General features: G+C 70.0%; 52 protein-coding genes (1 of these 52 running past the window's edge). 34 read left to right on the top strand and 18 right to left on the bottom strand.

The features are described from left to right. The first annotated feature begins 59 nt into the window (after window positions 1-59). The 8 genes from ACFQS9_RS11705 (at window position 60) to ACFQS9_RS11740 (ending at window position 9,729) form a co-directional block, all read left to right on the top strand. Window positions 60-1,181, top strand: a complete 1,122-nt coding sequence (locus ACFQS9_RS11705; protein WP_378404731.1) for a LuxR C-terminal-related transcriptional regulator — start codon at window positions 60-62, stop codon at window positions 1,179-1,181. A gap of 181 nt (window positions 1,182-1,362) precedes the next feature. Continuing rightward, window positions 1,363-3,258, top strand: coding sequence for a translational GTPase TypA (gene typA / locus ACFQS9_RS11710; protein WP_378404733.1), 1,896 nt, complete (start codon window positions 1,363-1,365; stop codon window positions 3,256-3,258). Window positions 3,259-3,349: 91 nt separating this feature from the next. Next, window positions 3,350-5,137, top strand: a complete 1,788-nt coding sequence (locus tag ACFQS9_RS11715; RefSeq protein WP_378404735.1) for an ABC transporter family substrate-binding protein — start codon at window positions 3,350-3,352, stop codon at window positions 5,135-5,137. Further along, the gene (gene mshB, locus ACFQS9_RS11720; protein ID WP_378404737.1) at window positions 5,134-6,012 is read left to right on the top strand and encodes an N-acetyl-1-D-myo-inositol-2-amino-2-deoxy-alpha-D-glucopyranoside deacetylase; all 879 of its coding nucleotides are present in this window, start codon (window positions 5,134-5,136) and stop codon (window positions 6,010-6,012) included. The genes ACFQS9_RS11715 and mshB overlap by 4 nt, the downstream gene beginning before the upstream one ends. A 147-nt stretch (window positions 6,013-6,159) precedes the next feature. Next, window positions 6,160-7,536, top strand: coding sequence for a glutamate decarboxylase (locus tag ACFQS9_RS11725; RefSeq protein WP_378404739.1), 1,377 nt, complete (start codon window positions 6,160-6,162; stop codon window positions 7,534-7,536). Window positions 7,537-7,643: 107 nt separating this feature from the next. Next, window positions 7,644-7,802: a hypothetical protein gene (locus tag ACFQS9_RS11730; protein ID WP_378404741.1), complete on the top strand. Its 159-nt coding sequence runs from the start codon at window positions 7,644-7,646 to the stop codon at window positions 7,800-7,802. A 23-nt stretch (window positions 7,803-7,825) separates the two neighbouring features. Then, window positions 7,826-8,245: a hypothetical protein gene (locus ACFQS9_RS11735; RefSeq protein ID WP_378404743.1), complete on the top strand. Its 420-nt coding sequence runs from the start codon at window positions 7,826-7,828 to the stop codon at window positions 8,243-8,245. Between the two features lie 146 nt (window positions 8,246-8,391). After that, entirely contained in the window at window positions 8,392-9,729 is a 1,338-nt protein-coding gene (locus tag ACFQS9_RS11740; protein WP_378404745.1) for a YncE family protein, read from the top strand. Here ACFQS9_RS11740 and ACFQS9_RS11745 read toward each other — a convergent pair. The 5 genes from ACFQS9_RS11745 to ACFQS9_RS11765 all read right to left on the bottom strand — a co-directional run bounded on the left by ACFQS9_RS11745 (window position 9,726) and on the right by ACFQS9_RS11765 (window position 16,606). After that, window positions 9,726-10,409 (bottom strand): uracil-DNA glycosylase, encoded by a 684-nt coding sequence (locus tag ACFQS9_RS11745; RefSeq protein WP_378404925.1) that lies wholly within the window; start codon window positions 10,407-10,409, stop codon window positions 9,726-9,728. The two genes, ACFQS9_RS11740 and ACFQS9_RS11745, sit on opposite strands and share 4 nt — an antisense overlap. A gap of 66 nt (window positions 10,410-10,475) precedes the next feature. Continuing rightward, on the bottom strand, window positions 10,476-11,399 hold the full coding sequence (locus ACFQS9_RS11750; protein ID WP_378404747.1) for an esterase/lipase family protein: 924 nt from the start codon (window positions 11,397-11,399) through the stop codon (window positions 10,476-10,478). Between the two features lie 99 nt (window positions 11,400-11,498). Continuing rightward, the gene (locus tag ACFQS9_RS11755; RefSeq protein ID WP_378404749.1) at window positions 11,499-14,513 is read right to left on the bottom strand and encodes an alpha-mannosidase; all 3,015 of its coding nucleotides are present in this window, start codon (window positions 14,511-14,513) and stop codon (window positions 11,499-11,501) included. Window positions 14,514-14,552: 39 nt separating this feature from the next. Continuing rightward, complete coding sequence (locus tag ACFQS9_RS11760) at window positions 14,553-15,995, bottom strand: PH domain-containing protein (protein WP_378404926.1); 1,443 nt, start codon at window positions 15,993-15,995, stop codon at window positions 14,553-14,555. A gap of 131 nt (window positions 15,996-16,126) precedes the next feature. Continuing rightward, window positions 16,127-16,606, bottom strand: a complete 480-nt coding sequence (locus ACFQS9_RS11765; RefSeq protein WP_378404928.1) for a PH domain-containing protein — start codon at window positions 16,604-16,606, stop codon at window positions 16,127-16,129. A 164-nt stretch (window positions 16,607-16,770) separates the two neighbouring features. Between ACFQS9_RS11765 and ACFQS9_RS11770 the strand changes: the two genes are divergently transcribed. The 9 genes from ACFQS9_RS11770 (at window position 16,771) to ACFQS9_RS11810 (ending at window position 26,341) form a co-directional block, all read left to right on the top strand. After that, the gene (locus ACFQS9_RS11770) at window positions 16,771-16,974 is read left to right on the top strand and encodes a hypothetical protein (RefSeq protein WP_378404751.1); all 204 of its coding nucleotides are present in this window, start codon (window positions 16,771-16,773) and stop codon (window positions 16,972-16,974) included. A gap of 106 nt (window positions 16,975-17,080) precedes the next feature. Then, entirely contained in the window at window positions 17,081-19,666 is a 2,586-nt protein-coding gene (locus ACFQS9_RS11775; RefSeq protein ID WP_378404930.1) for a bifunctional FO biosynthesis protein CofGH, read from the top strand. Continuing rightward, the gene (locus ACFQS9_RS11780; protein ID WP_378404752.1) at window positions 19,663-20,445 is read left to right on the top strand and encodes a hypothetical protein; all 783 of its coding nucleotides are present in this window, start codon (window positions 19,663-19,665) and stop codon (window positions 20,443-20,445) included. Before ACFQS9_RS11775 ends, ACFQS9_RS11780 begins: the two co-directional genes overlap by 4 nt. 203 nt (window positions 20,446-20,648) lie before the next feature. Then, window positions 20,649-20,972, top strand: a complete 324-nt coding sequence (gene fdxA / locus ACFQS9_RS11785) for a ferredoxin (protein ID WP_378404754.1) — start codon at window positions 20,649-20,651, stop codon at window positions 20,970-20,972. Between the two features lie 16 nt (window positions 20,973-20,988). Continuing rightward, complete coding sequence (dapC, locus tag ACFQS9_RS11790) at window positions 20,989-22,116, top strand: succinyldiaminopimelate transaminase (protein ID WP_378404756.1); 1,128 nt, start codon at window positions 20,989-20,991, stop codon at window positions 22,114-22,116. 105 nt (window positions 22,117-22,221) lie between these two features. Continuing rightward, window positions 22,222-23,865: an L-glutamate gamma-semialdehyde dehydrogenase gene (pruA, locus tag ACFQS9_RS11795; RefSeq protein ID WP_378404758.1), complete on the top strand. Its 1,644-nt coding sequence runs from the start codon at window positions 22,222-22,224 to the stop codon at window positions 23,863-23,865. A gap of 2 nt (window positions 23,866-23,867) precedes the next feature. After that, window positions 23,868-24,839: a proline dehydrogenase family protein gene (locus ACFQS9_RS11800; protein ID WP_378404760.1), complete on the top strand. Its 972-nt coding sequence runs from the start codon at window positions 23,868-23,870 to the stop codon at window positions 24,837-24,839. A 120-nt stretch (window positions 24,840-24,959) separates the two neighbouring features. Then, window positions 24,960-26,114 carry a Rieske 2Fe-2S domain-containing protein gene (locus tag ACFQS9_RS11805; RefSeq protein ID WP_378404762.1) on the top strand — a complete coding sequence of 385 codons (1,155 nt, stop codon included), beginning with the start codon at window positions 24,960-24,962 and terminating at the stop codon, window positions 26,112-26,114. After that, on the top strand, window positions 26,114-26,341 hold the full coding sequence (locus ACFQS9_RS11810) for a hypothetical protein (RefSeq protein ID WP_378404765.1): 228 nt from the start codon (window positions 26,114-26,116) through the stop codon (window positions 26,339-26,341). The genes ACFQS9_RS11805 and ACFQS9_RS11810 overlap by 1 nt, the downstream gene beginning before the upstream one ends. A gap of 54 nt (window positions 26,342-26,395) precedes the next feature. Here ACFQS9_RS11810 and ACFQS9_RS11815 read toward each other — a convergent pair whose 3' ends face one another. After that, window positions 26,396-28,771: an arylsulfatase gene (locus ACFQS9_RS11815; RefSeq protein WP_378404767.1), complete on the bottom strand. Its 2,376-nt coding sequence runs from the start codon at window positions 28,769-28,771 to the stop codon at window positions 26,396-26,398. A 47-nt stretch (window positions 28,772-28,818) separates the two neighbouring features. Beyond that, window positions 28,819-29,337, bottom strand: a complete 519-nt coding sequence (locus ACFQS9_RS11820; protein ID WP_378404768.1) for a DUF6790 family protein — start codon at window positions 29,335-29,337, stop codon at window positions 28,819-28,821. A gap of 105 nt (window positions 29,338-29,442) precedes the next feature. Here ACFQS9_RS11820 and ACFQS9_RS11825 point away from each other — a divergent pair, with 105 nt between their 5' ends. After that, window positions 29,443-30,840, top strand: a complete 1,398-nt coding sequence (locus ACFQS9_RS11825) for an acyl-CoA synthetase (RefSeq protein WP_378404770.1) — start codon at window positions 29,443-29,445, stop codon at window positions 30,838-30,840. A 21-nt stretch (window positions 30,841-30,861) separates the two neighbouring features. On the opposite strand, the gene ACFQS9_RS11830 is transcribed toward ACFQS9_RS11825, so the two are convergent. Beyond that, entirely contained in the window at window positions 30,862-31,758 is an 897-nt protein-coding gene (locus ACFQS9_RS11830) for a polysaccharide deacetylase family protein (protein ID WP_378404773.1), read from the bottom strand. 96 nt (window positions 31,759-31,854) lie between these two features. Here ACFQS9_RS11830 and ACFQS9_RS11835 point away from each other — a divergent pair, with 96 nt between their 5' ends. Then, window positions 31,855-32,889: an NADP-dependent oxidoreductase gene (locus ACFQS9_RS11835; protein ID WP_378404775.1), complete on the top strand. Its 1,035-nt coding sequence runs from the start codon at window positions 31,855-31,857 to the stop codon at window positions 32,887-32,889. Next, a complete protein-coding gene (locus tag ACFQS9_RS11840) occupies window positions 32,886-33,254 on the top strand; it encodes a DUF2568 domain-containing protein (RefSeq protein ID WP_378404777.1) in 369 nt (122 codons plus the stop codon). The genes ACFQS9_RS11835 and ACFQS9_RS11840 overlap by 4 nt, the downstream gene beginning before the upstream one ends. A 37-nt stretch (window positions 33,255-33,291) precedes the next feature. Here ACFQS9_RS11840 and ACFQS9_RS11845 read toward each other — a convergent pair whose 3' ends face one another. After that, a complete protein-coding gene (locus tag ACFQS9_RS11845) occupies window positions 33,292-34,101 on the bottom strand; it encodes an enoyl-CoA hydratase (RefSeq protein WP_378404779.1) in 810 nt (269 codons plus the stop codon). A 236-nt stretch (window positions 34,102-34,337) separates the two neighbouring features. Between ACFQS9_RS11845 and ACFQS9_RS11850 the strand changes: the two genes are divergently transcribed. Continuing rightward, complete coding sequence (locus ACFQS9_RS11850) at window positions 34,338-35,096, top strand: SDR family NAD(P)-dependent oxidoreductase (protein ID WP_378404781.1); 759 nt, start codon at window positions 34,338-34,340, stop codon at window positions 35,094-35,096. A 74-nt stretch (window positions 35,097-35,170) separates the two neighbouring features. Here ACFQS9_RS11850 and ACFQS9_RS11855 read toward each other — a convergent pair whose 3' ends face one another. Together ACFQS9_RS11855 and dapD are read right to left on the bottom strand one after the other, a co-directional pair. Next, a complete protein-coding gene (locus ACFQS9_RS11855) occupies window positions 35,171-36,547 on the bottom strand; it encodes an amino acid permease (RefSeq protein WP_378404932.1) in 1,377 nt (458 codons plus the stop codon). Between the two features lie 29 nt (window positions 36,548-36,576). After that, complete coding sequence (gene dapD / locus ACFQS9_RS11860) at window positions 36,577-37,530, bottom strand: 2,3,4,5-tetrahydropyridine-2,6-dicarboxylate N-succinyltransferase (protein ID WP_378404783.1); 954 nt, start codon at window positions 37,528-37,530, stop codon at window positions 36,577-36,579. A gap of 105 nt (window positions 37,531-37,635) precedes the next feature. Here dapD and ACFQS9_RS11865 point away from each other — a divergent pair, with 105 nt between their 5' ends. Together ACFQS9_RS11865 and dapE are read left to right on the top strand one after the other, a co-directional pair. After that, window positions 37,636-38,556 (top strand): SMP-30/gluconolactonase/LRE family protein, encoded by a 921-nt coding sequence (locus ACFQS9_RS11865; protein ID WP_378404785.1) that lies wholly within the window; start codon window positions 37,636-37,638, stop codon window positions 38,554-38,556. A gap of 81 nt (window positions 38,557-38,637) precedes the next feature. Continuing rightward, window positions 38,638-39,729, top strand: a complete 1,092-nt coding sequence (gene dapE, locus ACFQS9_RS11870; protein WP_378404786.1) for a succinyl-diaminopimelate desuccinylase — start codon at window positions 38,638-38,640, stop codon at window positions 39,727-39,729. 60 nt (window positions 39,730-39,789) lie between these two features. Here dapE and ACFQS9_RS11875 read toward each other — a convergent pair whose 3' ends face one another. Together ACFQS9_RS11875 and ACFQS9_RS11880 are read right to left on the bottom strand one after the other, a co-directional pair. Further along, a complete protein-coding gene (locus ACFQS9_RS11875; protein WP_378404788.1) occupies window positions 39,790-40,467 on the bottom strand; it encodes an MspA family porin in 678 nt (225 codons plus the stop codon). 29 nt (window positions 40,468-40,496) lie between these two features. Beyond that, complete coding sequence (locus tag ACFQS9_RS11880; protein ID WP_378404934.1) at window positions 40,497-41,180, bottom strand: MspA family porin; 684 nt, start codon at window positions 41,178-41,180, stop codon at window positions 40,497-40,499. A gap of 178 nt (window positions 41,181-41,358) precedes the next feature. Here ACFQS9_RS11880 and ACFQS9_RS11885 point away from each other — a divergent pair, with 178 nt between their 5' ends. The 8 genes from ACFQS9_RS11885 (at window position 41,359) to ACFQS9_RS11920 (ending at window position 46,830) form a co-directional block, all read left to right on the top strand. Beyond that, on the top strand, window positions 41,359-42,183 hold the full coding sequence (locus tag ACFQS9_RS11885) for an LOG family protein (protein WP_378404790.1): 825 nt from the start codon (window positions 41,359-41,361) through the stop codon (window positions 42,181-42,183). Further along, window positions 42,180-42,728 carry an LOG family protein gene (locus ACFQS9_RS11890; protein ID WP_378404792.1) on the top strand — a complete coding sequence of 183 codons (549 nt, stop codon included), beginning with the start codon at window positions 42,180-42,182 and terminating at the stop codon, window positions 42,726-42,728. Before ACFQS9_RS11885 ends, ACFQS9_RS11890 begins: the two co-directional genes overlap by 4 nt. 22 nt (window positions 42,729-42,750) lie before the next feature. Then, the gene (folP, locus tag ACFQS9_RS11895; protein ID WP_378404794.1) at window positions 42,751-43,644 is read left to right on the top strand and encodes a dihydropteroate synthase; all 894 of its coding nucleotides are present in this window, start codon (window positions 42,751-42,753) and stop codon (window positions 43,642-43,644) included. Then, window positions 43,641-44,567 carry a glucosyl-3-phosphoglycerate synthase gene (locus tag ACFQS9_RS11900; protein WP_378404796.1) on the top strand — a complete coding sequence of 309 codons (927 nt, stop codon included), beginning with the start codon at window positions 43,641-43,643 and terminating at the stop codon, window positions 44,565-44,567. Before folP ends, ACFQS9_RS11900 begins: the two co-directional genes overlap by 4 nt. Window positions 44,568-44,644: 77 nt before the next feature. Then, complete coding sequence (locus tag ACFQS9_RS11905; protein ID WP_378404798.1) at window positions 44,645-44,956, top strand: DivIVA domain-containing protein; 312 nt, start codon at window positions 44,645-44,647, stop codon at window positions 44,954-44,956. After that, a complete protein-coding gene (locus ACFQS9_RS11910; protein WP_378404800.1) occupies window positions 44,953-45,537 on the top strand; it encodes a DNA-3-methyladenine glycosylase I in 585 nt (194 codons plus the stop codon). Before ACFQS9_RS11905 ends, ACFQS9_RS11910 begins: the two co-directional genes overlap by 4 nt. 162 nt (window positions 45,538-45,699) lie before the next feature. After that, window positions 45,700-45,867 (top strand): DUF3117 domain-containing protein, encoded by a 168-nt coding sequence (locus tag ACFQS9_RS11915; protein ID WP_003931055.1) that lies wholly within the window; start codon window positions 45,700-45,702, stop codon window positions 45,865-45,867. Window positions 45,868-45,984: 117 nt separating this feature from the next. Then, the gene (locus ACFQS9_RS11920; RefSeq protein WP_378404804.1) at window positions 45,985-46,830 is read left to right on the top strand and encodes a putative RNA methyltransferase; all 846 of its coding nucleotides are present in this window, start codon (window positions 45,985-45,987) and stop codon (window positions 46,828-46,830) included. Here ACFQS9_RS11920 and glgA read toward each other — a convergent pair. Continuing rightward, window positions 46,803-48,008, bottom strand: coding sequence for a glycogen synthase (glgA, locus tag ACFQS9_RS11925; protein ID WP_378404806.1), 1,206 nt, complete (start codon window positions 48,006-48,008; stop codon window positions 46,803-46,805). The genes ACFQS9_RS11920 and glgA overlap by 28 nt on opposite strands. Before the next feature lie 74 nt (window positions 48,009-48,082). Between glgA and glgC the strand changes: the two genes are divergently transcribed. The 3 genes from glgC to ACFQS9_RS11940 all read left to right on the top strand — a co-directional run bounded on the left by glgC (window position 48,083) and on the right by ACFQS9_RS11940 (window position 53,674). Next, window positions 48,083-49,297, top strand: coding sequence for a glucose-1-phosphate adenylyltransferase (glgC, locus tag ACFQS9_RS11930; protein WP_378404808.1), 1,215 nt, complete (start codon window positions 48,083-48,085; stop codon window positions 49,295-49,297). Between the two features lie 252 nt (window positions 49,298-49,549). Further along, window positions 49,550-50,833, top strand: coding sequence for a hypothetical protein (locus tag ACFQS9_RS11935; RefSeq protein WP_378404810.1), 1,284 nt, complete (start codon window positions 49,550-49,552; stop codon window positions 50,831-50,833). 12 nt (window positions 50,834-50,845) lie between these two features. Beyond that, entirely contained in the window at window positions 50,846-53,674 is a 2,829-nt protein-coding gene (locus tag ACFQS9_RS11940) for an FtsW/RodA/SpoVE family cell cycle protein (RefSeq protein ID WP_378404812.1), read from the top strand. A gap of 35 nt (window positions 53,675-53,709) precedes the next feature. On the opposite strand, the gene mreB is transcribed toward ACFQS9_RS11940, so the two are convergent. The 4 genes from mreB to ACFQS9_RS11960 form a co-directional block, all read right to left on the bottom strand. Continuing rightward, window positions 53,710-54,699, bottom strand: a complete 990-nt coding sequence (gene mreB, locus ACFQS9_RS11945) for a rod shape-determining protein (RefSeq protein ID WP_378404814.1) — start codon at window positions 54,697-54,699, stop codon at window positions 53,710-53,712. Between the two features lie 130 nt (window positions 54,700-54,829). Next, a complete protein-coding gene (locus ACFQS9_RS11950) occupies window positions 54,830-55,159 on the bottom strand; it encodes a WhiB family transcriptional regulator (RefSeq protein WP_378404816.1) in 330 nt (109 codons plus the stop codon). A gap of 223 nt (window positions 55,160-55,382) precedes the next feature. After that, complete coding sequence (locus tag ACFQS9_RS11955) at window positions 55,383-57,086, bottom strand: 3-ketosteroid-delta-1-dehydrogenase (RefSeq protein WP_378404818.1); 1,704 nt, start codon at window positions 57,084-57,086, stop codon at window positions 55,383-55,385. A gap of 132 nt (window positions 57,087-57,218) precedes the next feature. Further along, window positions 57,219-57,285: the final stretch of an O-methyltransferase gene (locus tag ACFQS9_RS11960; RefSeq protein ID WP_378404821.1), read on the bottom strand. 575 nt of this gene lie beyond the right edge of the window; only the last 67 of its 642 coding nucleotides appear in the window; the start codon falls outside the window, past its right edge; the stop codon is at window positions 57,219-57,221.

A 57,285-nucleotide genomic window follows, 5' to 3' on the forward strand; every position in this document is an offset into this window, starting at 1 on the left:
ATCGGACCCCCAGAACTCTGGGGTTCCCCCGGCGTGGTCGGCGCTGCAGAATTCCCCTCATGGCGACCCTGCGCGCGGAAACCGTCCGCACCCGGCTCGACGCGTTGTCCCGCGCCGGGCTGCCCTGGGACGAGTTCGGCGAGAACGCTCTCGAATTGCTCACCCAGGCTGTGCCGTTCGACTCGGCCTGCTTCGGTCCCCTCGACCCCGTCACCCATATGGTCACCGGCTCGGTGAAGTCCGGGCTCGACGGTTCGTGCGAGCCCGAATTCGCGTACCACGAGTACGTCGAGGACAACGTCAGCCTGTTCGCCGACCTCGCTCGCCGCGACGTCGGTGTCAGCATCCTGCGCCAGGAGACGGGTGGGGATCCGCGCCGCAGTTCCCGGTTCCGGGAACTGTTCGAGCCGGTGTTCGACCTCGGGCACGAGATGCGGGTGATGCTGCGGACCGGCGGCGACGTCTGGGGCGGGCTGGCGATCTACCGTCGCTCCGGTGGCAGCGGGTTCAGCCCCGCCGAGGCCGACTTCCTCGACGGACTGTCCGGCCTCCTGGCGCTCGGGGTGCGGGCCGGCCTGCTCGTCGGTGCCGCGGGGTGCCGTACGGAGCTGCACGACTCGGCCGACGGACCGGCGGTGCTCACGTTCGACCACACCAACACGGTGTGCCAGGCGACGGTCGCGGCCGAGCGCCGGATCGAGGAGCTCGGCGGCACCATCTGGGGGGAGTTGCCCCAGCCGGTGCTCGCGATCGCGGCGACCGCGCGGGCGCTCGGGGCGGGTCGCATCGGGGTGGTGCCGAGTGTGCGGGTGCGTTCACGGGCCGGCCGGTGGCTCACCGTGCATGCCTCCCCGCTCAGCGGTCGGGGCGGCACCCCGACGCAGGTCGTGGTCACCATCGAGGTCTCCGGTGCGCCCGAGGTGGTGCCGCTGGTGGTCGCCGCGTTCGGCCTCACCCCGCGCGAGCGGGACGTGGTGGACGGGGTGCTGCGCGGGGCGACCACCGCCGAGATCGCCAAGTCGCTGCACCTGTCGCCGTACACCGTCCAGGACCACCTCAAGGTCGTGTTCGACAAGGCCGGAGTGTCCAGCAGGCGGGAGTTGACGTCGAAGGTGTTCTTCGATCACTACGCGCCGCGGATCGGCGGCGCGCTCGGGCAGTCCGGTTGGTTTGCGGGCTAGCAGATCGGGGTGATCCGCAACTCGTTTTCGGCGGAATTGCTGCGGGCAGGTAGTATCTAGCTGGCCGCAATGCCTGCACAGGCCGTCCTGTGCTGATGGATTCGCATTCGCGACGCGGCCGCCCGAGCCGTGCGAGCCTAGGTTTCGCGTGGCTGAATCAAGCCAGCCAGGAGACCGCAGCGTGCCCAGCACCACCTTCCGCAATGTTGCCATCGTCGCACACGTCGACCATGGCAAGACCACCCTCGTCGACGCCATGCTCCGGCAGTCCGGCGCATTCGCCGAGCGTGCCGAACTGGTCGACCGCGTGATGGACTCCGGTGACCTGGAGCGCGAAAAGGGCATCACCATCCTCGCGAAGAACACCGCCGTGCATAAGCACAACGAGGACGGTTCCGTCACCATCATCAACGTGATCGACACCCCCGGCCACGCCGACTTCGGTGGCGAGGTCGAGCGCGGCCTGTCCATGGTCGACGGCGTCGTGCTGCTGGTCGACGCGTCCGAGGGCCCGCTGCCGCAGACCCGCTTCGTGCTGCGCAAGGCGCTCGCCGCGTCGCTGCCGGTCATCATCGTGGTGAACAAGACCGACCGTCCCGACGCCCGCATCGAGGAGGTCGTGGCCGAGTCCCAGGACCTGCTCCTCGACCTGGCGTCCGACCTCGACGACGAGGCCGCCCAGGCCGCCGAGGCGCTGCTGGACCTGCCGGTCCTGTACGCGTCGGGTCGCGAGGGCAAGGCGTCGCTGAACCAGCCGGAGAACGGCCAGGCTCCCGACGCCGAGAACCTCAGCGTCCTCTTCGACGTGCTGATGAAGCATGTCCCGGCCCCGAAGGGTGACGCCTCGGCGCCCCTGCAGGCTCACGTCACCAACCTCGACGCCTCCGACTTCCTCGGCCGCCTCGCGCTGGTCCGCATCCACAACGGCGAGCTGCGCAAGGGCCAGACCGTCGCCTGGATGCACGCCGACGGCGTCAAGAACGTCAAGATCACCGAGCTGCTCAAGACCGTCGGTGTCACCCGCGAGCCCGGTGAGAGCGCGGGCGCAGGCGACATCGTCGCCGTCGCCGGCATCCCCGAGATCATGATCGGTGACACCCTCGCCGACACCGAGAACCCGGTCGCGCTGCCGTCGATCACCGTCGACGAGCCCGCGATCTCCGTCGTCATCGGCACCAACACCTCCCCGCTCGTCGGTCGTGTGAAGGGCCACAAGCTGACCGCCCGCATGGTCAAGTCCCGCCTGGACTCCGAGCTGATCGGCAACGTGTCGCTGCGCGTTCTCGACATCGGACGCCCGGACGCCTGGGAGGTGCAGGGCCGCGGTGAGCTGGCGCTGGCCATCCTCGTCGAGCAGATGCGCCGCGAGGGCTTCGAGCTCACCGTCGGCAAGCCGCAGGTCGTCACCCGTCAGGTCGACGGCAAGGTGCACGAGCCGTTCGAGGAACTGACCATCGACACCCCCGAGGAGCACCTCGGCGCGATCACCCAGCTGCTCGCGAACCGCAAGGGCAAGATGGTCCAGATGACCAACCACGGCACCGGCTGGGTGCGGATGGAGTTCATCGTTCCGTCGCGTGGCCTGATCGGTTTCCGCACCGACTTCCTCACCGAGACCCGCGGCACCGGCATCGCCAACGCCGTCTCGCACGGATACGCCCCGTGGGCGGGCGAGATCCGCGCCCGCCACACCGGCTCGCTGGTCTCCGACCGGACCGGTTCGGTCACCCCGTTCGCGATGATCCAGCTGTCGGACCGCGGCACGTTCTTCGTCGATCCGGGCGCGGACACCTACGAGGGCATGGTCGTGGGCATCAACCCGCGTGCCGAGGACCTCGACATCAACGTCACCAAGGAGAAGAAGCTCACCAACATGCGTTCCGCGACCGCGGACGTCACGGAGACCCTCGCGAAGCCGATCGAGCTGACCCTCGAGAGCGCGATGGAGTTCTGCGCAGGCGACGAGTGCGTCGAGGTGACCCCGGAGGCGATCCGCGTGCGCAAGGTGCACCTGTCGCAGACCGACCGCGCCCGTGAGCGTTCGCGCGCGAAGTCCCGCGACAAGGCCGCGCTGTAAAGTTGCGCTTCGCGCACTGTGTGCGCGTCTCACCCCGATTGGGGTGAGACGCGCACACAGGCGGCGCAGCCGCAAGTCGAAAGGGACAGCAGTGCACGAAGCGGGACCAGCCGGGCGAAGATTCCGACAGATCCTGCCGATTGCGACAGCGCTCGTCGCCGGCCTCGCGCTGGCGGGCTGCACGGCGAACCCGCCCCCTCCGGTGGAGAGCACCGACAGCCCCAAGCCGACGACCACCGTCCCCACCAAGAACACCGTCGTGGTGGCGATCGACGACGTGGGGCTCGGGTTCAATCCGCATCTGCTCTCCGACCAATCCCCGGTGACCTCGGCGGTCAGCTCGATGGTGCTGCCGAGCGCCTTTCGGCCGGTGCCCAGCCCGACCCGGCCCGGCGGCACGGACTGGGTTCCCGACGAGTCGCTGCTGATCTCGGCCGACGTCACCTCGCAGAACCCGTTCACCATCACGTACCAGCTCCGCAACGAGGCGCAGTGGTCCGACAGCGCCCCGATCGCCGCGGAGGACTTCCGCTATCTGTGGCGGCAGATGATCAGCCAGCCCGGGGTGGTCGACCCGGCCGGCTACGGCCTGATCGCCGACATCGGTTCCTCGGGCGGCGGCAAGACCGTCACCGTGACGATGCGCTCGCCGTATCCGGCATGGCGGGAACTGTTCACGGACCTGTTGCCCTCGCATCTGGTGAAGGACTCGCCGGGCGGGTTCACCCGCGGACTGGCCGAGAACATCCCGGTGTCCGGCGCCGACTTCCACATCAAGTCCATCGACCGCGGCCGCGACGAGATCCTGCTCGAACGCAACGACCGGTTCTGGGGCAAGCCCGCGACGCCCGACCAGATCCTCATGCGGCGCGGCGGTTCTCCCGCACAGTTGGCGGACTCGATCCGCTCCGGTGACGCACAGGTCGCGCAGGTGCGCGGCAACGGCCCGCTGCAGGCGCAGCTGGCGGCCATTCCCTCGGTGCGTGCCCACGTCACCGCGGGGCCCAGGGTGCTGGAGATGACCCTCAACGGACGGGTGCCCGTGCTCGCGGACCAGCGAGTGCGGCGTGGCCTGCTGGGGCTGCTCAGCCCCGACCTGCTGGCCTCGGTCGGCACCCCGACCGGCGCGAACGCCACCCCGGCCCGGGCCCAGGTGCTCGCGCCCTCGGATCCCGGTTACGTGCCGACCGCCCCGCCGGCGCCGAGCCGGGAGCAGGCCCTCGGGCTGCTCGCCGAGGCCGGCTGGGTGTTCACGGTCGTCGACGGGCCGGGCGAGGCGGCGCCGGGCCGGATCATGAAGGGCGGCGAGCAGCTGTCCCTGGTGATCGGCGCGCCGGAGGGCGACGACTCCGCGATCGCCGTCGCGAACACCGCGGCCGACCAGTTGCGCGGTGCGGGGGTCGACGCCACGGTGACGACGATGCGTCCGGACGAGCTGTACGGCAGGTCGCTGGTCGAGGGCGAGGTCGACGCCGTGGTCGGCTGGGTGCGCGCGGGCTCGGACCCGGCCACCTCGATGGCCTCCCGGTACGGCTGCCCGCCGCCGACCGCGCCGGCACCCGCCCCGTCCGGGACCGCCGAGCCGACGGACGCCGCCCCCGACGTGGTGCCCGATCCGCTTGCCCCGAGCAATCTTTCGGGACTGTGCGATCCGGCGTTGCAGGCCGGCATCGACGACGCGCTGCGCGGGACGGCGGATGTCGGGCAGGTGATCGCGCAGGCCGAGCCGAAGCTGTGGGACCTCGCGGCCGTGCTGCCCGTCCTGCAGGACGCGACCGTGGTCGCGGCCGGTCCCGGGGTTCAGGGTGTCTCGCTGACCGGCGCGATCCAGGTCGGCATCTTCGCCGATGCCGCCGGCTGGTCGAGGAGCCCGCAGTGAGCGAACGCCGACTGCTGCTGGTACACGCCCATCCCGACGACGAGACCCTCACCACCGGCGGCACGATCGCGCGGTATGCCGCCGAGGGTGCGCGGGTGAGCGTGCTGACGTGCACGCTCGGCGAGGAGGGCGAGGTGATCGGTGAGCGGTGGGCCGGCCTCGTCGCGGACCGTGCCGATCAGCTCGGCGGCTACCGGATCCTGGAACTGACCGCGGCGCTCGAGAGGCTGGGTGCCGACGGCCCCCGGTTCCTCGGCGGGGCGGGACGCTGGCGGGACTCGGGCATGGCGGGCACCCCGTCCGCCGCGAACCCTCGCGCCTTCGTCAATGCGGACCCCGAGGAGGCGGTCGCGGCGCTCGTCGCGGCGATTCGGGAGCTTCGTCCGCACGTGGTGGTCTGCTACGACCCCGAAGGAGGCTACGGCCACCCCGACCACGTCCAGGCGCACCACTTCACGATGACCGCCTTCGACGCCGCGGGCACCGACAGGTACCCGGACGCCGGTCCGCCCTGGGCTCCGGCGAAGCTGTATTGGACTGTCACCGAGGCGAACTCGTTGCGGCAGGCAATCGAGTGCATCACCGAGACCCCGTCGGCGTGGCGGTTGCCCGAGCCGGGGGAGCTGCCCTGTGTGCTCGACGAGACGGTGACCGCCTCGGTGGACGTGCGGGCGGTGCTCGACGCCAAGCGGGCGGCACTGACCGCGCACGCGACGCAGGTGACGGTGTCGGCGTCCGGCTCGGAGTACGCGCTGTCGAACAATGTCGCGCAGCCGATCCTGGCCGAGGAACACTACGTTCTCGTGCGCGGCGCCCGGGGCGAGGTCGATGCCGACGGCCGCGAACGGGACCTGTTCTCGGGCATCGCTTTCTAAGGCGCCCTCACGCAGCGGCTTCCGGTCGCCCCACGGGCGCCCCTATCCGGGCTACCCTCAGTGTGCTTCATCAGTTGTTCGTAGATCTTGTCGCACGTTGCATCCAGATCGAGTGTCGATTTCGCCGACCACGGAGGGATGGGGCCGATGGCGCTTCACAGGGTGACGGACCGGGGCGGGTCCGTCCAGGACATCTACGCGACACCGCTGAGCCAAGAGGTGCTGCCGAAATACCAGATGCCGGACACGCCGTCGGACCCGCGCATCGCATACGCGCTGATCCACGCCGAACTCCAACTCGACGGCAATTCGTCGCAGAACCTCGCCACGTTCTGCTCGACCTGGTCGGAGGACGAGGTCCACCGGCTGATGAACGACTGCCTCGACAAGAACATGATCGACAAGGACGAGTACCCGCAGACCGCGGAGATCGAATCCCGGTGCGTGCACATGCTGGCCGACCTGTGGAACTCGCCTTCCGGACGCGACACCATGGGATGTTCCACGACCGGGTCGAGCGAGGCCGCCATGCTCGGCGGGTTGGCCCTCAAGTGGCGCTGGCGCCAGCGGCGGCAGGCGGAGGGCAAGCCCACCGACCGCCCGAACCTGGTGTGCGGGCCGGTGCAGATCTGCTGGGACAAGTTCGCCCGGTACTTCGACGTGGAGTTGCGGCAGGTCCCGCTCGAGCCGGGGGCGACGGGGATACGTCCGCACCAATTGCGGGAGTACGTCGACGAGAACACCATCGGTGTCGTCGCGATCCTGGGCGTCACGTACACCTGTGACTACGAGCCCGTCGCGGAGATCGCGGCGGAGCTGGATGCGATCATGGCGGACACCGGGCTGGACGTGCCCGTACACGTCGACGCGGCCAGCGGGGGGTTCATCGCCCCGTTCGTGCAGCCGGAGTTGGTGTGGGACTTCCGGATCCCGCGAGTCGCCTCCATCAACACCTCCGGTCACAAGTACGGACTGGCCCCGCTCGGGGTCGGCTGGGTGGTGTGGCGGTCGGCGGACCTGCTGCCCGAGGATCTGGTGTTCCGGGTGAGTTATCTCGGCGGCGACATGCCGACCTTTGCGCTCAACTTCTCCCGGCCGGGCGGTGAGATCGTCGCCCAGTACTACCTGTTGCTGCGCCTCGGCCGCGAGGGTTACCGCATGATTCAGCAGGCCTGTGCCGACACCGCCCAGGCCCTCGCCGAGGAGATCAAGGCGATGGGGCCGTTCACCCTGCTCTACGACGGGACCGGCGGGTTGCCGGCGGTCTCCTACACCCTGACCGACCCGACGACGGCGGGCTTCTCGCTGTACGACCTCAGCGACGAGCTGCGGAGGCGCGGCTGGCAGGTGCCCTCTTACCCGCTGCCCGCGAACCGGCAGGAGACCGTCATCCAGCGGGTCCTGGTCCGGCACGGGATCTCCCGCGACGTGATCTCCCTGCTGGCCGAGGACATCCGTCGATCGCTGGCGCGGCTGGCCGCGGGCACGCCGTCCGACGAGGCCAGGACCGGATTCCATCACTGACGGGTCCGGTCCGGCCGGCGGAGCCGGGGCCTGCTGTGTCGGGGCGCACCCTGCCGACTAGACTGTGACGTGGGTCATAGCCGGGTCGGGCTGATGGAAGGGCGTCGATGTACAACTGGAGTGTTCAGAACGCGATCGTGGCATTCGTGGATTCGCTGCGTCCCCACTCGGAGCAGCATCACGAGATGTACATGAACGCGCTGTACAACTTCGTCGACATGCAGAGCCACCTGCTCACGATCCTCGGCTACCCGCCGGTGGGCTGAGTCAGCCGCCTACGATCGGTGCCATGACTTCCGGCACCCATCCCGTACCACCGGGGCGCGGCGCCCTCGACTCGATGATCCTCGGATTGCTGATCTTCGACGGCGCGCTCACGGCCGTGCTGGCGGTGCTGTTCCTGCCCACCTACCTGGGATCGGTGGCGTTCCCGATCAGCGCGCTCGTCGCGGGCGCCGTGAACGTGCTGCTGGTGCTCGGGGCGCGCACCGTCACCGATCGGGTGTCGAGGGCCGCGCTGCCGCTGGTCGGGTGGTTCCTCGGCTTCGTGTTGTGCATGGTCGGCGGGCCGGGAGGCGACTCCCTGTTGCTCGCGAGCCCGCTGACACTGCTGCTACTCGGCTTCGCGGTGGTGCCTGCCGGACTGTTGTTGCTCAAGCTCGCCTCCGACGAGGCGGTCGCGCGCGGCAGTTCGACCCGCCGGGTCTGAGGCGTCCGGCCCGCGTGGGCGGGCAGGTCGCGACCGGCCCCGGCTCGAGAGTCCATCCGGGTTCGATTCGAGAATCCTCCCCGCATCGGGTGCGGTGACTGTTACCGTGCCGTCGACCACTGCGCGGTGACGGACGGGAGCAACAGGTGAGCGTGAAACCGGGGGCGGGAGGCCAGCGGATGGGCTGGGCCACAACCGCATTGGCCGCGGTGACCGTCGCGGCGGGAGTGATCGGCCCGGGCTCCGCCCACGCCGTCCCGCAGCAGGCGAACGGGCTCGACGAGGTGCTGTTCGTCGGGAACAACTGGGACGGTACCGCCGACGTCATCGAGTCGTCCGGCGGCTACGCCAAGGTAGGCCGGGTCAACATCATCCCGGACAAGCAGGAGCGGCTGCGGGAGATCTACCTGAACCCGATCAAGCTGGCCTTCTTCCTCGGGGTGCGGGAGACCGCGGGCGAGGGCCACGACCAGTTCGTCGACGACATGTACACCACGCCCGACGGGTCCGCGGTGGTGGCGTCCCGGCCGAGCTTCGCAGATGTGGTCTCGATCGACCTGGTCAGCGGAAAGGTCAACTGGCGCTTCCCGGTGTCCGGCTACCGAGCCGACCACATGGCCGTCTCGCCGGACGGCAACCGGGTCGCGGTCTCGGCATCCACCAGCAACACCGTGCACGTGCTCGACATCCGAACCGGCGCACAGGTCGGGTCGTTCAGGACCGGGGACAAGCCGCACGAGAACGTGTTCACCGACGGTGGCCGGTACCTGTGGAACATGTCGATCGGCGAGGTGAACACCCCGCTGGACGCCCCGTGGCAGGACTCCACCAAGGGCGACCGCAAGATCACCGTGGTCGATGCCCAGACCTTCCAGACGGTCAAGGTCATCGACATGCGGGATCGGCTGGACGCCTTCGGTCGCTCCGACCTCTCGGACTCGGTGCGACCCGTCGCGTTCAGTCCGGACGAGAGCACGCTCTACTTCCAGGTGTCGTTCTTCAACGGCTTCGTCGAGTACGACATCGCGACCGACAAGATCACCAGGATCAAGGAGCTGCCGAAGAACCCGAGCACCAGTCCGGACCGAACCACCTGGGTCAACGACTCCCGTCACCATGGCATGTCGATCAGCCCCGACGGCGCCAAGCTGTGCATCGCCGGGACGATGGACGATTACGTGACCGTCGTCGACACCGCCACGTTGCAGGAGACCCCCACCGTCCCGGCGGGGAAGCCGTATTGGGCCACCGTCGACGGTGACGGCACGCATTGCGTCATTTCCGAGAGCGCCACCGACTCGGTGAGCGTGATCGATTTCGTGAGCGGGCAGAAGGTGGCAACCGTGCCGGTGGGCGATCACCCGCAGCGGGTGCGCATCGGGCACGTCCCCGCGGGGTGGACCGGTACCCCCGACACCGGGACCGGAAACGGGAGCGTCGGAACGGGCAGCGCCGGGTTGGGAACGGGCAGCGCCGGCTCCTAGGGCAGGACTCCGGCGGCGCGACCGGCCTCGGCAAGCACCGACTCGAGCATGTCCGGGGTCAGTCGCCCGGTGAAGGTGTTCTGCTGGCTGACGTGATAGCTGCCGAACAGGTGCAGCGTGTTCCGTTCGCCCGGGAGTTCCACGTGCACACCGTGGCCGAACTTCGGCCTCGGCCTCGGTACCCGCCAGCCCGCGTCGGCGAGGACGGGAAGCAGTGCCTGCCAGCCGAATCCGCCGAGAACCACGACCGCGCGCAGCGTCGGCGCCAGCAAGGCCAGTTCGCTGTCCAACCAGTGCCGGCAGGTCGCCCGCTCGAGCGGCGTCGGTTTGTTCGCCGGGGGCGCGCAGTGCACCGGTGCCGTGACGCGGGTTCCGTTCAGGGTCAGACCGTCCCCGATGTGGGTGGCGGTCGGCTGGTTCGCCAGGCCGACCGCGTGCAGCGCCGCGTACAGCACGTCGCCGCTGCGGTCGCCGGTGAACATCCGACCGGTGCGATTGCCGCCGTGTGCGGCGGGCGCCAGCCCGACGATGAGCAGCGCGGCGTCCGCGGGGCCGAACCCGGGAACAGGCCTGCCCCAGTAGGTCTGGTCCCGGAACGCGGCCCGCTTCTCGACCGCGACCTTCTCCCGCCAGGCGACCAGTCGTGGACAGCGCCTGCAGTCGATCAGTTCGCGGTCCATCTCGGCGAGAGTGGTATGGGCCTCCACAGATCCGACGGTACCCGCGCGGCGGGCCCGGAGTTCGGATTACCCGGAGCAGGGGATCGTGCCCTGGAGGGTTGGATCGAGGGCCTTGCGGACGAGGAACAGCGAGACCGGATGGTCCAGCAGCCCCTTGGACCCGTCCGGATAGAGCACCTGGCCGGAATGCGCGACCTCGAGGGAATCGTCCTGGCACACGTCCTGCACGAACATGTTTCGGACGGAGGTTCCCGGCGCGGGGATCAGGAACGAGCTTTCGGGCGGGGTGATCGTCTTGTCCTTCTTCGTCGCGATGACGGTGTAGTCGATCCCCGGATACGTCTCCTGGCCGGCGTTGAGATTCGTCAGGAAGGCCGAGCCCGCGAGCTGCTGGTTCATCGCCACTCCCACCGGGCGAGCGCCGTCGAACGTGGTTCCGTGGGTCGACGGACCGAGCATGACCAGCGTGCGTACCTTGTTGCGCGCGGGATCGACGGGGTCCGCGCCGTGCTCGAACTTGAGGTACTGGCGAGGCATCATGCCGCCCTGGGAATGCCCGACGATATCGACCTGCTCGACACCGGTGCTCTCGCGAACGCGGTCGACGAACGCGGCCAGCTCGCGCGCTGAGCCCTCGATCGCCGCGGTTCCCCACGCGGTCGGTCCCAACCCGAAGAACTCGCGGGTGCCGCCGTAGTTCAACGCGTAGACGCAATAGCCGTCCGCCTTGAGCGCACTCGTCAGCGCGGGGAGGCTCTGCTTCATGCTCCACCCGGTGCCGTGCAAGAGCACGACGGGCCGCGGGTGCTGCTGAGACGGGCGGCAGGACCAGTCATTCGCACCTGCGGGCGGCTCCTCGTCCTGCGCGCCTGCCGATCCGGTCGACGCCGACTGTGCCGATGCCGTTGCGGCGGGGACGATCGCGGAACCGAGGACGAACATGGCGACGGCCGCGAGGCTCGTCGCCACGGCGCGGAGCCGGGCATTCACTTGAGTACTCCTGAGACTGGTGACGGGGATGTGCGAAGCCGTGCGACCGTCATCTGTAACACCCCCGCCGGGGACGGCGCAGGGGAATGCCTCGTTCGGTCAGGTCGTCGCCGCGCGCAATCGCAGCGTCAGCACCTGGAACGGCCGCAGCGTCACGGTGATCGCGTCGCCTGAAACCGTCGCGGCGGCGGGCTGCTCGACCGGCCGCTCGAGCAGGTCGACGACCTCGATCCCCGCCTGTGGGAAGCCCACGTCGATCCGCGCGGTCGACCTGGCGCCGGTGGACTCGTACAGCCGGACCACGACGTCGCCGCTGCGGTCCTCGGCGAGTTTGACCGCCTCCACCACCACGGCCGGATTCGACACCCGCAGCAGCGGTTCGACCGGCGCGGCGCCTGTGATCGTGCGCGGCGGCAGATTGATCCGATAGCCCTCGGCCACGGCGTCGTCGATCGTCGACCCGGGCCGCACCGAGACTCGCAGCGTGTGCACGCCCTGGTCCGACTGCGGGTCCGGGTACAACGGTGCGCGCAGCAGCGACAGGCGCACCGTGGTGGTGCTGCCGCCGTCCGGCCTCGTGGATCGCCCGACGTCGTGGCCGTATGTGGAGTCGTTGGCCACCGCGACGCCGTAGCCGGGCTCGCCGACGTGCACCCAGCGGTGCGCGCAGATCTCGAACTTCGCGAAGTCCCAGGAGGTGTTCGAGTGCGTCGGCCGGAACACGTGGCCGAACTGGGTCTCCGCGGCGCTGCGGTCGGCGTGCACGTCGAACGGGAACGCCAGCTTGAGCAGCTTCTGCCGCTCGTGCCAGTCGATCTCGCTGCTGATCTCCAGCGCGCCGGAACCGGGTGCGAGCTCCAGCCGCTGCACCACCGTCGAGTCCCCGAACGACCTGCGCACCACCACCACATCGCCGACGAGGTCCACGGAGTCCGCGCGCCGCAGGTCGGTCACGGTGCGGCGATAGAACTCGTCGATGTCCCAGGCATCCCACTGGTTGGGCACGTCCCGGTGCAGTTGCAGCAGGTTGCCGACCGAGCCGGGCGCGATGGCGTCCCGTCCGGTGACCGAATCAGACAGCGAGGTGATCAGGCCGTCGCCGTCGACCGCGACCCGGACCAGTCCGTTGTTCAGGACGAAACCGTTGCCGCGCTTGGTGACCCGGGTGCGCTCGGCGTCGCCCCCGGCCACCGCGATGCCGAGCGCGGGTACGCCGTCGCGGGGGTGGGGGGTCGCGTTGAGGGTCAGGGTCGACGAGCCCTTCCCGGTCAGCGCCCGGGCCGAGGCGGCGACGATCCGCTCCAGGCCCGCCGCGATGGCGGCATAGTTGCGCTCGGCGTCCCGATGCACCCAGGCGATGGAGCTGCCCGGCAGGATGTCGTGGAACTGCTGCAGCAGGACCAGGCGCCAGAGGCGCTCGAGCTCGTCGTACGGGTAGTCCGCCCCGGCCCTCACCGCGGCCGTGGCCGCCCACAGTTCCGCCTCACGCAGGAGGTGCTCGCTGCGCCGGTTGCCCTGCTTGGTCTCGGCCTGCGAGGTGTAGGTGCCGCGATGCAGCTCCAGGTACAGCTCGCCCGACCACACCGGTGGCGTGGGGTACTCGGCCTCGGCGCGGCGGAAGAAGTTCGCAGGCGAGTCCAGCGTGACGGTGGGCGAGCCCTCGAGCGAGCGGGTCCGCTCGGCCGCGGCCAGCATCTCGCGGGTCGGTCCGCCGCCGCCGTCGCCCCACCCGAACGGGACCAGGGACACGGTCCCGGCCCCCTGCTCCCGGTAGTTGCGCTGGGCGTGACCGAGATCGTGGCCGGAGAGGTCCGAGTTGTACTTGTCGACCGGCGGGAAGTGGGTGAAGACCTGCGTACCGTCGATGCCCTCCCACCTGAAGGTGTGGTGCGGCATCTTGTTGGTCGTATTCCAGGAGATCTTCTGGGTGAGGAAATATTGCGAGCCGGACAGGCGCACCAACTGGGGCAGCGCGGCCGAGTAGCCGAACGAATCCGGCAGCCAGACCTCGGGGGTGTCGACGCCGAACTCCTCCAGGAAGAACCGCTTGCCCGCCACGAACTGTCGCGCCATCGCCTCGCCGCCGGGCATGTTGGTGTCGGCCTCCACCCACATGCCGCCGACCGGGACGAACTGGCCGGACGCGACCTTGTCCCGGATCCGTTCGAACAGCTCCGGATAGCCGTCCTTGACCCAGGCGAGCTGCTGGGCGGAGGAGCAGGCGAACCGGAAATCCGGGTGATCGTCCATCAACGCAACGACATTGGAGAAGGTGCGGGCGCACTTTCGGATGGTCTCGCGGACCGGCCACAGCCAGGCCGAGTCGATGTGCGCGTGCCCGACCGCGACCACGTTGTGCGCGCTGGCGTAGGCCGGTCGCGCGAGCACCTCCCGCAGTTGCTCGCGGCCGGCGGCGGCGGTGCCGGCGATGTCGTCCGGGTCGACGGTGTCGAGCATCCGCTCGAGGGCGCGCAGGATCTCGTGCCTGCGCGGCAGGTCGAACGGCAGCGCGTGCATCAGGCCGCTGAGCGTCCAGATGTCCTGGGTCAGCTCCCACACCGTGCGGTCGCGGAGCGCGAAGTCGACCTGGCGGAGCCGGTAGATCGGATCCTCACCCGCGGTGTCCGGGTCGCCCAGCGCGGTCGGCTGGAAGCCGAAACTGCGTGCCACATCGGGATTCGCGGCCAGTTCCAGGTACAGGTCGACGGGTCGGTGGGGATCCACCGGCAGGTAGGTGTTGAACGGGGAGATCGCCTTGATGACGGTGCCGTCGGGCCGGTAGGCGAGCCCCTCGGCGTTGAAGCCGGGGCCGCCGGTGAACCCGGGATCGACCACCATCTCCACCTCGACGTCCCGGCCCATGAGCGCCAGCCAGTGCGCCGGCACGTGGCCGGTGACGTGTAGCCACGTCGTGCCCCACGGCCTGCCCCAGGCGGTCCCGATCGCGATGGGCTCGAACTCCTGCGTCATCGCCTCCGACACCGGCACCGGCTCGCCCGGCACCTGCCACGCGGAGATCTCGGCCGGCGCGGTCTCGCGGTAGAGCGCCGCGCCGAGCCGCTGGTCGACGAAACGCCGCAGCCGCTCCTCCACGATTTCGCGATCGTCGTGCATCGGTGACCTCCGTGCGTCGAGGGAAGCGGGGATTCGGTCTCAGGTGGTGCGGGTCCAGATGTCGCCTGCGCCGGGGGTCACCGTCTCGATCAGCCCCCAGGCGCGGTCGGCGGGCAGATCGAGAACCTCGTAGTGTCCGGCCCCCGCCGGGGTGGCCGCGACGACCGTGGCGACTCCCGCGCGGCGCTGAAAGTAGCTCTGCCGCACGGTCCATCCGATGATGCCGTCCGCCTCGAGGCTGTGCCTGCCGCGATCGAGCGAACCGCTGCGGGTGACGAGCCACCCCGGCGGCGTGGCGTGTCCGAGCCCGCGGGAGCGGTCCCAGGCGAGCGCCACGGCGGCGAGGGTGAGGGCGCCGACCGCCGCCCAGGCCGGCCACCGGATCCCGACGCCGAGGGCCGAGGCGAGGGCGAGCGCGAACGCCGTCGCCGCGACCGGGAGCAGGGCCCTGGTGTAGCGGCGGCGACGCGCGGCGGGTCCGTGCGGGGTCAGCCGGGCCGGGGGGCTGCCGGGGGTCACGCGTTCGACCGCCCCCTTGACCCGCTCGGCCTCGGCGCGCGGGGACTGCGGCATGAGCAGGCTCGACTGGTGTTTCTCCGCGCTGACGCCGGTCATGATGGCGTCGAGGCGGGCACCGCCCGCGATCCGCAGGAGCAGTGGTTCGCGCAGCGAGGTGCCGCGCAGCCGGGCCCGGTCGAGGGTGGTCTGCCGGGTCTTGAGCAGGCCATGGCTGACATGCAGCACCTTCCCGTCATCGGTGACCTGGAGGTTGCCGTACGCGACGAGGTATCGCACGCAGGCGAGCACGCTGGCCACGATCAGCAGCAGAATCAGCCCCAGCAGCCCGGCGAGCGCGGTGCCGAGCTGCTGTGCGGAGTCGATGCCCCTCGACACCGCGGACGATTCGGCGATCTGTCTGCCGATCCCGTACTGGAAGGCGACGCCGACGATGGCGGCGACGGTCAGCACCCCGGTGACGGAGAACGGTGCGTACCGCACCCAGGCGGGGGACCAGTGCGCGATCTCGACCGGCGCCGCGGTGGTGGGCGCCGCGTCGAGGGTGTCGGGCGCCTCGAGGTGCCGTGCCAGCAGCGCGGCGCGCAGGGCGGGCACCAGCGACGAGTCGAGCGCGTTCAGCTCGAACTTGGCGGCGTCGCCGGAAGCGGCATGTTGTCCGGTGCCGATCCGGACGATGGACAGCCCGAGCAGCCGGTGCAGGACGCCGGCCTCCACGTCCACCGACCGGATCCGGTTGCGCGGCACCGAGAGCAAGTTCTTCCGGAACACCCCGGTGCGCAGCTGCACGTGCACCGGACCGATCCGGTAGCTGGTGGTGAACCAGCGCAGCAGCGCGTACGCCACCAGCGCGGCGACGACGACCAGGCCGAGCGTGTGGTTGCCGCTCTGGGTGCCGACGATCAGCGAGATCAGCAGCACCGGTAGCAGCTTGATGACCTCGTCGACGGGATGCACCAGCAGCATCCGCTTGTCGAGCCGCAGCCACGGCTGTTCCTGTTCGGCCGCCAGCGCGTCGGCCCCCGATGCCTCCGGTGGCGCGGTGCCGGGCGCGGGGTTGGGTACCTCGTGGTGTCGGGTGGGATGCCCGGGTGTGATCACGTCGCGTCCCCGACGTTGCGGCCTGCGATCTCGGTGAGCTGCGCGACGGTCCGGTCCGCGACCTCGCGGTCGAGCGCGGTGATGGTGACCGCGCCCGCCGACGAGGCGGTGGTCACGGTGACCGTGGCGAGGCCGAGCATCCGGTCGATCGGCCCGCGTTCGGTGTCGACGGTCTGCACCCGCGAGATCGGGGCGATGCGGCGTTCCTGGTTGAACCATCCGGTCTTGGTGTACACCGCGTCGGCGCTGACCTCCCAGCGGTGCACGCGGTACCGCCACTGCGGGACCACCAGGATGTGCGTCAGCGCGCACGCGAGGCTGACGGCGAACACCGCGACGTGCGGCCAGGTGCTCCAGCGCCCGTCGACGACACCCCACACGATCTGGGCGACGAAGACGGGGATCCACACCAGGGCGGCGTTGATCGCCCACAACTGAGGGGCACGGCTGCTGGGCCGCCACTGGGGGTCGGCCATGGTGACGGCGGAGGTCGGGGGAGTGCTCACGTCTCCAGCCTGCCCGATCCAGGGCCGTCACCGCGCGACCCTCGGCCGGTTTCGGTCGATGTCGCCCCGCCGTCGTCCTTCTCGCGGGGGGCCTCCGGAGGGTTAGCCTTGGAGGGGCGAGGGAAGGAACGACCATGGACCGATTCGACCCCACTGGGCCCGAGGTCCCCGAGGCCGACCGCGTCGAGCAGGAGACGCCGGTCGGTGGCTCGGAGGAGGCCGACAACACCGACGAGTCGGTGCAGGAATCGGCAGGCGGCTCGCTCGAGGTCAACGACGCCGACGCGGCCGAGCAGGCGCGCGTCGTGCCGGACGAGGACGACTATCCGCACGACTGACCGGCGGCGACACCACGACGGGGAGGCCTCCCCTGGCCGGTCCCACGGGTGATGGCGCATGATCGAACGCGTGAGCACCGACGACGCCCCCGCGACCACGCCCGCGATGCTGCCCGATCCCGTGATGCCGTCGGGGTCCGCACAGGGGGGTGCCGCGGCGCCCGCGGCCGGGTCGGCGCCGCCGTCGCCGTCCGCGATGCGCAGGGCGTTGCGCCGCGCCCGCGACGGCGCCACCCTCAACGTCGACGAGGCCACCGTGCTGCTGCACGCCCGCGGCGCCGACCTCGAGGACCTGGCCGCCTCGGCCGCGCGGGTGCGCGACGCCGGACTGGAGGCGGCCGGTCGCGCCGGGACCATCACCTACTCGCGCAAGGTCTTCATCCCGCTCACCCGGCTCTGCCGGGACAAGTGCCACTACTGCACCTTCGTCACGGTGCCGGGCAAGCTCCGTGCCGAGGGGCACGGGATGTATCTCGAGGCCGACGAGGTGCTGGAGATCGCCCGACAGGGCGCCGAACTCGGTTGCAAGGAGGCGCTGTTCACCCTCGGGGACCGACCGGAGGCGCGCTGGCCGGAGGCCAAGGAGTGGCTGGACGCCCGCGGCTACGATTCCACCCTCGACTACCTGCGCGCCATGTCGATCCGGGTGCTCGAGGAGACCGGACTGCTGCCACACCTGAACCCGGGCGTGCTCAGCTGGGAGGAGATCTCGCGTCTCAAGCCGGTGGCGCCGTCGATGGGCATGATGCTGGAGACCACCTCCACGCGGTTGTTCACCGAGAAGGGCGAATGCCACTACGGCAGCCCCGACAAGGATCCGGCCGTGCGGCTGCGTACCCTCACCGACGCGGGCAGGCTCTCGGTTCCGTTCACCACCGGCATTCTGGTCGGCATCGGCGAGACGATGACCGAGCGCGCCGAGTCGATTCTCGCGATCCGGAAGTCCCACAAGGCGTTCGGTCACATCCAGGAAGTGATCGTGCAGAACTTCCTGGCCAAGGACGACACCGCGATGCGCGACGCGCCGGACGCCGGAATCGAGGAGTTCCGGGCCACCATCGCCGTCGCGCGGCTGCTGCTCGGGCCCGGCATGCGGATCCAGTCGCCGCCGAATCTGGTGTCGGCGGCGGAATGCCTCGCGCTGATCGCCGCGGGCGTCGACGACTGGGGTGGCGTCTCGCCGCTCACCCCGGACCACGTCAACCCGGAGCGGCCGTGGCCGAACCTCGACACCCTGGCCGCGATCACGGCGGAGGCGGGTTACCGGCTCACCGAGCGGACCGCCGCGCAGCCGCCGTACGTGCTCGCCGGTTCGCCGTGGATCGACCCCCGCATCGCCGCGCACGTGCAAGCCCTGGCCGACCCGGTGAGCGGACTGGCCCGGCCGGACACCCGGCCCACCGGCCTGCCCTGGCAGGAGCCGGACGAGTCGTGGGAGTCCGCGGGGCGCGTCGACCTCAACACCGCCATCGACACCGAGGGCCGCAACACCGAGACCCGCAGCGACCTCGGTAGCGCGTTCGGCGACTGGGACTCGGTCCGCGAGCAGGTGCTCGAGTTGTCGAGCCAGGGTGCGCCGGTGCGGCTCGACTCCGAGGTGCTGGCGGCGCTGCGGAGCGCCGAGCGCGATCCCGGCGCCTGCACGGACGACGAGTACCGGGCCCTGGCCACCGCCGACGGCGAGGGTCTCGAGGCGATGGTCGCGTTGGCCGACGCCCTGCGCCGGGACGCGGTCGGGGACGACGTCACCTACGTGGTGAACCGGAACATCAACTTCACCAACATCTGCTACACGGGCTGCCGGTTCTGCGCGTTCGCGCAGCGCAAGGGCGACGCCGATGCGTTCACCCTGTCGACCGCCGAGGTGGCGGACCGGGCGTGGGAGGCGCACGTCGCCGGGGCCACCGAGGTGTGCATGCAGGGCGGCATCGACCCGGAGCTGCCCGTGACCGGCTACGCCGACCTGGTTCGCGCGGTCAAGGCCCGGGTGCCGTCGATGCACGTGCACGCCTTCAGCCCGATGGAGATCGTCAACGGGGCCTCCCGGGGCGGGCAGAGTGTGCGGGACTGGCTGACCGAGCTGCGCGCGGCGGGCCTGGACTCGATCCCCGGCACCGCGGCGGAGATCCTCGACGACGAGGTGCGCTGGGTGCTCACCAAGGGCAAGCTCCCGACGAGCACCTGGGTCGACGTGGTCACCACCGCGCACGAGGTGGGCCTGCCCTCCAGCTCGACGATGATGTACGGGCACGTCGATCAGCCGCACCACTGGGTCGGGCACCTGAACGTGCTGCGCGGAATCCAGGACCGCACCGGTGGCTTCACCGAGTTCGTGCTGCTGCCGTTCGTGCACCAGAGTTCCCCGCTGTACCTGGCCGGCGCGTCCCGGCCGGGGCCGACGCAGCGCGACAACCGGGCCGCGCACGCGCTGGCGCGGATCATGCTGCACGGGCGGATCCGGAACATCCAGACCAGTTGGGTCAAGCTCGGGGTCGCGGGTACCCGGGCGATGCTGCAGGGCGGCGCGAACGACCTGGGCGGCACCCTGATGGAGGAGACCATCTCGCGGATGGCCGGTTCGCAACACGGATCGGAGATGACGGTGGCCGAGCTGCGGGCGATCGCCGAGGGGATCGGGCGCCCGGCCAGGCAGCGCACGACAGGGTATGCCGAAAGGGTGGGAGTGGCATGAGTGACAAGGATCGAATCGGCGACGGCAGGGTCGTCGCGGTGCTCGACCGCGCGGCCTGGGGGATCAACCCGGTACTGGACCTGGTGAGCTCGGACCCGTTGCGGATCAAGGCTCGGACGTTCACGCCGACCGCCGAGCAGCGTTCGATGGCCGAGAAGGTCCTCGACGCGGCGGCCTGGCTGCTCGATGTCGCGGAGGTGCCCGGCACCGCCGCCTGGGAACGGGCGAGCGACGAACGCCGTGCCCGGTGGTGGGTGACCAGGCTCGGCGCGCTGAACACCATCGCGGTGGCGTTCCCCGGCGTGTTCGGTCCGCTCGTCCGGCGGCTGCCGATCCAGGACCTGCTGGCCTTCGCGAATCAGGCGGTGGTGTTGGTCGCGGTGGCCAGGGAACTCGGTGTCACCGACCGCAGCGCCCAGGTGGACATGCTCGCGTCGGTGCTCTGTCGCAGGCAGACCGACGCCAGGACGCTGCTCGCCCACCCGGATGCGCCGCCACCCGGGCCGGACTCGTCGTGGCGGCCGTTCGCCCTGCTCGGGGTGATGTGGTCCACCGCCCGGATGCTGAGGGCGATTCCCGACGAACTCGAGAAGCGACCGCGACCGGGTCAGCCCTATCGAACGCTCGGAAAGCTGCCGCTGGTCGGCGCGGTGGCGGACTACTTCGGTGAGCGGGGCGCCCTGGTCCGCGCGGCCGCACAGGGCCAGCGCTGGATCGACGGTCACACCGTGCGGACGGCGGAGGGCCGATCGGGCGTGCAGGGACTGTCCAGCGTCTGACCTCGGTCAGGGTGGCTTCGGCAGGGTGGCTTGGGTCGATCCCCAGTAGTCTGTCGGTGTACCCCGCCTCGCGGTCCCATCCGAACGGTCAGGGCACCCTAAGCGGGCGCTCCCGGGTGGGGGAGGAGATACTGGTAACTCCTGGGCGGGCTTGGGGGTTCGCGCAGCGTAATGGTCTTTGACGAAAGGCAGGGAGAGCAGCAGTGCCCTACACGATTGCCGAACCGTGCGTGGATGTTCTCGACAAGGCGTGCATCGAGGAATGCCCCGTCGACTGTATCTACGAGGGTGGCCGCATGCTCTACATCCACCCCGATGAGTGCGTGGACTGCGGCGCCTGCGAACCCGTCTGCCCCGTCGAGGCGATCTTCTACGAGGACGATGTGCCGGACCAGTGGAACGACTACGTCAGCGCGAACGTCGACTTCTTCGTCGAGCTCGGGTCGCCCGGTGGCGCCGCCAAGCTCGGCAAGGTCGACTACGACCCGCCGTTCATCAAGGCGCTGCCGCCGATGGGCGAGAACTGAGTTGCTCGATCCCACCGTGACCGGGCACACGCGTGTTCCCCGGTCGCGCACTCCGGTGTCCCGGGCGCTGCCCGACTTCCCGTGGGATTCGCTGGCCGGCGCGAAGGCCGTGGCCGAGTCCCATCCGGGCGGGATCGTCAACCTCTCGGTCGGCACCCCGGTCGACCCGGTGGCGCCGCTGATCCGCGAGGCGCTGGCCTCGGTGTCGGAGGTGCCGGGCTACCCGACCACCCACGGCACCCCCGAGCTGCGGGCGGCCGCGGTCGGCGCCCTGGCGCGGCGGTACGGGGTCACCGGGCTCGACCCGGCGGCGGTGCTGCCCGCGATCGGCACCAAGGAGGCGATCGCGTGGCTGCCCCGACTGCTCGGCCTGGGCCCGGACGACCTGGTCGTCATCCCCGAGGTCGCCTACCCGACGTACGAGGTGGGCGCGCTGCTCGCCGGCGCCAGGGTGCTCCGCGCCGACGGCACCATGCGGCTCGGCCCGGAGAATCCCGCGCTGATCTTCATCAACTCGCCGTCGAACCCGACCGGCAAGGTGCTGGGCATCGACCACCTGCGCAAGGTCGTCGACTTCGCCAGGCAGCGGGGCGCGATCGTCGTCTCCGACGAGTGCTACCTGGGTCTGACCTGGGAGGCCGAGGCGTACTCGATCCTCGACCCCCGCGTCTGCGACGGCGACCACACCGGCCTGCTGGCCGTGCACTCGCTGTCGAAGACCTCGAACCTGGCCAGCTACCGGGCCGGGTTCATCACCGGTGACGCCGCCCTGGTCGCGGAGCTGCTGGAGGTGCGCAAGCACGCCGGGATGATGCTGCCGTTCCCCGTCCAGGCCGCGATGACCGCGGCCCTGAACGACGACGCGCACGAGAACGAGCAGCGCGAGCGGTACCGCGCGCGCCGCGAGGTGCTGCTGCCCGCCGTGCGCGCCGCGGGGTTCACCGTCGACAACTCGGAGGCCGGCCTGTACCTGTGGGCCACCCGCGAGGAGGCCTGCCGGGACACGGTGGACTGGTTCGCCGAGCGCGGCATCCTGGTCGCGCCCGGCGATTTCTACGGCCCCGGCAGCCGTCGGCACGTCCGGATCGCGCTCACCGCGACCGACGAGCGGATCGCCGCCGCCGCCACACGGCTCACCGCCTGATCGCTGTTACCTGGCCGCGGACCCGCCGCGGCGCTAGCCTGGGGGCGGAGTTCCTCGTTGCCGGGGTACCGCCCCTGCAGCGTCACGCCGCGGGCAGGAGGCAGCATGGACGCCGTCACTCGGGTTCCCTCGCCCAGCAACGAACCGGTGCTCTCGTACGCGCCGGGTAGCCGCGAGCGGCTGTTGCTGACCGCGAAGCTCACCGTGCTGGCCTCGGAACCGGTCGAGTTGCCGCACGTGATCGGCGGCGTGCACCGGCAGGGCTCCGGGGAACGGGTGGACGTCGTTCAACCGCACCGGCATTCGGCAGTGCTCGGGACCCTCACCAACGCCACCCACGAGGACGCGGACGCCGCCGTGGAGGCCGCGGTCGCGGCCGCGCCCGGCTGGCGGGCACTGTCCTTCGACGACCGGGCCGCCGTGCTACTGCGGGCCGCGGACCTGCTCTCCGGTCCCTGGCGGGAGACGCTGGCCGCCGCGACCATGCTCGGACAGTCCAAGTCGGTCCAGCAGGCCGAGATCGACGCGCCGTGCGAGCTGATCGACTTCTGGCGGTTCAACGTGCACTTCGCCCGGCAGATCCTCGCCGATCAGCCGGTCTCCGGGCCCGGCGTCTGGAACCGGCTCGAGTACCGGCCGCTCGAGGGATTCGTCTACGCGATCACGCCGTTCAACTTCTCGGCCATCGCGGGCAACCTGCCCACCGCGCCCGCGCTCATGGGCAACACCGTCGTGTGGAAACCGGCGACCACGCAGACCCTCGCCGCGTACTGGACCATGAAGCTGCTCGAGGAGGCGGGGCTGCCGCCGGGGGTCATCAACCTCGTCACCGGCTCGGGTGCCGCGGTATCCGATGTGGCGCTGGGTGATCCGCGGCTGGCCGGTATCCACTTCACCGGCTCGACGAAGACCTTCCAGCATCTGTGGCGGGAGGTGGCGGGCAACATCGACTCGTACCACGGTTACCCGCGGCTGGTCGGCGAGACCGGCGGCAAGGACTTCGTGGTCGCGCACTCGTCCGCGAATCCCGACGTGCTGCGCACCGCGCTGGTTCGCGGCGCCTTCGAGTACCAGGGCCAGAAGTGTTCGGCCGCGTCGCGCGCCTACGTCCCGAAGTCGGTGTGGCAGCGAATGGGAGACGCCTTCCTCGCCGAGGTCGATCAGCTCAGCTACGGCGACGTGACGGACCTGTCGAACTTCGGTGGGGCCCTCATCGACCGCGCGGCGTACGACAAGAACGTCGCGGCCATCGAGCGGGCGCGGGGGGCCGCCGGGGTCACGATCCCGGTCGGCGGGAAGTACGACGACAGCGAGGGGTACTTCGTCCGTCCGACGGTGCTGCTCGTCGAGGATCCGCGCGACGAGTCCTTCGCCACCGAGTACTTCGGACCGATCCTGTCGGTGCACGTCTACGACGACGACCCGCCCGGCGCCTTCGACGACGTGCTCGGGGTGGTGGACTCGAGCGCCCCCTATGCGCTGACCGGATCGGTCATCGCGGACGACCGGGTTGCGGTCGACAAGGCGGGTGCGGCACTGCGATTCGCGGCCGGCAACTTCTATGTCAACGACAAGCCCACCGGCGCCGTCGTCGGTCAGCAACCGTTCGGCGGGGCACGCGCCTCGGGCACCAACGACAAGGCCGGCTCGCCGATCAACTTGCTGCGCTGGACCTCGGCCCGGACCATCAAGGAGACCTTCGTCCCGCCGACCGATCACCGCTATCCGCACATGGAGCCGGAGGAGTAGCCGTGGCCGCGCAGGTCTTCGCGAACCCGTTGCGGCCCGCGATCCTGGCCGCCGCGAGATCGGCGACGCTCAAGACGGCGATCACCAAGGCACCCGTGACCCGATCGATCGTCAGCCGGTTCATCGCCGGGGACACCAGGGCGCAGGCGCTCGCGGTCGCGCGCGCGATTCTCGACTCGGGCCGGATGATCAGCATCGACTACCTGGGAGAGGACACGACCGATGCGGCCCAGGCGCAGGCCACCGTCGCCGAGTACCTGGCCCTGCTCGCGGACCTGGCGGAGATGCCGGAGGCGAAGGCCCCCGGGCAGGTGCGCCGGCTGGAGGTGTCGGTGAAGCTGTCGGCCCTCGGGCTGGCGCTGCCGGTCGACGGCCCCGCGATCGCGCGGGAGAACGCGCGGACGCTCTGCGCCGCGGCCGAGCGGGCCGGGGTCTGGATCACCGTCGACGCCGAGGACCACACCACCACCGACGCGACCCTGTCCCTCGTTCGCGACCTGCGCGCCGACCATCCGTGGCTCGGCGCGGTGCTGCAGTCGTACCTGCGTCGCGCGGAGGCGGACTGCCGGGACCTGGCCGGGCCGGGTTCGCGGATACGGCTGTGCAAGGGGGCCTACCGGGAACCCGATTCGGTGGCCTTCCAGCCGAAGTCGGAGGTCGATGCCTCGTACCTGCGGTGCCTGCGGGTCTTGATGGAGGGCAGGGGCTACCCGATGGTGGCCACCCACGACCCGGCGATCATCGCGGAGGCGGGCTCGATGGCGGCCGATTCGGGCCGCGGCCGCGGCGACCTCGAGCATCAGATGCTCTACGGGATCAGGGACGGCGAGCAGCTGCGGCTGGCCGGCCGTGGCGCCCAGATGCGGGTCTATCTGCCGTACGGCAGCCAGTGGTACGGCTACTTCATGCGCAGGCTCGCGGAACGGCCGGCCAACCTCGGCTTCTTCCTGCGCTCGTTCCTCACCCGGGACTGAAGGTAACGGCCCAGTGGGTGGGAACTGTCCTAGAGAACACGTTCCAGTCCAAGGAGATTTGAAGGATCTGTGACCGGCATCACCGCGGCCCAGCCCGGCCGCTGAACGAGGAGACGCTTCATGACCAACGTGGACACCGAGATCACCGACGAGGTTCGCATCATCGATCAGGGCACGCCGCCCGTCCGTTTCGCGCGTGGCTGGCACTGCCTCGGGCTGGTCGAGGACTTCCGGGACGGCGAGCCGCACTCCATCGAGGCGTTCGGGACCAAGCTCGTGGTGTTCGCCGACAGCAAGGGTGACATCAAGATCCTCGACGCCTACTGCCGGCACATGGGCGGCGACCTGAGCCAGGGCACCGTCAAGGGCGACTCGATCGCCTGCCCGTTCCACGACTGGCGCTGGGGCGGCAACGGCAAGTGCACCGCCATCCCCTATGCCCGCCGGGTTCCGCCGCTGGCCCGCACCCGCACCTGGAAGACCATGGAGCAGGACGAGCTGCTGTTCGTGTGGAACGACCCCGAGGGCAACCCGCCGCCCGCGGACGTCACGATCCCGCAGATGTGCCCCGAGGGCACGGAGTGGACCGACTGGGTGTGGAAGTCGATCGTCATCGACACCAACTGCCGCGAGATCATCGACAACGTCGTCGACATGGCGCACTTCTTCTACGTCCACTACTCGTTCCCGACGTACTTCAAGAACATCTTCGAGGGGCACGTCGCGATCCAGGAGTACGAGGGCGTCGGCCGCGAGGACATCACCGAGTGGGACGACCCGGACGTGCCGCAGCTGGTGTCGACCACCTCGACGGCGGCCTACCACGGCCCGTCGTTCATGATCGACGACCTGACCTACCACTACGAGCACTTCAAGGCCGAGTCGATCCTCATCAACTGCCACTACCCGGTCAGCCCGGACAAGTTCGTGCTGATGTACGGCATCAAGGTCAAGAAGACCGAAGAGGTCCCCGCGGAGATCGCCGACCAGATGGTGCAGGCGATGATCGGCTACATCGGCATCGGCTTCGAGCAGGACATCGAGATCTGGAAGAACAAGACCCGGATCGACAACCCGCTGCTCACCAACGAGGACGGCCCGGTCTACCAGCTGCGTCGCTGGTACGAGCAGTTCTACGTCGACGTCGCCGACGTCAAGCCGGAGATGGTGGACCGCTTCGAGTTCGAGCTCGACACCACCAGGCCGGTCGAGGCGTGGAAGCAGGAAGTCGCCGACAACATCGCCCGCAAGGCCGACGCGGAGGCCTCGGCCTGATGGAGCCGGTCGACTGCGAACGCTGTGGCATCCGGGTTCTCGTGGAGAAGAGCAGCTGGGAGCACACGTCGGTCCAGTGGAACACCGACCACCCCGAGGCCATCTGCGAGGAGTACCAGCAGGACCCGTCGCTGACCCAGCGCGGTGCACGCATCGGCCGCTGCTCGGCGCTGCGTGAATCGATCCGCAAGGCAGTCCTGGACGGGCGGATCCCCGTCCCCGAGTGAATCTCCGCCCCGCCGGGCACCGCGCCGAGGGCGCCGTGCCCGGCGGGGTCGTGGTCATTCTCGGCGCTGCGCAGCCTTGATCTCGGTGTGGTGCACCGTGTGCTGGTCCTCGGGGCTGAGATCCAGCGGGGCCAGTTCGATGTCGACCTTGTCGATGGTGCCGGTGAACCGGAACGGCGTGCGGTATTCCGAGGTGACGGGCTGGCCGGTGTCCTCGCCGATGCCGAAGGTGTCGACGCCGAAGCGGGCGAAGACCGTCGCCGCCATGTGGCCTTCACCGACCTTCACGCCGTCGACGGTCAGCGTGAGGCCCGCGCCCTTGCCGATGCCGCCACCGTCGTAGTCGAACTCGATGCCGACGACCGCGTCGCCCGCCGCGACCGGCTGTGCCGCCCGCACGGTGGTGTGGTCGCCGTAGTAGTTGTAGTCGAAGGTCGGCACGCCGTCCTTCAGGTACAGCGACATGCCGCCCGCCACCCCGCCGATTGCCATGACGACACCATTCGTCGCGGCGCCGTCGGCTCGGATGTGCGCGGTGAGCGTCCAGCTGCGGTTCTTCATCGAGGGGGCCGCGGTCTCCGGGAGCCGGGTCGCGCCCGCGTAGAAGGTGAACGAGGTCGCCTTCGGGTCCGCGCCGGGCGCCGACGGCTTGGGGAGGATCGCCCGGGCGACGCCGCGGTCGTCGAGCGGGTACACGTGGTACTTCTCGGCGGCCGCGTCGAACGCGGACTTCATCTGCTCGAGCTTGTCGGGCATCGAGTCGGCCAGGTCCCGCGCCTCGGAGAAGTCCTCCTCGAGGTGGTACAGCTCCCAGCGGTCGCTGTCCCAGTCGCCGCTGGCGAGATCCTGCCGCCACGGCAGCGTGTGCTGCGCGTTCGCCTTCCAGCCGTCCTCGTAGATCGACCGGTTGCTGATGATCTCGAAGTACTGCTCGGACCTGCCCTGGAACGACGGGTCCGCAAAGCTGGCGAGGAATGACCTGCCCGCCAGCGGCAGCTGCTCGATGCCGTTGACCGTGTCGGGCATCGTCACCCCCGCCGCCTCGTAGATCGTCGGGGCGATGTCGACGAGATGCAGGAACGGATCGCGTGGGGCCTCGTCGTGCGCGATCTTCGCGGGCCAGCTGGCGACCATCGGGTTGCGGGATCCGCCGAGGTGCGAGGCCACGGCCTTCACCCACTGGAACGGGGTGTTGCCGGCCCAAGCCCAGCCCATCGGGTAGTGCGGCTCCGTCTCCGGCCCGCCGAGTTTGTCGAGATCCTTGATGATCTCGTCGAGCGGCGTCATGATGCCGCCGAGGTTCTTGATCTCGTCGAGCGTGCCGTCGGGCCCGCCCTCGGCGGATGCGCCGTTGTCGCCGACGATGTAGAGGATCATCGTGTTGTCGGCGTCCGGCAGGTCCTTGATCGCATCGAGCAGACGGCCGACCTCGTGGTCGGTGAATGCGAAGTACCCGGCGTAGTTCTCGAACAGAGCGCAGTAGACCTGCTTCTGCTGGTCGCTGAGCGTGTCCCACTCCTGCACCCAGTCTGGGCGCGGGGTGAGTTCGGTGTCGGGCGGGATGATGCCCATCTTCTTCTGGTTCTCGAAGACGATCTCGCGGTACTTCTCCCAGCCCATGTCGAAGGCGCCCTTGAACTTGTCGCGCCACTGCTTGGTGACGTGGTGCGGGGCGTGCATCGCGCCGGGGGCGAAGTACATGAAGAACGGCTTGTCCGGCGCGACCGACTTCGCGTACCGCATCCGCGAGATCGCGCGGTCGGTCATGTCGGTCACCAGGTGGTACCCCTCCTCGGGGGACTTGTCGGGCTCGACCGGGGTCGTGTTCTCGAACAGCACCGGGTGGAACTGGTGCGTCTCACCGGCGTTGAAGCCGTAGAAGTAGTCGAACCCCATGCCGGTCGGCCACCGGTCGAACGGGCCGGCGACGCTGGTCTCCCAATCCGGCGTGTTGTGGTTCTTGCCGTACCACCACGTCGAGTAGCCGTTGCCGCGCAGCACCTCGGCGACCGTGGCGGTGGTGCGCGGGATCATCGTGGTGTAGCTCGGGAACCCCGTCGACCACTCCATGAGGTAGCCGTTGCCCGCGTCGTGGTGGTTGCGCCCGGTCAGCAGCGCCGCGCGCGACGGACCGCACACCGCGGTCGTATGAAATCGGTTGTACCGCAGCCCTTCGGACGCGAGCTTGTCGAGATGCGGCGTCGGGATCAGACCGCCGAACGTCGACGTCTGACCGAACCCGACATCGTCGAGCAGGATCACGACGATGTTCGGCGCGCCCTCCGCCGCGGTGGGGACCTGCGGCCACGCGGCTGTCGATTCCTTGTAGGTCTTGCCGATCGTGCCCTGGAACGACGGTGGCGGCTCCGGGATCGCCGATCGGCCGGACGGGGACGCGGCACCGCGCGCTTGGTTTGTGTGGTCGCTCATGCCGCCATCACATCACCGCAGGGCCGCCTACACGGGCAACGACACCATCACCCGGGCCTCGAAGTCAGGGTGCCGGCCGGTCGCGCGTCGCCGCCGCGCCGGTAGGACAGCGCGTAGAGCGTGAACCCGACGATAGGCAGAATGATGTCGAACCACAGCGGCGGGCCGATGTTGCCCGGCTTGGTGTTGTCCTCGGCGATCCAGAAGTACACATGTCCCGCCGCGTCCCCGAGGTACTGGATCGCGGTGACGGTGAGAACCGCGAGCCAGAAGTAGCCGCGCAACCAGAAACACAGGACACCGGTGACGCCGATCGCCAGGTCACCCATCGCGTTCTCGAACTGGAACCCGCCGTCGCCCCGGGTGTACCCGATCATCTCGGCGATGGCCGGGCCGTCGAACACGTGGTAGGCGGCCCCGATCAGGGAGCTCAGCCCGATCGCCAGCACCAGCCACCACACGAGGTAGGTGTCGACGACGGCCGCGGGTCGGGTGTCCGTCCGATGTCGGCGAGCCTGAACGGCTGCGACGATCAACGCCAGCACAACGGCGATCACCGTGGTCATGGCACCTCCTCGGACGTGTCCAGCACCGGCGTTGATTCCATGGTTGCTGCCCGGGCACCGTCGTGTTGACGTTTTCGTGAACCCTCCGTGTGAGACGCTGAGCCGGTGCTGCTTCGATCTCTAGACGCCCTCGCCGTCGCTCGCGGCGACGATCTCCCCGACGCCGTCCGGATCGGCGACACCACGCTCTCGCGCAGCGACCTCCTCGGCGCTGCCGGGGCGCTCGCCAAGCGCATCGGCGGTGCCGAGCGGGTCGCCGTCCTCGCCACGCCGACCGCGTCGACGGTGATCGCGGTGGTCGCTTGCCTGCTCGCGGGCGTCACGGTCGTGCCGGTGCCGCCGGACTGCGGTCAGACCGAGTTGACCCACATGCTGTCCGATTCGGGGGCCCAGGCCTGGCTCGGGCAGGCTCCTGACGGTAGCGAGTTGCCGGTCGTGCCGGTGCGGTTGCACACCCGTGACTGGCACTCTCACCCCGAACCGGCCCCGTCCTCGATCGCCTTCGTGCTGTACACCTCCGGCACCACGGGGCCGCCGAAGGGCGTGCTGCTGAGCAGGGGCGCCATCGCCGCCGGCCTCGACGCGCTCGCGGAGGCCTGGCAGTGGACCGCGAACGACACCCTGGTGCACGGCCTTCCGCTGTTCCACGTGCACGGCCTGATCCTGGGGCTGCTCGGCCCGCTGCGGATCGGCAGCAGGCTGATCCACACCGTGCGGCCGACGCCCGAGGCATACGCGCAGGCACACGGCACGCTCTACTTCGGCGTGCCGACGGTCTGGTCGAGGGTGGTCGAGGACGAGGAGTCGGCCAGGGCGCTGAGCGGGGCCCGGCTGCTGGTCTCCGGCAGCGCCCCGCTCCCGGTGCCGGTGTTCGAGCACCTGGCCGACCTGACCGGGCTGGTACCGATCGAGCGATACGGCATGAGCGAGACCATGATCACGCTCAGCACCCGGGTCGGCGGTGAGCACCGTCCGGGATGGGTGGGGCTGCCGGTGGCGGGCGCCGAGACCCGGCTGGTGGACGAGGACGGGACCCCGGTGCCGCACGACGGCGAGAGCATCGGCGGACTGCAGGTGCGCGGGCCGATGCTGTTCGACGGGTATCTCAATCGCCCCGCCGCGACCGCGGCATCGTGGACCGAGGACGGCTGGTTCAAGACCGGCGACGTCGCGGTGATCGACGAGCACGGCTTCCATCGCATCGTGGGCCGTGAGTCGACCGATCTGATCAAGTCCGGTGGCTACCGGATCGGGGCCGGCGAGGTGGAGACCTCGTTGCTCGGGCACCCGGCGGTCCGGGAGGTCGCGGTGATCGGCGTGCCGGATGAGGACCTCGGGCAGCGGGTGGTGGCCTACGTGGTCGGCGACGTGCCCTCGCCCGAGGATCTGATCGAGCACGTGGTCGCGGAGCTGTCCGCGCACAAGCGGCCCCGTGAGGTCCGGGTGGTGGACTCGTTGCCGCGCAACGCTCTCGGCAAGGTGCAGAAGAACCTGCTCGGCTGAGGTCCCGGCGATCGGCGCTGCCTATGCCAGCCCGCCCGCATCGCCGAGCGTGACGAACTCACGTCCCTGCGCTCGCATCGTGGGCAGCGCCGCGGCCAGGCCCTCGGCGGTGGCGCCGTGCGGGCGGTTGAGGTGCATGATGACGATCGAGCCGGGCGCGGATCCGGCGGCAGCCGACTGGATGTGACCGGCGGTGGACGTCGCCCCGGAATCGCCGTTCACCGTGAAACCGACGACCTCCTCGCCGAGGTCGCGGACGATGGCGGTCGCGACCTCGTCGCAGTGTGCGGTACCGGGCCGGAACCAGCGAGGCGGGATTCCGGTGATCGATTGCAGGCGTTGGTGGTTGACCATCACCTCCTCGACCACCTCGGCGACCGACCCGGTGCCGGCGATCCCGTACGCGGATCGTCCGGTCACCGAGAGCGGCAGGTGCCTGGTGCCGTGGTTCGCGAGTTCGAAGAGTGGGTTCGCGGCGAGCCGGTCGGTGAGTTCCCGGTTCGCATCGATCCACCGGGAGTTCAGGAACAGGGTGGCGGGCAGGTGTTCGCGTTCGAGGAGTGTGATCAGGTCGGGGTCGACCGCGCTGCCGTGCGGTCCGCCGCAGCCGTCGAAGGTGAGCGTCACCCGCGGGCCGGGCGTCACGAGCCGGGTCCGGGTCCCGGTCACGGCCGTGCCCCATTGGTGGGGGACGGCGCCCGCGTAGCGTGCGATCAGGATGGCCGGGTCCGGCGGTGGTGGCGGCAGTGGCGGGGGCTCGGGCGCGGCCGTGCCCTTCACCTCGATGGGCCCGGGTCGGGGTGCCGGATCGGCGTTCGGGACCGCGGGGGCGTCGAGGTCCGCGCAGGCCGTTGCCGCGGATGCCGCCCCGCCGAGCAGGCCGAGCAGGAGGGCCCGACGGGTCGGTGTCGCACGCACTCGGTCACCGTAGGGCATCGCAGGCGAACTCGCGTGCCGACGCGCGCCGCCCGATCGGCGGCTGCTTTCGGGTGGACACGACTAATCTCGTTAACCATGACCATGCCAGCCGAGAACACCCGTGTCGTGCTCGCGTCCCGCCCCGTCGGCGAACCCCAGCCCTCCGACTTTCGGATCGAGACCGTCCCGGCCGCGGTCCCCGGCGACGGGCAGCTGCTGCTCAAGACCCTCTACCTCTCCCTCGACCCGTACATGCGGGGCCGGATGAGCGCGGCGAAGTCGTACGCCGATCCGGTCGAACTCGGCGACGTCATGGTCGGCGGGACCGTATGCGAGGTGGTCGACTCGAAGGACCCCGCCTTCCACCCGGGCGATGTGGTGCTGTCCTTCTCGGGCTGGCAGACGCATTCGGTGATCGACGCGCACCACGTGCGCAAGCTCGACCCGCACGCCGCGCCGGTGCAGAGCTGGCTCGGTGTGCTGGGGATGCCCGGCTTCACCGGCTACGCCGGCCTGCTGCGCATCGGTGCCCCCAAGCCGGGGGAGACGGTGGTCGTCGCGGCCGCGACGGGGCCCGTCGGATCGGCGGTCGGGCAGATCGCGAAGATCAAGGGCGCCAGGGCGGTCGGCATCGCCGGCGGGCCGGAGAAGGTCGCCTATCTGCGCGAGATCGGTTTCGACGCCGCGATCGACCATCGCGCACCGGACTTCGCCGAACAACTGGCCGCGGCCTGCCCCGACGGCATCGACGTGTACTTCGAGAACGTGGGTGGAGCGGTCTGGAGTGCGGTGTTCCCGCTGCTGAACGACTTCGCGCGGGTCCCCGTGTGCGGCCTGGTCTCGCACTACAACGACACCGCCGCTCCGGCGGGCCCGGATCGGTTGCCCGGCTTCATGAGTGATGTGTTGAAGAAGAGCCTGACGATCCGCGGGTTCATTCAGAGCGAGTTCGTCCAGAGCGACTTCAAGGCCTTTGTCGGCGACATGTCCGGCTGGATCCACGCGGGACGCATCGCGTACCGCGAGGACATCGTCGACGGTCTGGAGAATGCGCCCGCCGCCTTCAACGGGATGCTCGCCGGCCGCAACTTCGGCAAGCTGATCATCAAGGTCGCCGAGGTGGGCGGGTGACCGGGGTGGGTGAGCGGCCGCAGGAGAAGGTCGGGCCGCTCGAGCTGACCGCGTTCCTGTGCGAGCTGGCGATGCTCGGTCTTCTCGTCCTGGCCGGGATCGCCGTGATGGATTCACTGCTCGGTCGGGTGCTCGTGGCGATCGCGTTGCCTGCCGCCGCGGCGTGGATCTGGTCGGTGTGGATGGCGCCGACGTCCCGCCGCAGGCTCACCAATCCATCCCGGCTGTACGCGCAGGTGGTGCTGTTCGCGGTGGTCGGGCTGATCGTCGGGTGGGCCCTCGGCTGGCTCGTCGGCGTGGCCTTCTTCGTGGTGTCCGCGGGCGTGTTCGCGGAGCGGTACCGGCGGGAGCTGCGCACCACTTAGCGACCCACCGTCGACAGGGCGGTCCCGGGGTGGGCCCCTACTTGCTGTCCCGGAACACCGGCTCGCGCTTCTCCCGCCGGGCCAGGGTGGCCTCCTCGAAGTTGTCGGTCATCAGCCGGATCATCAACTGCCCCAGGCCTTCCTGATTCATGTGCTGGGCCATCGAGGAGGCGTCCAGGCTCGACCACAGGGTGCGCTTGGTGAGCTCGACCCCGGGCCGGGAGAAGGCCGCGATCCGCGTCGCCAGGTCGAAGCACTCCTCGAGCAGGTCCTGGCCGTCGATGATGCGGGAGACGAGTCCGATCCGCTCCGCCTCCGCGGCATCGACATCCCGACCGGACAGCATGATCTCGAACGCGCGGGACGACCCGATCGCGCGGGGCAGCAGGTAGCTCAGCCCGAGCTCGCTGGCGGTCAGTCCGTTGTTGATGCCTGCCGCCCGGAAGTACGCCTCCGGGGCGGCCATCCGGATGTCGGCGGCCAGCGACAGGCAGAAGCCGCCGCCGATCGCGGCGCCGTTGACCGCGGCGATCACCGGCTGGTGCATCCGGCGGATCGCCAGCACCACGTCGTCGAGGATCTCCATCGCGCGCAACGCGATCGACGGACGGGTCAGGCCGTCGATGTGCGGGGGACTGCCCGCGGACGCCTGGTCGGCGCCCGAGCAGAAGCCGTGGCCCGCGCCGGTGAGGACGACCGCGCGCACCGAGTTGTCGTTGCTGATGGCCTCGAGGGATTCCTTGAGCGGGACCATCACGTCGAACGCCATCGCGTTCATCCGCTCGGGGCGGTTGAGGGTCACCAGGGCCACGTTCTCGCGCGGCCGCTCGACGAGGATGAAGCTCACGAAGGTCTCCTGCTGTTCGATGACGGACGTAGGTCGCGCCGACATTACGGCGTGACGGGCCGCCACGGGGCGATTTCTGGCACCAGGTGCAGGATGAGCGTCACGGGTGCCGACGCCGACCGGGCTCGGTCGAAAACGCGTCGTCCGATTCCCGCCAGCACCGAGTCCCGGGATTCCGCAGTCTGATTCAGGCGAACATCGCGCCATTCTCAGCAGATCTCCCGAAAGGACTCATCATGTCTTCGCGCCTCGACTCCAAGGTCTTCATCGTCACCGGCGGCACCTCCGGCATCGGCCTCGCGGCCGCTCGCAGGCTCACGGCGGAGGGCGCCGCGGTCGTGCTCGGTGCCCGCCGCAGGGACGTCGGTGAGGAGGCTGTCGCGAGCATCCGCGCCGCGGGCGGCACCGCGATCTTCGTGCCCGCGGACGTGTCGGTGGAGGCGGACGCCGCGGCGCTGGTCACCGCCGCGGTCGCCGAATTCGGCCGGCTGGACGGGGCATTCAACAACGCGGGCGGCGTCAACGCGTCCGGCCCGGTGTCCGGGATCGACGGGGCCGCCTGGGACGCGGAGATCTCGCAGAACGTCACCAGCGTCTTCAACTGCCTCAAGCACCAGATTCCCGCCGTCCTCGAGACCCGCGGGGCCGTCGTCAACAACGCGTCGAACCTGGGGGTCGTCGCGCTGCCCGAGGTCGCGCCCTATGTTGCCGCGAAGCACGCGGTCGTGGGACTGACGCGGGCCGTCGCGCTGGAGGTCGCCGAGCGGGGAGTCCGGGTCAACGCCATCACCACCGGCGGGGTCGACACGCCGCTCTCCCGCGCATCCATGGCACCCACCGACGAGGCGATGGCGCAGATCGGCGCCCTGCACCCGGTGAACCGCGTCGCCCGGCCGGAGGAGATCGCGCCGTTCGTCGCGTTCCTGCTGAGCGACGAGGCATCGTTCGTCACCGGCGCAGCGCTGTCGATCGATGGGGGCTTCACCGCGCGCTGAGCGGGATCAGGCGCGTGCGGCCCGGAGTTCGGGCCGCACGCGGTTCCGTCCGGTATCTCGGCCGGACGGCCGCGCTAGGCGTCCGCGCGGAGACGGCGCGCGTTGAGCACCGACAGACCGGCGATCACCGCGAACAGCACGGCCGTGGAGATCAGCTGGTTGCGGGCGTCGGCGTCGGTCAGCATCAGCAGGATCAGGCCGCCGAGCGCGGCCAGGGTGAACCAGCTCAGGTAGGGGAAGCCCCACATCCGGAGGCTGAGCTTGCCCTCGGCCTCCAGCCGCGGTCGCAGCCGCAGCTGCGAGACCACGATGAAGATCCAGATCACCAGCAGTGCGGCGCCGACCGCGTTGAGCAGGATCGACAGCAGCGAGTCCGGCAGCAGCCAGTTCAGCAGCACGCTGACGAAGCCGAAGAACACCGAGAGCAGCACCGCGTTGGTCGGTACCCCGGTCTTGGACAGGCCGGCCAGCAGCGCCGGACCGTCGCCGCGACGCGCGAGCGAGTAGGCCATCCGGGAGGTGCCGTAGACGTTGGCGTTGAAGGCCGACAGCAGCGCCACCACGACCACCAGTTCCATGAAACCGGCCACATAGGAGATGTGCGCCTGGTTCAGGACCGCTACGAACGGGCCGCTCTGCAGCTGCGGCGAATTCCAGGGCAGCACCAGCACCATGATCGCGATCGAGCCGATGTAGAACACGCTGATCCGCCACACCACGCTGCGCACGGCCGTGGCGATGGAGTGCTCGGGGTCCTTCGACTCGGCGGCGGCGATCGTCACGATCTCGATGCCGCCGAACGCGAACGCCACCACGAGCAGGCCCGCGGCGATGCCCGCGAAGCCGTTCGGCATGAAGCCGCCCTGGCCCAGCAGGTTGGTGAATCCGACCGGGTCGGTGTCGGGCAGCAGCCCGAACACCAGCAGCACGCCGATCACCAGGAAGGCGACGATGACCGCGACCTTGATTGCGGCGAACCAGAACTCGAACTCGCCGAAGTTGCTCACCTTGGCCAGGTTCACCACCGCGAAGAAGGTGACGAAGACCAGCGCCACCACCCACTGCGGCACGCCGGGCAGCCACCCGTGCACGATCGCGGAGGCGCCGGTGATCTCGGCGCCGAGCACCATGATCAGCATGAACCAGTACAGCCAGCCCATCGTGAAGCCGGCCCACTCGCCGATGCCGATGCGGGCGTAGTGGCTGAACGAGCCGCTGGCCGGGATCGCGGCGCCCATCTCGCCGAGCATCCGCATCACGAAGACCACGATGATGCCGGCGATGATGTACGAGATCAGCACGGCCGGACCGGCCTTCGCGATCCCGACGCCGGTGCCGAGGAACAACCCGGCGCCGATCGCGGAGCCGAGGCCCATCATCGTCAGATGGCGGACCTTGAGCCCGTGACCGAGGTGTGAGGTGTCGCCCTCTTCGGGGAGGGCCTCGACCATGTCCTTCGCCGGGTCGCTCGTCGTCATCGTCAGTCGTTCTTGTGCAGCGCGGCGTTGAGCTCGACGCCGGTGCCCTTCCACGGCGTCACCTCGACCGCCCCGGACACCGAGTTGCGGCGGAACAGGATGTTGGACTGGCCGTTGAGTTCCTTGGCCTTGATCACCGTGCCGTCCGGGCCGGTGACCTTCGTGCCGGAGGTGATGTACAGGCCGGCCTCGACCACGCAGTCGTCGCCGAGCGAGATGCCGAGACCGGAGTTGGCGCCCAGCAGGCAGCGCTTGCCCACCGAGATGACCTCCTTGCCGCCGCCGGAGAGCGTGCCCATGATCGAGGCGCCGCCGCCGACATCGGATCCGTCGTCGACGACGACGCCCGCGGAGATGCGGCCCTCGACCATCGAGTTGCCGAGGGTGCCGGCGTTGAAGTTCACGAAGCCCTCGTGCATGACCGTGGTGCCGCTGGCCAGGTGCGCGCCGAGCCGGACCCGGTCCGCGTCGGCGATCCGGACGCCGGAGGGGACCACGTAGTCGACCAGGCGCGGGAACTTGTCGATGCCGTAGACGGTGACCTGGCCGCGGGCGCGCAGCTTCGCGCGGACCACCTCGAAGCCGTCGACCGCGCAGGGCCCGAAGTTGGTCCACACCACGTTGGCGAGCAGGCCGAAGACGCCGTCGAGGTTGGCGCCGTGCGGCTGCACGAGGCGGTGTGAGATCAGGTGCAGGCGCAGGTAGGCGTCGTGCGCGTCGACCGGCGCGGCGGCCAGATCGGCGATCGTGGTGCGCACCGCGACGGTGCGGACGCCGCGCGCCTCGTCGTCGCCGACCAGCGCGGCCAGCTCGGCCGGGATGTCCGAGCCCTCGAGCACGGCGGTGCCGGCCTGCGGGTGTCCGCCCAGCGTGGGCTCCGGGTACCAGGTGTCGAGGACGACCCCGCCCGTGGTCACGTTTGCGATACCGACTGCCGATGCTCCCTGAGTGCTCACGGGCAGTCAGGATACCGGCAGGAGTAATTGAGCCGTCACCCGAGCGCATCCCGTGGAAGGCTGTGGGCGGAGACCGTCGTACCGGCCGGATGGATGTGGGGACGCATGCGTGGGATGAGATTCGTTCGCTCGGTCAAGATCGCATCGGTCGGCGTCGCGGTGGCCGCGGCCGTCGCGCTGCTGTCGGCGCCGCAGGCCGGTGCCGCGCCGCTCTGCCCCGGCGCGGGCCGGGCGCCCGTGCTGGTCGGCCGGGCGCCGGGCGCCGCGATCGAGGGCGCCGCCGTCGACGGTGCGGGCCGGCTCTACCTCACGGACCTGCGCAGCAATCGGGTGCTGCGGATCGACCGGCCCGGCGCACCGGCGGTCCCCATCGCGACCGTGCCCGGCCCGATGGGCGGTGGCCTGGCCTTCGCCCCGGACGGCGGTTTGCTGGTCGGCTACGGCGACGCCCGGGTGCTCGTCGGCGATGTCGCGCGGCCCGCGGGCATCGTCAAGGTCGACGTCGGAACCGGTGCGGTGCACCCGTTCGCGTCCGGCCTCTCGGCGGCGAACGGCCTCGCGGTGACCCGCGACGGCACCGTCTACGCCACCAACGACCTCGCGTCGCTGGTCGGGCGGGTGCTGCCGAACGGGGTCGTGCAGCCGGACTGGGCGGTGCTGCCCAGCGCCAACGGTGCGGCGCTCAGCGGCGACGACCGCTACCTGTACGTCTCCCGGACCTTCGCCAACCCCGGCGTGAGCCGGATCCCGCTCGCGAACCCGGCGGCGCCCGAGTCGCTGGTCGACTTCGGCGGCGCCGACGTGTTCGCCGCGCCGGACGGGTTGGTGCTCGACGCGGCGGGCCGCCCGATCGTGCCCACCGACGTCAGCGGCGAGATCCTGCGGGTGGACGGGCCGAACCGGTACTGCGCCCTCGCCGGCGGGCTGCCGGGGTCGAGCGTGCTGGCCGTCGGCAACGGCGGCACCGGGTTCTCCGCCGGTCGGCTGTTCCGGGCCGGGTTCGACGGCGACATCTATGAAATCTAGGCGCTACGCGCTCGTGCGCGCTTGACGAGTCCCTGGACCCGCTGACCACGCACGGGCGGCGAAGCCGCCTACCCTGGGACCGTGACTCTGCCGCGCCTGGACCTGCACGCCGATCCCATCGAGCTGACCGCCGCCCTGGTCGACATTCCGAGCGTCTCCCAGGACGAGGCACTGATCGCCGATGCCGTCGAGGTGGCGCTGCGCGAGCAGACGATCGGTTTCGAGGTGGTCCGTCACGGCAACGCGGTGCTCGCGCGCACCGACCTCGGGCTGCCGAGCCGGGTGATGCTGGCCGGCCACCTGGACACCGTGCCCATCGCCGACAACGTACCCAGCCGCCGCACCGTCGACCCCGATCAGGGCGAGTTGCTGCACGGCTGCGGGACAGTCGACATGAAATCCGGCGACGCGGTGTTCCTGCACCTGGCCGCGACGATCGAGGAACTAGCGCACGACCTGACGCTGGTGTTCTACGACTGCGAGGAGATCGCGGCCGTGCACAACGGTCTCGGGCGCATCGAGCGCGAGCTACCCGAGTGGCTGCGCGCCGACGTCGCGGTGCTCGGGGAACCGTCCGGCGGGTTCATCGAGGCCGGCTGCCAGGGCACCCTGCGCGTGCGGCTGTCGACCTCCGGCACGCGTGCCCATTCGGCGCGATCCTGGCTGGGGGACAACGCGATCCACAAGTTTGCCCCGCTGCTGCAGCGGTTGTCCGACTACCACGCGCGCTCGGTGGACATCGACGGTTGCGTCTACCGCGAGGGACTGTCGGCGGTGCGCATCGCCGGGGGAGTGGCGGGGAACGTGGTGCCCGACGCCGCCGAGATGGACGTGAACTTCCGGTTCGCGCCCGATCGCAGCGTGGACCAGGCGATCGCGCACGTCCGGGAGGTGGTGGACGGCCTCGGCCTCGGCTTCGAGGTGACGGACAGTTCGGCCGGGGCGCTGCCGGGTCTCGGTGCACCCGCCGCCGCCGCGCTGATCCGCGCGGCGGGCGGACAGTTCCGCGCGAAGTACGGCTGGACCGATGTCTCGCGGTTTTCCGCGCTGGGCATCCCGGCCGTCAACTACGGCCCCGGCGACCCGAACCTCGCGCACAAGCGCGACGAGCACGTGCCGACCTCGCAGATCACCGACGTCACCCGGGTGCTGCGCGGCTACCTGAGCACCTGACCGCAACGGGATCGGCCCCACCCCGGCGGTCGGGGTGGGGCCGAAGTCGCCGGCGAGCGACTAGCCGATGCTGAACGGCTGTCCCCACAGCGTCGTGCTGCTGGTGATGTTGTCGGTGCTCACGGAGACGGTGGCGTAGGAGCGGGCCTGTGCGTAGCCGGCGCACCCCTCGACACCGATGGTGGAGTCGGCGTAGGTAACCGAGCCGGACCTGCCCTTGAAAGAGTTTGCGCCGGAGTGGGATTCGTTGCCGTAGCTGTCTTCCTTCTCCAGGTCCAGGAGTCGGATGTTCTTGGCCTGGCCGGGTCCGATGCTGACCGTGCCGGAGCCCTTGGCGGTCTGTTTGACGGCCTCGCCCTCCCAGCCCGAGGACATTCCGGCATCGGTGCCGCCCTTGCCGCCGAGGGTCAGCTGGCAGGCCACCACGTAGCCCGCGGTGATGCTGCCGCCCTTGGCGTTCGGCCCGGTGACCTCGGCGCCGATCCGGCCGGAGACCCACACGTTGCGGTGCAGCGGGGTCGCGCCCATCGACGGCGAGATCGTGGCGGTTTCGCCGGTGCGGGTGATGGTGACGACGGTGCCGTCGGCGAGGGTCTTGGTGATGGTGCCGCCGGGGAGCGGGACGAAGGTGTCGGCGTTCGCGGCGCCCGCGGACATGAAGCCGAGGGCGATGGCGGTGGCCGCGCCGACGGCGGAGATCTGCAGCCCGCGACGCAGGCCGGTGTTGCTGGAGTTCATGATTCCCCTCGGATATGGATTGAGAACCGTCAGCCGATGCTGAAGGGCTGGCCGTACAGGGTGGTCTTGGAGTAGTCGTTGCCGACGATCTCGACGACGGTGTAGGCGCGTGCCTGGGCGTAGCCGCCGCAGTTCTGGATCTCGAGCTGGGTGTCCTGGTACTGCACCGAGTACTTGCCGTTGCGCTTGATGTCCTTGCCGCTGACGCCGACGAACTTGACCTGACCGGCGGAGACCGGCACGGTCAGCGAGCCCGAAACGGACGGACCGGTCAGGTCCATCGAGGCGCCGATGGAACCGCCGAGGCCGGTGATGTCGACCTGGCAGCCGACGATGTAGCCGGTGCTGATCCGCGAGACGCCGTGCGTGGAGGAGTTGTTGGTGCCCTTGTCGTTGGTCGAACCGTTCCACGGCCCGGCCTCACCCTCGCCCGAGACGCCGGTGACGTCGGCGGTGACCGTGCCCGAGACCCACGCGACGCGGCCGGCGCCGTTGGCGGCCAGCGACGGCGAGATCAACGCGCTCTCGCCGGTGCGGGAGATCACGGTTCCCGGTCCGGCCTTCTGTCCGTCGGGCAGCGGCACGAAGGTGTCGGCGTGCGCCACGCCGGTCGACATCAGGCCGATTGCCACCGCCGCGGCGGTGGCGACGCTTGCACTGAAACACGTTGCGCGGGCGCGGTGGGCGCCGCGCGTCGCGGACACGATCTTCACACTCAATTCAATCCCCTCACAAGGAATCTCGACCGGGTGGCTCGGGCACCCGGGGAGGGCGGGACAGGTCGTTGCCGCCGCGAACAAGAAGTTAGCGAAGGCTAAACTACATTGCAATCGCTTGCCTTGGCGTTTACCCAGTGAAATGGGTCACCCACGTCGGGATAGCCTTGCTCGCATGGCACCCGACAAGACGCCCGGCCGGGCCGCGAAGCAGAACACCTCGAAGCGGGGCAGCGCCTCGGTCAAGCACCGCGGACCGATCCTGCTGCGACGTGATCGCAAGGCGGGCACGAGTACCACCGATCAGCGACTGCTCGATCAGCGCGGGCCGACCGACTGGGTGCACACCGACCCCTGGCGGGTACTGCGGATCCAGAGCGAGTTCGTCGAGGGCTTCGGGGCGCTCGCGGAGGTGCCACGCGCCGTGACCGTGTTCGGCTCCGCGCGAACGGCTTCGGACCACCCCGAGTACATCGCCGGCCGCGAGCTCGGCGCAGCGTTGGCCGAGGCCGGGTACGCCGTCATCACCGGAGGTGGCCCCGGCGTGATGGAGGCCGCGAATCGTGGAGCGAGCGAATCGGGCGGGTACTCGATCGGGCTCGGTATCGAGCTGCCGTTCGAGCAGGGTCTCAACGAGTGGGTCGACCTCGGCATCAACTTCCGCTACTTCTTCGCCCGCAAGACCATGTTCGTGAAGTACTCGCAGGCCTTCATCTGCCTGCCGGGCGGGTTCGGCACCCTCGACGAGCTGTTCGAGGCGCTGACCCTCGTGCAGACCCGCAAGGTCACCCGGTTCCCCATCGTGTTGTTCGGCACCCAGTACTGGTCCGGCCTGCTCGAGTGGATCAAGTCGACGCTGGTGGAGAGCGGCAAGATCTCCGAGGGTGATGTCGAACTGCTGCATGTGACGGACAGCGTCGACGAGGCCGTGCGCATCGTCGTCGAGTCGCAGCACGGCGTCGACGCCGCCGAGCTGATGGGCACCGAGGAGGAGTGGTGAGCTCTCCGGTGCGCACCATCTGCGTGTACTGCGCATCCGGGCCCGTCGACGACTCGTACCTCGACCTCGCGGCGGATCTGGGTTTCGAGATCGGCCGACGTGGTCTGCGGTTGGTCTCGGGCGGCGGCAACGTCTCGATGATGGGTGCTGTGGCCAGGGCGGCGCGCGACGCCGGCGGCTGGACCATCGGCGTCATCCCGAAGGCGTTGGTGCACAGGGAGGTCGCCGACACCGACGCCGACGAGCTGATCGTCACCGACACGATGCGTCAGCGCAAGCAGATCATGGAGGACCGGGCCGACGCCTTCATCACCCTGCCGGGTGGGATCGGCACCCTCGAGGAGATGTTCGAGACCTGGACGGCGGGCTATCTGGGCATGCATGCCAAGCCGGTCGTCCTGCTCGACCCGGTCGGTCACTACACCGGGCTGCTGAACTGGCTCGACGGACTGCGTGCCGGCGGCTTCGTGCAGCAGCGCGCCCTCGACGGCCTGCTCGTGACGTCCGGGGTCGCCGAGGCGCTCGACGCCTGCACCACCCCGTGATCGTCGGTTCCCGGATGTCACTATGAAGCGCATGACCGAATCCCACCTCGCGGCCGCGCCGACCCTGTGCGGCAAGCCGGTGGCGACCGATCGGGCCCTGGTGATGGCGATCGTCAACCGCACCCCGGACTCGTTCTACGACAGGGGCGCCACCTTCACCGATGAGGCGGCCATGGCGGCCGTCCACCGGGCGGTCGCGGAGGGGGCGGACCTGGTCGACATCGGCGGCGTCAAGGCCGGCCCGGGTGACGAGGTGGACACGGCTGAGGAGATCCGCCGGGTGGTGCCGTTCGTGGAGGCGATCCGCGGCGAGTACCCGGACCTGCTGATCTCGGTGGACACCTGGCGTGGTCCCGTCGCCCGACTGGCCTGTGGCTCCGGCGCCGACCTGATCAACGACACCTGGGCGGGTGCGGACCCGACGCTGGTCGAGGTCGCGGCCGAACTGGGCGCCGGATACGTCTGCTCGCACACCGGCGGCGCGGTGCCCCGGACCCGGCCGCATCGGGTCCGCTACGCGGACGTGGTCGCGGACGTCGTCGACGAGGTGGTGGCCGCCGCGCAGCGAGCGCGCGATCTCGGCGTCCCCGCCGACGGGATCCTCATCGATCCGACCCACGATTTCGGCAAGAACACCTTCCACGGGCTCGAGTTGTTGCGGCGCGTGGACGTTCTTGTAAACACCGGATGGCCAGTCCTGATGGCGCTGAGCAACAAGGATTTCATCGGGGAGACTCTGGGTGTGGAACTCGCCGAGCGGTTGGAGGGTACGTTGGCAGCGACAGCATTGGCGGCCGCACAAGGTGCCCGAGTCTTCCGGGTCCACGAGGTCGCGTCCACCAGACGAGTGGTCGACATGGTCGCCGCGATCATCGGCACCAGGGCGCCGGTCCGCACGGTACGGGGTTTGGCATGAGGGCGAGCACGAGCGGCGAGCGCGTGTGGTCGGAGGCGAACAGCTGGGACCACCCCTCCTGGAGCATCGCGGACCTGATCGCGGCGAAGGCGGGCCGAACGGTGTCGGTGGTCCTGCCCGCGCTGAACGAGGAGAAGACGGTCTCGGCGGTGGTGGACACCATCCATCCGCTGCTCGGCGGCCTGGTGGACGAGCTGATCGTGCTCGACTCCGGATCCACCGACGAGACGGCGGACCGGGCGGCGGCCGCGGGGGCCACCGTGGTCAGCCGCGAGCAGGCGGTGCCCGGCCTGGAGCCGGTGCCGGGCAAGGGCGAGGTGTTGTGGCGCTCGATCGCCGCGAGCACGGGCGACCTCATCGCCTTCGTCGATTCCGACCTGATCAACCCCGACCCGGAGTTCGTGCCGAAGCTGCTGGGGCCGCTGTTGACCGTCGAGGGCATCCACCTGGTGAAGGGGTACTACCGGCGACCGCTGCGGGTCAGCGGGACCGAGGACGCGAACGGCGGCGGTCGGGTCACCGAACTGGTCGCCCGGCCCCTGCTGGCGGCGATGCGCCCCGAGCTGACATCGGTGCTGCAGCCCCTCGGGGGCGAATACGCCGGAACCAGGGAGCTGCTGTCCGCGGTGCCGTTCGCGCCCGGCTACGGGGTGGAGATCGGGCTGCTGCTCGACACCTACGACCGGCTCGGGCTCAGCGCGATCGGCCAGGTGAACCTGGGGGTGCGCAAGCACCGCAACCGGCCGCTGGTCGAGCTCGGTGTGATGAGCAGGCAGATCATCGGCACCATGCTGCGCCGGTGCGGCATCGAGGATTCCGGTGCCGGGCTGACGCAGTTCCTGGCCGACGGCGACTCGTTCGTGCCGGTGACCACGGAGGTGTCGCTGGCGGATCGGCCGCCGATGAACACGATCCGGCCGTGAGCGCGCCCGCGCGGCGGCGGGACGGGCCGGGACACCACACGGCGGCGCGTGTCGGACCGGCGTGACAGGATCGGGTCATGTTCACGGTGCTGCTCTACCTGCTGATCATGGCGCTGGTCGGTGGGCTGTTGTTCCTGGCCGCCTCGGCGGTGTTCGGGCGCGGTGAGGAGTTGGCCCCGCTGCCTCCGGGGACCACCGCCACCATGCTCCCCGCGAGCGATGTCACCGGCGCCGATGTCCGCGCGTTGCGGTTCCAGCAGACGGTCCGCGGATACAAGGCGTCCGAGGTGGATTGGGCCCTGGATCGATTGGGCCGTGAGATCGATTCCCTGCGGGGCGAATTGGCGGGTCTGCGAGCGACGCCTGCCCCCGGGCAGGACGAGTCATGAACGCGGATCCGCTCGAGGACGGCCGGATACGGTGTCCCTGGGCGGTCGACGGCGCGGGATCGCGGATCTACCGCGACTATCACGACGAGGAGTGGGGTCGGCCGCTACGGGGCCGGGACGAGCTCTTCGAGCGCCTGTGCCTGGAGGCCTTCCAGTCGGGGCTGTCCTGGATCACCGTGCTCCGCAAGCGGGAGGCGTTCCGGACCGCGTTTTCGGGGTTCGACGTCGAGGCGGTGGCCCGCTTCGGCGCCGACGATGTCGAGCGCCTGCTGGCCGATCCGGGAATCGTCCGCAATCGGGCGAAGATCGAGGCCTGTATCGCCAACGCGGGTGCCGTGCTGGAGCTGACGGACACCGATCTCGACTCGCTGCTCTGGTCGTTTGCCCCGGAGCCACGCCCGAGACGGTTGCGGAGGGTTGACGAGGTGCCCGCGGTGACCGAGGAATCGACCGCCATGGCCAAGGAACTCAAGCGTCGAGGGTTCAAGTTTGTGGGTCCCACCACGGCATATGCCCTGATGCAGGCAACCGGGATGGTCGACGATCACCTGCTCGATTGCTGGGTCGAGGTGCGCCGCTGAGCCCGGATTCCGGTCCACATTCGAACGGAAAAGAGACTCAGGTTCCCGGCATTCCTTGCAATAGGGAAGAATGGCACATGTGATCCCCGACAACAGCTGTCGGGGGACCGACGGTAAGCCTAGGCGCAGAGCTTGTCAGCGCAGATCTGGAGGGAGCAGGTAATGGCGGCCATGAAGCCCCGGACCGGTGACGGTCCCCTCGAAGCCACCAAGGAAGGGCGAGGAATCGTCATGCGGGTTCCGCTCGAGGGTGGAGGTCGGCTCGTCGTCGAGCTGACCCCGGAAGAAGCCGCCGCGCTCGGAGACGAGCTGAAGGGCGTCACCAGCTAACTCCTGGCAGGGTTCGGTGCGGCGGACAGCGTCGGACACGAGCCTTCAGGCATACGGCCCCGCTTGCCACCTCGGCTCGCGGGGTCTTTGCGGTGCGATCGACAGAGAGGTGGACCGATGCTGGCCGATGTCGTCGAGCTGCTCGCCTGCCCGCACTGCGGCGGGGGTCTCGATGTCGCCGATCGCACCCTGCTGTGCGACCAGGGGCACAGCTTCGACATCGCCCGGCAGGGCTACGTCAGCCTGCTGTCCGGCGCCGCGAAATTCACCGGCGACAGTGCCGAGATGATCGCGGCCCGTGCCCGATTCCTCGACGGCCACCACTTCGACCCGCTGATGGACGCGGTGGCGCGTGCCTGCGTCGCCCGCGACCTCGACCACCCGGCGGTGCTCGAGGTCGGCGCGGGCACCGGTCACTATCTGGCGGCCGTCCTCGACGCCCTGCCCGCGGCCCAGGGCATCGGCGTCGACGTCTCCAAGGCGGCCGCGCGATGGCTCGCCCGCAGCCACCCGAGGGCGGCATCGGTGGTCGCCGACATCTGGACGCAGCTCCCGCTCCGCGCGCACGCCCTCAGCCACGTGCTGTCGATCTTCGCCCCGCGCAACGCCGCGGAGCTGCGCAGGGTGCTGCGGCCGGACGGGACGCTGGTGGTGCTCACGCCGACGGATCGGCACCTGCGGGAACTGGTCGACCTGCTGGGGCTGGTCCGGGTGGACGAGAACAAGACGGTGCGCCTGGGCGCCACCATGTCCGGGCACTTCGAGCGGGTGGACCGGATCGCCGTCGAGTACCCGATGGCCCTCTCGCGCATCGACGTCGATAGCCTAGTCGCGATGGGCCCGTCGGCGCGCCACCTCGGCGAGGAGGCGCGGGCGCGGCACATCGCGGGGCTGCCCGAGAGCTCGACGGTGACGGCGTCCGTCACGATCAGCAGCTACCGCCCGGTCCCGACGGCGGGCTGACGCCCGGTGTATCCCTCGGCCGCGGCCTCGTAGACGGCGAGCGTCTGTCGGGCGATCTCCCCCCAGGAGAATTCCGCGATCGCCCGCTCGCGGCCGGCCCGTCCCATCGCGGCCGCGCCCGCGCGGTCGAAGGTGACCGCGTTGACCGCCGACGCCAGTGCGTGCTCGAACGCCTCCGGCTCGTAGGAGTTGTAGTGCACCAGCTGTCCGGTGACGCCGTCCTCGACCACCTCGGGAATGCCACCGACGTCGGAGGCCACCACCGCGGTCTCGGTGGCCATCGCCTCCAGGTTCACGATGCCGAGCGGCTCGTACACCGAGGGGCACACGAACACCGTTGCCGCGGAGAGGATCTCCCGCACCTGTGCGGTCGGCAGCATCTCCCTGACCCAGAACACGTTGCCGCGCGCCTCCGACAGTTTCGCGACCGCCCGCGCGGTCTCCTCGGCGATCTCGGGCGTGTCCGGCGCGCCGGCGCACAACACCAACTGGACGTCGGGATCGAAGTGGTGCGCGGCCGCGATCAGGTGACCGACGCCCTTCTGTCGGGTGATCCGGCCGACGAAGGCCGCGATGGGGGCGGCCCGGTCGACACCCAGGTCGTGCAGCACCGAGGTCGGGCGTTCGCCGCCGAAGTCCGGGAACCAGACGTCGGTGTCAATCCCGTTGCGCACCACGTGCACTCGATCCGGGTCGACGAACGGGTAGGCGTCGAGGACATCGAGCCGCATGCCGGCGCTGACCGCGATGATGGCGTCGGCGTACTGCACCGCGTTGCGCTCGGACCAGGACGAGATGCGGTATCCGCCGCCGAGCTGCTCGGCCTTCCAGGGGCGCCGGGGTTCGAGCGAGTGTGCGGTCATGATGTGGGGCACCCCGTACAGTTCGCCCGCGAGATGGCCGGCGAGGCCGGTGTACCAGGTGTGCGAGTGCACGACGTCCGCCGCGCCAGCGGCCTTCGCCATCCGCAGCTGCGCCGACAGCATGGTCAGCGCGGGATTGGCGCCCATCAGTGCGTGATCGGACTGATGCACGATCGCGCCCTCGCGGGGTGCGCCCATGCAGTGCACGTCGACCTCGCAGAGCCGGGCGAGCTGGGCGACGAGCTCGGTGACGTGGACCCCCGCGCCACCATAGATCTCCGGGGGGTACTCCCTGGTCATCATCGCAACCCGCACCCGATAAACGTAGTCGCCGCGCCGTCATGGGGCCACCGCTGGCGGGGGTCCGGCTCGGCCGATAGGTTGACAGGGTGAGGAGCCAGCCGCATGTGCTCGGAATCGTGCTCGCCGGAGGCGAAGGGAAACGGCTGTACCCCTTGACCGCTGACCGGGCCAAGCCCGCGGTGCCGTTCGGCGGGGCCTACCGCCTGATCGACTTCGTGCTGAGCAACCTGGTCAACGCCGGCTATCTCCGGATCTGTGTGCTGACCCAGTACAAGTCGCATTCCCTCGACCGCCACATCTCACAGACGTGGCGGCTCTCGGGTTTCGCGGGGGAGTACATCACCCCGGTCCCGGCGCAGCAACGGCTCGGGCCGCGCTGGTACACCGGCAGCGCGGACGCGATCTTCCAGTCGCTCAACCTGGTCTACGACGAGGACCCCGAGTACATCGTGGTATTCGGCGCCGACCACGTGTACCGGATGGATCCCGAGCAGATGGTCCAGCACCACATCGACTCGGGCGCGGGCGTCACCGTGGCCGGGATCCGGGTGCCACGCAGCGAGGCGTTCGCCTTCGGCTGCATCGACAGCGACGAGTCGGGCCGGATCACCCAGTTCCTGGAGAAGCCGGCGCACCCACCCGGCACCCCGGACGACCCGAACGCCACGTTCGCCTCGATGGGCAACTACGTCTTCACCACGAAGGTGCTGGTCGATGCGATCCGAGCGGACTCGGAGAACTCCGACTCGGACCACGACATGGGCGGCGACATCATCCCGGCACTGGTGGCCGCGGGGCTGGCCAACGTCTACGACTTCAAGGACAACGTGGTGCCCGGTGCCACCGACCGCGATCGCGGCTACTGGCGGGACGTCGGAACCATCGACGCCTTCTACGAGGCACACATGGACCTGGTGTCCGTGCACCCGGTGTTCAACCTCTACAACCGGCGCTGGCCGATCCGGGGCGCGGCGGAGAATCTCGCGCCGGCCAAGTTCGTGCAGGGCGGGCTCGCGCAGGAATCGGTGGTGGGTGCCGGCTGCATCCTGTCCGCCGCGACCGTCCGCAACTCCGTGCTCAGCTCCAACGTGATGGTCGACGACGGCGCAACGGTCGAGGGCAGCGTGTTGATGCCGGGCGTGCGCGTCGGCAAGGGTGCGGTGGTGCGGCACGCGATCCTGGACAAGAACGTGGTGGTCGGGGAGGGCGAGATCATCGGCGTCGACCTCGAGCGCGACCGTCAGCGGTTCGCGGTCAGCCCGGGCGGCGTGGTGGCGATCGGCAAGGGCGTCTGGATCTAGGGCATCTCTCCGCCTGGTCGCGTCGTCCTCGGCCGGTCGGATAACGGTTCGAGATGCGGGATCGCCGCGGCATCTCGGGTGAATAACGAGATCGTCGTTCCGCAATCCTTGATCCTGGTTTGGCTGGTCTAATGGAATGCGCAGAGACGTAATGGATTTCGATAGCCAGTAGGCCCTAACCCAAGGTCCACCGGCCACCCGTACCGGTCAGTCGCAAACCTGCGCGGGGGCCCCAGAGTTTCGGGATGCGCGATGATCGAAGCAGTGCTGGGGCTCTCCACGAGCAGAAGCGAGCCGGCGCAACCCCGACCCGAGCCGGAGCAACCCCGACCCGAGCCGGAGCAACCCCGACCCGAGCCGGAGCAGCGCATCGACACCGACGCGGGCGGTGGTCGTGTCGTTCTCCACGGGCTGCTCGCGATCGCGACGTTGACACCGGCGCAGGCCGCGCTGCTCGTCACCGATGTGATCGATCAGCTCGAGGCGGTGCGGTGCCCGGACGGCTACCCGATCCTCCGGAACCATGGGGTGACGGTGTCCGACCGGGGACAGCTCGCGATCGATGCCGCCGGGAGTGCGGCGTCCTGGGACGACGTGGACGATGCGGTGGCGAGTCTGCTGCGAAGTATCGCGACGAACTGTCGCGATCGCGCGCTCGCCGACCGGCTGGACGAATCGATGGCCCGATCAACAGATCTGGCCGACCTCGCGCAACGGGTTCGGGGCACCGTCGCAACCGAGCTCGACCCGTCCACGACGGGAAGGACGCGGCACCAGCTCGCGGAGCTCGTCTCGGCGACCCAGGGACGGACCCTCTCGGACGATCGGGTGGAGACGGACCGCGCGAACGCGGAGAGCCGGCCGTCCCCGGCGGCCGGACCGTCGCTCGCACCGAAGGGCTGGCATCCACCCGTCGGGAATCCGTGGCATCGCAGGCGGAGACGGCTGTCGCGTCGCCGGGGTCTACTCGGGCTGGTATCGATTCTGCTGCTGGTCGGGGTGGTGTGGGCGGCGCCAGGTGCGTGGTCGGAGCTGCGCCGGGGCTGGGATGCCGTTCTCCATCCGGTGAATCCGTCTGAGCTGAACCACATCAGTCCGGTCTCGCCGCCGCCACCCGCGCCGCCCGTAGCCGACCAGGCGAACTCACCGACAGCGCAAGGAACCGCCGAGGCGGGGCCGGTCCATACCGGTCTACCGGGCAGCGCGGGGCCGATCACCCGGGTCACCGCCACCTTCGCCAACGGAGAATGCGCGACGGGGCAACCGTGCACCATGCGGGTCGACGTCCACGTCGATCCCGCGGCGAACGTCGGCGCGGTGACCTGGCACGTGAGCGTGTACGACCGATGCTCCGGAGCCGTCCACCCGGGCAGTGACGTCACGATGCCCGTGCCACCGGGTGGGCAGCAGGTGTACGGCATCACCAGCGTCGTCCTGCCGCCCGCCCCGGCGCTTGCTGTCGCCGCGCTGACCAGCGCCCCGGCGGCAGCCGCGTCGGAGCCGGCATTCGTGCCCGCCGAGAACGCAACCTGCTGAGGTGGGGGTCGCATGCCGACACACAAGCGAGAATCCGACCCCTGGCTCGTCGCGGCGGCGATCACCCTCGTCGTCCTCGGCCTGCTCAACCTGATCTCGACGGGGAAGACGACGGATGCCGTCCGTCACGCACTGTTCGCCGCCGTCGGTCTCGGTGCGATGTACGCGATATCGCGCCTGCGGCCCGGCAACCTCCGACGGTTCGGCTGGACGTTGTTCGCCGCTTCGGTCGTCCTGCTCGCGGCGGTGCCACTCCTCGGGGTCGCGACCAAGGGTGCCCAGCGCTGGCTGGACTTCGGCCTGTTCACTGTTCAACCGTCCGAGCTCGCCAAGCTGGCACTGGTCCTGGTCCCCGCGGCGATATTGGCGGGTGGGTACACCCTCGGCCGGTTCGCGGCGACCCTGCTGATTTCGAGTGTGCCGATCGGTCTCGTCGCGCTGCAGCCCGACCTGTCGACCGCCGTGGTGCTCACCTCGACCGTGGTGATCATGCTGATCCTGGCCAGGGTGCCGCTGCTGCCGCTGTTCCCGCTGTTCGCGCTCGGGATCGCTTCGCTGCCCCTGGCGGTGCTGTTTCTCCGGCCCTACCAGCTCGAGCGGATTCACGTGTTCCTGTCGAGCAACGCCGACCCGCAGGGGTCGGGTTGGGCGGCGTTGCAGGCGGACATCGCGATCGGCAGCGGCGGGTGGTTCGGTCTGGGGCGTGAACCGTTCTACGACCTGAGGGCCGAATACCTTCCCGAATCGGAGCACGACCTCGCCTTCGCGAGCCTCGTCTACGGATGGGGTCTGTTTGCCGGTCTGGCAGTCGCGATCGCCACGATGATCATCGTGTGGCGGGCCGCGCTCGCCGCCCGAACGGCGCGGACCCGGGAAGCCGCCCTCGTCGCGGCCGGGATCGGTGGGCTGTTCGGAGTGCAGGCCGTGGTCTCGATTGCCGCGAGCCTGTCGCTCCTGCCGCACACCGGCATGCCGATCCCCCTGTTCAGTTACGGGGGCACGGCCGCAATCCTCGGATTCGTTGCGGTCGGGCTGGTGCTCGCGATCCGCCGCGACGGCGTCACGCGTCCCCTGTGGGCCACCGAGTCCAGGCGGCGCCGCCTACCCCGAGGAGTGTCGGCAGGTGCCGTCACGGTCACGGCGATGCTCCTCGCGATGTCGGTGTTCGCGTGGCAGCTGCAGAGCGGTCGTGGTGCGGAGTTGCGCGCGATGAGCGACGTGCAGATGGAGCGGTGCATCCGCCTCCCCGCCGAGCGCGGTCACATCCTCGACCGCAACGGCGAGCCGCTCGCGTTCAACGTCCCCGAGTACGCCGTCGCGGTGGTTGCCCGAATGTTCGACCGGGATGACGCACCCGTGCGCGCCGAACTGGCCGCGCTGCTCGGCGTCACGCCGGAACAGCTGGCGGCGACCCTGGAGAGCGGTGGCGAGGAGTTGGAGGTCGTTCTGGGGCGGGTGACGCCCGAGCAGGCCCGGCGAATCGTGGACGCGGGGCTCCCGTGGGTGCTCGTGTACCCGACCGGGCGCAGGCACTACCCGCACGGGGCGATGCTGGCATCCATCCTCGGACACGTCGGGGTTGCGGATCCGCCGGACATGGAACGCTGGCCGCACCTTGCCCTCGGATCGCGGGTCGGCAAAGCGGGACTCGAGAAGCAGTACGACGCGCTGCTCCGCGGCACCGACGGCAAGCAGTGCATGTACGTCCATCCGTCCGGGCGGCTGGTGGCCACCGGCGAGCGGGTGGACCCGGTGCGAGGACACGACCTCCGGTTGCACCTCGATGTGGGGCTGCAGCAGCTCGCGACCGATGCGCTGACCGACGCGGTGCGCACCAGTGGGGGCGACCTGGGCGCGGCGATCGTGATGGACGCCCGCACCGGGGCGGTGCTGACGCTGGCCAGCGTGCCCGGATTCGACAACAACGTCTACGGTCCCCCGGTCGACATGGTGGCGCTGGCGGCACAAACCCAGGGACCCGGGCCGGGGCGGATGCTCAACCACGCCGCCCAGTCCGCGGCACCGCCGGGCTCGACCTTCAAGATCGTCGTCGCGGCGGCGAACGCGAAGTACAACGTGCTGTCGCCGGACGCCCAACTCGCCGGCGGCGCGGCCTACACCTACGGAGGGCACACCTTCGCGAACTGGCAACCGATGGGACCGAACAGTCTGATCGGGGCGATCCAGTGGTCGGACAACGTCTACTTCTACCAGCTCGCCGAACTCCTCGGCCCCGAGCGAATCGCGACGACCGCCGCAGAGCTGGGTGTGGGCGAGGAATCCGGGATCGACCTGCCGGGGGAGGCCGAGGGCTTCCTGGGCACACCTGAGAACGTCGCCAGCATCGGGGGAACCTGGTATCCGGGGTCGACGCTGCTGATGGGCATCGGTCAGGGCACTGTCAGCGCGACCCCGGTGCAGTTGGCGCGCTGGACGTCGGGCATCGCCACCGGCTCGACGGTGACGCCCCAGCTCGCCGCGGCGTACGGGCCGGACGCCTTGCCCATTCCCACCGCCGAGCCACGTCGGCTGCCCTTCGCGGACCAGCTCGGCCCCGTGCGAGCGGGGATGCGGGCATCTGCCGCGGCCGGCACCGCCGGGCAGCTGGCCACCTTGCCGGTCTCGGCGGGCGCCAAGACCGGAACGGCGGAGGATCCGTCGGCGCCCGGGAAGGGCCTCAATGCCTGGTTCTCCGCGGTGGTGCCCTTCGAGGCTCCCGAGATCGTGGTCTCGGTGTTGGTCCGTGGCGGTGGTTTCGGGTCGGCAACCTCCGGGCCCGTCGCCAAGAAGCTCTTCGAGCGCTACCTCGCGCAAACGCGGGTCTCGGCGCCGAACCGCTGATCAGCCCCGATCCACCGCGGGTGGATCAGGGCTGATCAATCGCTGTACGCGGCAACCACTTCGGGGTGGTCGAGACACGCGGTCGCACCTTCGGCGACACAGGTCAGCGGGCGCTCGGCCGTCTTGACCGGGAGTCCGAAGGACTCTTCGAGCAGCTGCGACACGCCGCGCAGCATCGACCCACCACCGAGCGCCAGGAGCCCTTCGGACATCACGTCGCCGATCGCCTGGGCGGGAAGGTCCTCCAGGCACGCGGCCAGTGTCTGCACGATCCCGGTTGTGGTCGGCCGCAGCGCTTCCACGATCTCTTCTGTCGTGAGGGTGACCAGTCGGGCCCGGCCGGTCACGGCGTCGCGGCCCTCGACGACGAGCGACTGCCCCTCGGAGGCCTCGGGCGCGCCGACCTTGGCCCGCTCGGCGGTGAGCTCGCCGACGATGATGTTGTGCTCGGTCCGCAGGTAGTGATACAGCGCGTTGGTCAGTTCATCCCCCGCGAGCCGGCAACTGCGATGCGAGAGCATGCCGCCGAAACAGAATGCGGTGACTTCCGAAGTGCCGCCGCCGATATCGACGACGAGATGGGCGCGGGGTTCGAGCGGGTTGATCCCGCAGCCGAGTGCCCCCGCGACCGGCTCCGGTATCAGCCCGACCTTACGCAGACCGGCCTCGTGTCCGACCTCGAGTAGTGCCCGACGCTCGAGCGATGTGGCTCCCGCGGGAACGGAGATGACGGCCTTCTGCCGCAGCCCGTATCGCCTGCTCGGGGCCGCGCGCTTGATGACGGCCGTGACGAACGTCTGAGCCGACTCGAGGTCCACGATCACCCCGTCGCGCATCGGACGAACTGGCGTGACTCCCATGGGATTGCGGCCGACCAGGTTCCGCGCTTCCATGCCGATCGCGAGAGCGTGGTGCGGATCCTTTTCTCGAATCAGCATGAACGATGGCTCGTTCAGGACGATGCCGTCTTCGGGGGTGCCGACGACAGTGTTGGTGGTTCCGAGATCGATACCAAGTCCGCTCACGTCGGCCTCCGAGAGGTGTTCCAGCGAGATGGTCTGATCGTACGCAGCGGCTCCCGCGTTCGGTCGAGATCGCGGTGACTCGCCAAGATCCGCGCCCAACCGTTATCGACCTCACCGTTCGATCGATCGCTCAGTGGACCGCCATCAATTCGGCCCACGACTCGACGTTCGGGTGACGCTTGAGCAACGCCCGGCGTTCGCGTTCGGTCATCCCGCCCCAGACGCCGAACTCGACTCGGTTGTCGAGCGCCTCGGCGCCGCACTGGATGATGACGGGGCACTGTCGGCACGCGGCGGCCGCCTCGCGTTGGGCGGCGCCGCGAACGAACATCTGATCGGGGGGCTGGGCGCGGCACAGCGCACGTTCCGCCCAGGTGTGCGGCAGGCCGAGGCGCGGGTGGTCGCAATCCGCGGGGGCATTGCTCCCGGACTCCGGTCGGGGGCGGCTTGAGCACATCACGAGACGTCATGGTGCCCCGGCTCGAGCCTGCCCGACGGCCGTTCGGCCGGAAGTTGGTCAACCGTCCATCTCGGGGTAACGGAATGTTTCGACCGGACCAGGGGAGCCGGCTGAATCGGCTACCGGAGGTCCCGCCGCGGGGTCGACGCGTCACGATGTCGTCAAAGACGAGCGGACCGGTGCCAGTGGCACCGGTCCGCTCGGGTCGTCACGCGAGGGTGGGTCAGCCCGCCTGCTGCGCGGCGTCGAGCGCCACGATGTACCCGTACACCAGTCCCTGGCCGATGGTGGCCCCGGCACCCGGGTAGACCTTGCCGAAGGCGTTGCCGGCGGTGTTGCCGATGGCGTAGAGCCCGGCCACCGCGCTGCCGTCCTCGCGCAGCACCCGACCGCGCTCGTCAGCCTGCACGCCGCCGCAGGTCCCGAGATCGCTCAGCGTCATCTTCACCGCGAAGTACGGGCCCTTCTCGAGGGGCCGCAGGTTCGGGTTCGGGGACACGGTCGGGTCGCCGTAGTAGCGGTCGTAGGCGCTCGCGCCACGCTGGAAGTCGGGGTCGGTGCCCGCGGCCGCGTTCGCGTTGAACTGGCGGAACGTGTCGACGAACGACTCCTCCGGTAGGCCGATCGCGCGCGCGAGGTCGGCCGGATCGTCGGCGCGGTGGGCGATCCCGGCGTCGTACCAGGCCTGCGGCAGCGGCTGCCGCGGGAACAGGCTGCCGGCCATGATGTAGCTGTTGCGGTACGTCTGGTCGAAGACGATCCACATGGACTCGATCGGATCACCGGCCCGCTCACGGTCGAGGACGAGCTGCCCGAAGGACATGTAGTCCTTCGCCTCGTTGACGAATCGCTTGCCGGTCTGATCGACGATGAACGATCCGGGCAGCGCCCGCTCGGCGAGCATGACCGACGGCGTGCCACCGGGCAGCGCCGCGATCGCCGGGAACCACCAGGTCTGGTCCATCAGCGTGATCCCGGCGTCGACGCCCTGCTGGGCGATCTTGATCGCGTCGCCGGTGTTGCCCTCGGCGCCGAGGCTCTCGTGGTCGACGAGGCTCTCCGACTGGAACTTGTGGCGCATGTCCATGTCGTGGTCGAAGCCGCCCGCGGCCAGCACGACGCCGCGCGTGGCGGTCACGGTGAACTCGCGGCCACCCTGCTCGACGACGGCACCGGTGACCTTGTCGCCCTCGGTGACCAGGCGCACGAGGGACGTCTCGGTCCACACCGGGATGCCCGCGCGCAGCACGCCGGCGAACATGCCGGCGGCGAGCGCCTGGCCGCCGGCCATGTACTCGCGGCCCACCAGGAGCCCGCCGATGCCCTGGGCGACGCGCTTGAGGATGCGCGTCATGCCCTTGGTCGGGACCTTGGCCACCAGGTTCATCCACTTGTAGTCGGCGCCGGTGGTCGGCATCGGGACCGGGGCCTCCATGACGCCGGGCCGCAGCCGGCCCCGCTCGCCCTTGAGCACCGAGGCGTTGAACGGGCGGCACTCGCAGGTGCGCCCCTCCGCGGATCCGCCGGGCAGCTCGGGGTGGTAGTCGGAGTAGCCCTCGGCCCAGAAGAACTTCATCGGGGTGGTGCGGCTGAGCATGTCGACGGTGGCGGCGCCGTGGTCGAGGAAGGCCTGGCCGCGCGCGGCGGGCGCGGAGTCGCCGACGACCGCCTGCACGTAGGTCTTTGCCTTCTCGGCGCTGTCGCCGGCGCCGGCCTCCCGCAGGATCGGGTTGTCCGGGATCCAGAACGCGCCACCGGAGCGGGCCGTCGATCCGCCCACGTACTTCGTCTTCTCGACGATCAGGGTCGACAGGCCCTTCTCGTGCGCGGTCAGCGCGGCCGCCATGCCTGTGCCGGCCCCGATCACGAGCAGATCGACCGTGGTGTCGTGTGCGGGTGTGGCTGCCGGTACTACGCGCTTGCCCATGTGGGAACTCCTACATCTCGTCCTAGGTGTGCTTGAACGCTATGAGCAGGGACGAGCGTCACACCACGGCAGGTTCCGGTCGGTGGGACACCAGCTTGGCGCGGCGGCGTTCGCGGGACAGTGGGTGTCCGCTCAGTCGTCGGCGGACCGGGACGCGCAGAGCAGGCCGTCACCCACCGGGAGCAGTACCTTCGTCAGG

It is taken from the genome of Rhodococcus daqingensis (genome assembly GCF_042665615.1).
Lineage (GTDB): Bacteria > Actinomycetota > Actinomycetes > Mycobacteriales > Mycobacteriaceae > Rhodococcus_G > Rhodococcus_G daqingensis.

Excerpts from the sequence above, each read along its gene's own strand:
- ACFQS9_RS11705 (WP_378404731.1), top strand. The coding sequence starts at position 60 with ATGGCGACCCTGCGCGCGGAAACCGTCCGCACCCGGCTCGACGCGTTG.
- ACFQS9_RS11725 (WP_378404739.1), top strand. The coding sequence starts at position 6,160 with ATGGCGCTTCACAGGGTGACGGACCGGGGCGGGTCCGTCCAGGACATC.
- ACFQS9_RS11730 (WP_378404741.1), top strand. The coding sequence starts at position 7,644 with ATGTACAACTGGAGTGTTCAGAACGCGATCGTGGCATTCGTGGATTCG.
- ACFQS9_RS11735 (WP_378404743.1), top strand. The coding sequence starts at position 7,826 with ATGACTTCCGGCACCCATCCCGTACCACCGGGGCGCGGCGCCCTCGAC.
- ACFQS9_RS11745 (WP_378404925.1), bottom strand. The coding sequence starts at position 10,409 with ATGGACCGCGAACTGATCGACTGCAGGCGCTGTCCACGACTGGTCGCC.
- ACFQS9_RS11755 (WP_378404749.1), bottom strand. The coding sequence starts at position 14,513 with ATGCACGACGATCGCGAAATCGTGGAGGAGCGGCTGCGGCGTTTCGTC.
- ACFQS9_RS11760 (WP_378404926.1), bottom strand. The coding sequence starts at position 15,995 with ATGCTGCTGGTGCATCCCGTCGACGAGGTCATCAAGCTGCTACCGGTG.
- ACFQS9_RS11765 (WP_378404928.1), bottom strand. The coding sequence starts at position 16,606 with ATGGCCGACCCCCAGTGGCGGCCCAGCAGCCGTGCCCCTCAGTTGTGG.
- ACFQS9_RS11770 (WP_378404751.1), top strand. The coding sequence starts at position 16,771 with ATGGACCGATTCGACCCCACTGGGCCCGAGGTCCCCGAGGCCGACCGC.
- ACFQS9_RS11775 (WP_378404930.1), top strand. The coding sequence starts at position 17,081 with ATGCTGCCCGATCCCGTGATGCCGTCGGGGTCCGCACAGGGGGGTGCC.
- ACFQS9_RS11780 (WP_378404752.1), top strand. The coding sequence starts at position 19,663 with ATGAGTGACAAGGATCGAATCGGCGACGGCAGGGTCGTCGCGGTGCTC.
- pruA (WP_378404758.1), top strand. The coding sequence starts at position 22,222 with ATGGACGCCGTCACTCGGGTTCCCTCGCCCAGCAACGAACCGGTGCTC.
- ACFQS9_RS11805 (WP_378404762.1), top strand. The coding sequence starts at position 24,960 with ATGACCAACGTGGACACCGAGATCACCGACGAGGTTCGCATCATCGAT.
- ACFQS9_RS11810 (WP_378404765.1), top strand. The coding sequence starts at position 26,114 with ATGGAGCCGGTCGACTGCGAACGCTGTGGCATCCGGGTTCTCGTGGAG.
- ACFQS9_RS11815 (WP_378404767.1), bottom strand. The coding sequence starts at position 28,771 with ATGAGCGACCACACAAACCAAGCGCGCGGTGCCGCGTCCCCGTCCGGC.
- ACFQS9_RS11820 (WP_378404768.1), bottom strand. The coding sequence starts at position 29,337 with ATGACCACGGTGATCGCCGTTGTGCTGGCGTTGATCGTCGCAGCCGTT.
- ACFQS9_RS11835 (WP_378404775.1), top strand. The coding sequence starts at position 31,855 with ATGACCATGCCAGCCGAGAACACCCGTGTCGTGCTCGCGTCCCGCCCC.
- ACFQS9_RS11850 (WP_378404781.1), top strand. The coding sequence starts at position 34,338 with ATGTCTTCGCGCCTCGACTCCAAGGTCTTCATCGTCACCGGCGGCACC.
- ACFQS9_RS11855 (WP_378404932.1), bottom strand. The coding sequence starts at position 36,547 with ATGGTCGAGGCCCTCCCCGAAGAGGGCGACACCTCACACCTCGGTCAC.
- ACFQS9_RS11865 (WP_378404785.1), top strand. The coding sequence starts at position 37,636 with ATGCGTGGGATGAGATTCGTTCGCTCGGTCAAGATCGCATCGGTCGGC.
- ACFQS9_RS11875 (WP_378404788.1), bottom strand. The coding sequence starts at position 40,467 with ATGAACTCCAGCAACACCGGCCTGCGTCGCGGGCTGCAGATCTCCGCC.
- ACFQS9_RS11885 (WP_378404790.1), top strand. The coding sequence starts at position 41,359 with ATGGCACCCGACAAGACGCCCGGCCGGGCCGCGAAGCAGAACACCTCG.
- folP (WP_378404794.1), top strand. The coding sequence starts at position 42,751 with ATGAAGCGCATGACCGAATCCCACCTCGCGGCCGCGCCGACCCTGTGC.
- ACFQS9_RS11900 (WP_378404796.1), top strand. The coding sequence starts at position 43,641 with ATGAGGGCGAGCACGAGCGGCGAGCGCGTGTGGTCGGAGGCGAACAGC.
- ACFQS9_RS11905 (WP_378404798.1), top strand. The coding sequence starts at position 44,645 with ATGTTCACGGTGCTGCTCTACCTGCTGATCATGGCGCTGGTCGGTGGG.
- ACFQS9_RS11910 (WP_378404800.1), top strand. The coding sequence starts at position 44,953 with ATGAACGCGGATCCGCTCGAGGACGGCCGGATACGGTGTCCCTGGGCG.
- ACFQS9_RS11915 (WP_003931055.1), top strand. The coding sequence starts at position 45,700 with ATGGCGGCCATGAAGCCCCGGACCGGTGACGGTCCCCTCGAAGCCACC.
- ACFQS9_RS11920 (WP_378404804.1), top strand. The coding sequence starts at position 45,985 with ATGCTGGCCGATGTCGTCGAGCTGCTCGCCTGCCCGCACTGCGGCGGG.
- ACFQS9_RS11935 (WP_378404810.1), top strand. The coding sequence starts at position 49,550 with ATGATCGAAGCAGTGCTGGGGCTCTCCACGAGCAGAAGCGAGCCGGCG.
- ACFQS9_RS11940 (WP_378404812.1), top strand. The coding sequence starts at position 50,846 with ATGCCGACACACAAGCGAGAATCCGACCCCTGGCTCGTCGCGGCGGCG.
- ACFQS9_RS11955 (WP_378404818.1), bottom strand. The coding sequence starts at position 57,086 with ATGGGCAAGCGCGTAGTACCGGCAGCCACACCCGCACACGACACCACG.